General features: G+C 65.7%; 51 protein-coding genes. 33 read left to right on the top strand and 18 right to left on the bottom strand.

The features are described 5' to 3' along the window. Window positions 1-26: 26 nt before the first annotated feature. Window positions 27-1,226 carry a multidrug effflux MFS transporter gene (locus AKN83_RS33110; RefSeq protein ID WP_430641594.1) on the bottom strand — a complete coding sequence of 400 codons (1,200 nt, stop codon included), beginning with the start codon at window positions 1,224-1,226 and terminating at the stop codon, window positions 27-29. Window positions 1,227-1,531: 305 nt separating this feature from the next. On the opposite strand from AKN83_RS33110, the gene AKN83_RS33105 reads away from it, so the two are divergent. Continuing rightward, window positions 1,532-2,866 carry an MFS transporter gene (locus AKN83_RS33105; protein WP_050401518.1) on the top strand — a complete coding sequence of 445 codons (1,335 nt, stop codon included), beginning with the start codon at window positions 1,532-1,534 and terminating at the stop codon, window positions 2,864-2,866. A gap of 168 nt (window positions 2,867-3,034) precedes the next feature. On the opposite strand, the gene AKN83_RS33100 is transcribed toward AKN83_RS33105, so the two are convergent. The 4 genes from AKN83_RS33100 to AKN83_RS33085 all read right to left on the bottom strand — a co-directional run bounded on the left by AKN83_RS33100 (window position 3,035) and on the right by AKN83_RS33085 (window position 7,166). Beyond that, window positions 3,035-3,667 (bottom strand): aspartate/glutamate racemase family protein, encoded by a 633-nt coding sequence (locus AKN83_RS33100; protein ID WP_050401517.1) that lies wholly within the window; start codon window positions 3,665-3,667, stop codon window positions 3,035-3,037. A 245-nt stretch (window positions 3,668-3,912) separates the two neighbouring features. Continuing rightward, window positions 3,913-4,923 carry an amino acid ABC transporter substrate-binding protein gene (locus AKN83_RS33095; protein WP_050401516.1) on the bottom strand — a complete coding sequence of 337 codons (1,011 nt, stop codon included), beginning with the start codon at window positions 4,921-4,923 and terminating at the stop codon, window positions 3,913-3,915. A gap of 12 nt (window positions 4,924-4,935) precedes the next feature. Beyond that, the gene (locus AKN83_RS33090) at window positions 4,936-6,285 is read right to left on the bottom strand and encodes an aspartate aminotransferase family protein (RefSeq protein WP_050401515.1); all 1,350 of its coding nucleotides are present in this window, start codon (window positions 6,283-6,285) and stop codon (window positions 4,936-4,938) included. 5 nt (window positions 6,286-6,290) lie between these two features. After that, window positions 6,291-7,166: a MurR/RpiR family transcriptional regulator gene (locus AKN83_RS33085; RefSeq protein WP_050401514.1), complete on the bottom strand. Its 876-nt coding sequence runs from the start codon at window positions 7,164-7,166 to the stop codon at window positions 6,291-6,293. Window positions 7,167-7,274: 108 nt separating this feature from the next. Here AKN83_RS33085 and AKN83_RS33080 point away from each other — a divergent pair, with 108 nt between their 5' ends. Together AKN83_RS33080 and AKN83_RS33075 are read left to right on the top strand one after the other, a co-directional pair. Beyond that, window positions 7,275-8,462, top strand: a complete 1,188-nt coding sequence (locus AKN83_RS33080; RefSeq protein ID WP_050401513.1) for an amino acid ABC transporter permease — start codon at window positions 7,275-7,277, stop codon at window positions 8,460-8,462. 1 nt (window position 8,463) lies between these two features. Continuing rightward, window positions 8,464-9,585 (top strand): amino acid ABC transporter permease, encoded by a 1,122-nt coding sequence (locus AKN83_RS33075; protein ID WP_050401512.1) that lies wholly within the window; start codon window positions 8,464-8,466, stop codon window positions 9,583-9,585. A gap of 302 nt (window positions 9,586-9,887) precedes the next feature. Here the strand turns inward: AKN83_RS33075 and AKN83_RS40125 are convergent, their stop codons facing one another. Then, entirely contained in the window at window positions 9,888-10,430 is a 543-nt protein-coding gene (locus AKN83_RS40125) for a hypothetical protein (RefSeq protein ID WP_050401511.1), read from the bottom strand. Between the two features lie 94 nt (window positions 10,431-10,524). Between AKN83_RS40125 and AKN83_RS33065 the strand changes: the two genes are divergently transcribed. The 12 genes from AKN83_RS33065 (at window position 10,525) to hemC (ending at window position 23,631) form a co-directional block, all read left to right on the top strand. Continuing rightward, entirely contained in the window at window positions 10,525-11,319 is a 795-nt protein-coding gene (locus AKN83_RS33065; RefSeq protein ID WP_050401510.1) for a FadR/GntR family transcriptional regulator, read from the top strand. A 43-nt stretch (window positions 11,320-11,362) separates the two neighbouring features. Continuing rightward, complete coding sequence (locus tag AKN83_RS33060; RefSeq protein WP_050401509.1) at window positions 11,363-12,781, top strand: amidase family protein; 1,419 nt, start codon at window positions 11,363-11,365, stop codon at window positions 12,779-12,781. A gap of 41 nt (window positions 12,782-12,822) precedes the next feature. Continuing rightward, the gene (locus AKN83_RS33055; RefSeq protein ID WP_050401508.1) at window positions 12,823-14,268 is read left to right on the top strand and encodes an amidase family protein; all 1,446 of its coding nucleotides are present in this window, start codon (window positions 12,823-12,825) and stop codon (window positions 14,266-14,268) included. A 201-nt stretch (window positions 14,269-14,469) separates the two neighbouring features. Beyond that, window positions 14,470-15,690, top strand: coding sequence for an ABC transporter substrate-binding protein (locus AKN83_RS33050; protein WP_050401507.1), 1,221 nt, complete (start codon window positions 14,470-14,472; stop codon window positions 15,688-15,690). A 497-nt stretch (window positions 15,691-16,187) separates the two neighbouring features. Continuing rightward, complete coding sequence (cnbZ, locus tag AKN83_RS33045; RefSeq protein WP_050401506.1) at window positions 16,188-16,940, top strand: 2-amino-5-chloromuconate deaminase CnbZ; 753 nt, start codon at window positions 16,188-16,190, stop codon at window positions 16,938-16,940. A gap of 124 nt (window positions 16,941-17,064) precedes the next feature. Continuing rightward, window positions 17,065-18,657 (top strand): NAD(P)/FAD-dependent oxidoreductase, encoded by a 1,593-nt coding sequence (locus AKN83_RS33040; protein WP_083992341.1) that lies wholly within the window; start codon window positions 17,065-17,067, stop codon window positions 18,655-18,657. Continuing rightward, window positions 18,657-19,064: a c-type cytochrome gene (locus tag AKN83_RS33035; protein WP_063270684.1), complete on the top strand. Its 408-nt coding sequence runs from the start codon at window positions 18,657-18,659 to the stop codon at window positions 19,062-19,064. The genes AKN83_RS33040 and AKN83_RS33035 overlap by 1 nt, the downstream gene beginning before the upstream one ends. A gap of 19 nt (window positions 19,065-19,083) precedes the next feature. Beyond that, the gene (locus AKN83_RS33030) at window positions 19,084-19,572 is read left to right on the top strand and encodes a Rid family hydrolase (protein ID WP_050401504.1); all 489 of its coding nucleotides are present in this window, start codon (window positions 19,084-19,086) and stop codon (window positions 19,570-19,572) included. Window positions 19,573-19,699: 127 nt separating this feature from the next. Continuing rightward, a complete protein-coding gene (locus AKN83_RS33025; RefSeq protein WP_063695654.1) occupies window positions 19,700-21,118 on the top strand; it encodes a M20/M25/M40 family metallo-hydrolase in 1,419 nt (472 codons plus the stop codon). Continuing rightward, window positions 21,118-21,936 (top strand): aspartate dehydrogenase, encoded by an 819-nt coding sequence (locus tag AKN83_RS33020; RefSeq protein WP_050401502.1) that lies wholly within the window; start codon window positions 21,118-21,120, stop codon window positions 21,934-21,936. The genes AKN83_RS33025 and AKN83_RS33020 overlap by 1 nt, the downstream gene beginning before the upstream one ends. Continuing rightward, window positions 21,936-22,556, top strand: a complete 621-nt coding sequence (gene pncA, locus AKN83_RS33015; protein ID WP_050401501.1) for a bifunctional nicotinamidase/pyrazinamidase — start codon at window positions 21,936-21,938, stop codon at window positions 22,554-22,556. Before AKN83_RS33020 ends, pncA begins: the two co-directional genes overlap by 1 nt. Before the next feature lie 88 nt (window positions 22,557-22,644). Beyond that, window positions 22,645-23,631: a hydroxymethylbilane synthase gene (gene hemC / locus AKN83_RS33010; protein ID WP_283807425.1), complete on the top strand. Its 987-nt coding sequence runs from the start codon at window positions 22,645-22,647 to the stop codon at window positions 23,629-23,631. 26 nt (window positions 23,632-23,657) lie between these two features. Here the strand turns inward: hemC and AKN83_RS33005 are convergent, their stop codons facing one another. Beyond that, window positions 23,658-24,446, bottom strand: a complete 789-nt coding sequence (locus AKN83_RS33005; RefSeq protein WP_050401499.1) for a crotonase/enoyl-CoA hydratase family protein — start codon at window positions 24,444-24,446, stop codon at window positions 23,658-23,660. A 32-nt stretch (window positions 24,447-24,478) separates the two neighbouring features. Next, on the bottom strand, window positions 24,479-25,609 hold the full coding sequence (locus tag AKN83_RS33000) for an aromatic ring-hydroxylating oxygenase subunit alpha (protein WP_063695653.1): 1,131 nt from the start codon (window positions 25,607-25,609) through the stop codon (window positions 24,479-24,481). 170 nt (window positions 25,610-25,779) lie between these two features. Here AKN83_RS33000 and AKN83_RS32995 point away from each other — a divergent pair, with 170 nt between their 5' ends. Then, window positions 25,780-26,730, top strand: coding sequence for a LysR substrate-binding domain-containing protein (locus AKN83_RS32995; protein WP_244522185.1), 951 nt, complete (start codon window positions 25,780-25,782; stop codon window positions 26,728-26,730). Here the strand turns inward: AKN83_RS32995 and AKN83_RS32990 are convergent. Genes AKN83_RS32990 through AKN83_RS32980 form a run of 3 tightly spaced genes read right to left on the bottom strand, consistent with a single transcriptional unit; the run spans window position 26,727 to window position 29,274 of the window. Beyond that, window positions 26,727-27,419: a DUF1045 domain-containing protein gene (locus tag AKN83_RS32990; protein WP_050401497.1), complete on the bottom strand. Its 693-nt coding sequence runs from the start codon at window positions 27,417-27,419 to the stop codon at window positions 26,727-26,729. The genes AKN83_RS32995 and AKN83_RS32990 overlap by 4 nt on opposite strands. A 20-nt stretch (window positions 27,420-27,439) precedes the next feature. After that, complete coding sequence (locus tag AKN83_RS32985; protein WP_050401496.1) at window positions 27,440-28,612, bottom strand: alpha-D-ribose 1-methylphosphonate 5-triphosphate diphosphatase; 1,173 nt, start codon at window positions 28,610-28,612, stop codon at window positions 27,440-27,442. After that, the gene (locus tag AKN83_RS32980; RefSeq protein WP_050401495.1) at window positions 28,609-29,274 is read right to left on the bottom strand and encodes a transferase hexapeptide repeat family protein; all 666 of its coding nucleotides are present in this window, start codon (window positions 29,272-29,274) and stop codon (window positions 28,609-28,611) included. Before AKN83_RS32980 ends, AKN83_RS32985 begins: the two co-directional genes overlap by 4 nt. Before the next feature lie 211 nt (window positions 29,275-29,485). Between AKN83_RS32980 and phnC the strand changes: the two genes are divergently transcribed. The 4 genes from phnC (at window position 29,486) to phnE (AKN83_RS32960) (ending at window position 33,122) form a co-directional block, all read left to right on the top strand. Beyond that, the gene (gene phnC, locus AKN83_RS32975) at window positions 29,486-30,301 is read left to right on the top strand and encodes a phosphonate ABC transporter ATP-binding protein (RefSeq protein ID WP_063695643.1); all 816 of its coding nucleotides are present in this window, start codon (window positions 29,486-29,488) and stop codon (window positions 30,299-30,301) included. A gap of 76 nt (window positions 30,302-30,377) precedes the next feature. Next, window positions 30,378-31,310: a phosphonate ABC transporter substrate-binding protein gene (gene phnD / locus AKN83_RS32970; protein WP_050401494.1), complete on the top strand. Its 933-nt coding sequence runs from the start codon at window positions 30,378-30,380 to the stop codon at window positions 31,308-31,310. An 82-nt stretch (window positions 31,311-31,392) separates the two neighbouring features. Then, entirely contained in the window at window positions 31,393-32,277 is an 885-nt protein-coding gene (gene phnE / locus AKN83_RS32965) for a phosphonate ABC transporter, permease protein PhnE (RefSeq protein ID WP_050401493.1), read from the top strand. Then, a complete protein-coding gene (gene phnE / locus AKN83_RS32960) occupies window positions 32,274-33,122 on the top strand; it encodes a phosphonate ABC transporter, permease protein PhnE (protein WP_050401492.1) in 849 nt (282 codons plus the stop codon). The genes phnE (AKN83_RS32965) and phnE (AKN83_RS32960) overlap by 4 nt, the downstream gene beginning before the upstream one ends. Window positions 33,123-33,362: 240 nt before the next feature. Here the strand turns inward: phnE (AKN83_RS32960) and phnF are convergent, their stop codons facing one another. After that, entirely contained in the window at window positions 33,363-34,088 is a 726-nt protein-coding gene (gene phnF, locus AKN83_RS32955; RefSeq protein ID WP_050401491.1) for a phosphonate metabolism transcriptional regulator PhnF, read from the bottom strand. 104 nt (window positions 34,089-34,192) lie between these two features. Here phnF and phnG point away from each other — a divergent pair, with 104 nt between their 5' ends. The 9 genes from phnG to AKN83_RS32910 are packed head-to-tail and all read left to right on the top strand — an operon-like array spanning window position 34,193 to window position 41,157. Continuing rightward, window positions 34,193-34,654, top strand: coding sequence for a phosphonate C-P lyase system protein PhnG (gene phnG / locus AKN83_RS32950; RefSeq protein WP_050401490.1), 462 nt, complete (start codon window positions 34,193-34,195; stop codon window positions 34,652-34,654). Window positions 34,655-34,658: 4 nt separating this feature from the next. After that, complete coding sequence (gene phnH, locus AKN83_RS32945) at window positions 34,659-35,267, top strand: phosphonate C-P lyase system protein PhnH (protein WP_050401489.1); 609 nt, start codon at window positions 34,659-34,661, stop codon at window positions 35,265-35,267. A gap of 3 nt (window positions 35,268-35,270) precedes the next feature. Then, window positions 35,271-36,374, top strand: a complete 1,104-nt coding sequence (locus AKN83_RS32940; protein ID WP_050401488.1) for a carbon-phosphorus lyase complex subunit — start codon at window positions 35,271-35,273, stop codon at window positions 36,372-36,374. After that, the gene (locus AKN83_RS32935; RefSeq protein WP_063695642.1) at window positions 36,371-37,255 is read left to right on the top strand and encodes an alpha-D-ribose 1-methylphosphonate 5-phosphate C-P-lyase PhnJ; all 885 of its coding nucleotides are present in this window, start codon (window positions 36,371-36,373) and stop codon (window positions 37,253-37,255) included. The genes AKN83_RS32940 and AKN83_RS32935 overlap by 4 nt, the downstream gene beginning before the upstream one ends. Then, complete coding sequence (gene phnK, locus AKN83_RS32930; RefSeq protein ID WP_050401487.1) at window positions 37,248-38,045, top strand: phosphonate C-P lyase system protein PhnK; 798 nt, start codon at window positions 37,248-37,250, stop codon at window positions 38,043-38,045. The genes AKN83_RS32935 and phnK overlap by 8 nt, the downstream gene beginning before the upstream one ends. 8 nt (window positions 38,046-38,053) lie before the next feature. Beyond that, complete coding sequence (gene phnL, locus AKN83_RS32925; protein ID WP_050401486.1) at window positions 38,054-38,752, top strand: phosphonate C-P lyase system protein PhnL; 699 nt, start codon at window positions 38,054-38,056, stop codon at window positions 38,750-38,752. A gap of 13 nt (window positions 38,753-38,765) precedes the next feature. Next, complete coding sequence (locus AKN83_RS32920) at window positions 38,766-39,920, top strand: alpha-D-ribose 1-methylphosphonate 5-triphosphate diphosphatase (RefSeq protein ID WP_050401485.1); 1,155 nt, start codon at window positions 38,766-38,768, stop codon at window positions 39,918-39,920. Next, window positions 39,917-40,510 (top strand): phosphonate metabolism protein/1,5-bisphosphokinase (PRPP-forming) PhnN, encoded by a 594-nt coding sequence (gene phnN / locus AKN83_RS32915; RefSeq protein ID WP_050401484.1) that lies wholly within the window; start codon window positions 39,917-39,919, stop codon window positions 40,508-40,510. Before AKN83_RS32920 ends, phnN begins: the two co-directional genes overlap by 4 nt. A 35-nt stretch (window positions 40,511-40,545) precedes the next feature. Then, window positions 40,546-41,157 (top strand): pyridoxamine 5'-phosphate oxidase family protein, encoded by a 612-nt coding sequence (locus AKN83_RS32910; protein WP_050401483.1) that lies wholly within the window; start codon window positions 40,546-40,548, stop codon window positions 41,155-41,157. 25 nt (window positions 41,158-41,182) lie between these two features. On the opposite strand, the gene AKN83_RS32905 is transcribed toward AKN83_RS32910, so the two are convergent. Both AKN83_RS32905 and AKN83_RS32900 read right to left on the bottom strand, forming a co-directional pair. After that, window positions 41,183-42,907 carry a SulP family inorganic anion transporter gene (locus tag AKN83_RS32905; RefSeq protein ID WP_050401482.1) on the bottom strand — a complete coding sequence of 575 codons (1,725 nt, stop codon included), beginning with the start codon at window positions 42,905-42,907 and terminating at the stop codon, window positions 41,183-41,185. A 53-nt stretch (window positions 42,908-42,960) separates the two neighbouring features. Beyond that, window positions 42,961-43,560, bottom strand: coding sequence for a TetR/AcrR family transcriptional regulator (locus AKN83_RS32900; protein ID WP_050401481.1), 600 nt, complete (start codon window positions 43,558-43,560; stop codon window positions 42,961-42,963). Between the two features lie 204 nt (window positions 43,561-43,764). Between AKN83_RS32900 and AKN83_RS32895 the strand changes: the two genes are divergently transcribed. Then, window positions 43,765-45,009: an efflux RND transporter periplasmic adaptor subunit gene (locus AKN83_RS32895; protein WP_050401480.1), complete on the top strand. Its 1,245-nt coding sequence runs from the start codon at window positions 43,765-43,767 to the stop codon at window positions 45,007-45,009. Between the two features lie 23 nt (window positions 45,010-45,032). Further along, on the top strand, window positions 45,033-48,215 hold the full coding sequence (locus tag AKN83_RS32890) for an efflux RND transporter permease subunit (RefSeq protein WP_063695641.1): 3,183 nt from the start codon (window positions 45,033-45,035) through the stop codon (window positions 48,213-48,215). A gap of 134 nt (window positions 48,216-48,349) precedes the next feature. On the opposite strand, the gene AKN83_RS32885 is transcribed toward AKN83_RS32890, so the two are convergent. From AKN83_RS32885 to AKN83_RS32870, 4 genes are all read right to left on the bottom strand, one after another. Next, window positions 48,350-48,568: a hypothetical protein gene (locus AKN83_RS32885; RefSeq protein ID WP_050401479.1), complete on the bottom strand. Its 219-nt coding sequence runs from the start codon at window positions 48,566-48,568 to the stop codon at window positions 48,350-48,352. A gap of 240 nt (window positions 48,569-48,808) precedes the next feature. Then, the gene (locus AKN83_RS32880; RefSeq protein WP_050401478.1) at window positions 48,809-49,609 is read right to left on the bottom strand and encodes an SDR family NAD(P)-dependent oxidoreductase; all 801 of its coding nucleotides are present in this window, start codon (window positions 49,607-49,609) and stop codon (window positions 48,809-48,811) included. A 1-nt stretch (window position 49,610) separates the two neighbouring features. Next, the gene (locus AKN83_RS32875) at window positions 49,611-50,165 is read right to left on the bottom strand and encodes a carboxymuconolactone decarboxylase family protein (RefSeq protein ID WP_050401477.1); all 555 of its coding nucleotides are present in this window, start codon (window positions 50,163-50,165) and stop codon (window positions 49,611-49,613) included. Between the two features lie 47 nt (window positions 50,166-50,212). Further along, entirely contained in the window at window positions 50,213-51,163 is a 951-nt protein-coding gene (locus AKN83_RS32870) for a hotdog family protein (RefSeq protein WP_050401476.1), read from the bottom strand. 203 nt (window positions 51,164-51,366) lie between these two features. Between AKN83_RS32870 and AKN83_RS32865 the strand changes: the two genes are divergently transcribed. Together AKN83_RS32865 and AKN83_RS32860 are read left to right on the top strand one after the other, a co-directional pair. After that, a complete protein-coding gene (locus AKN83_RS32865; protein WP_050401475.1) occupies window positions 51,367-54,840 on the top strand; it encodes an indolepyruvate ferredoxin oxidoreductase family protein in 3,474 nt (1,157 codons plus the stop codon). Between the two features lie 237 nt (window positions 54,841-55,077). Beyond that, entirely contained in the window at window positions 55,078-55,443 is a 366-nt protein-coding gene (locus AKN83_RS32860; protein ID WP_083992339.1) for a hypothetical protein, read from the top strand. The last annotated feature ends 173 nt before the right edge of the window (window positions 55,444-55,616 follow it).

Here is a 55,616-nt window from a genome sequence, read left to right as displayed (position 1 = left end):
CTTCGCTGCATCCGGGCTACGTACCGTCAAATCGGATGATGATGCGGCCGGAACATGCGGCCCTTCTCCGTCACCAGCACCACGGCGAGCGCCGCCAGCGTGCAGAGGAAAAAGCCGGTCGCGAACGGCAGCAGCGTGCCATCGTAATCCTGGCCGATCGTGGTGCCGACGCCGATCCCGAGCAGGGTTGTGATGGTGCCGTAGAGCGAGGAGGCGGTGCCGGCGATCTTGCCTTGCGGCTCCATCGCGAGCGCCGTGAAGTTCGCCATCATCAGCCCGAACGCGAACATCATCAGGACTGACAGCACCATGAACAGCGCCAGCGACAGCGTGTCGGTCTTCACCGCGAGGAACAGCGCGCCGGCGACCACGGCAAAGCCGGTCAGCGCGGCGTGCGAGATCACCCGCATGCCGATGCGGCCGACGATGCGCGAATTGAGGAAGCCGGCGATCGCGACGCCGACCGCGCAGGCGGCGAAGGCGACCGGGAAGTAATGTCCGAGCTTGAAGATCTCGGTGAAGATCTGCTGCGAGGAGAACACGAAGGCAAACAGCGAGCCCTGCACGCCGCCGGCGGCGAGCGCATAGCCGAGCGTCTGGCGGTTGGTGACGGTCTGGCGGAACGCGGACAGCACCTCCGGGATTGCCAGCGACTTGCGCAGCTCCTTAGGCAGCGTCTCCGGCATTCGCACTGCGCTCCAAGCCAGCGCGATCACGCCGTAGATCATCAACAGCACGAAGATGCCGCGCCAGTGCGTCAGCAGCATCACGGCCTGGCCGAATGACGGCGCGATCACGGGTACCGCGATGAACACCATCATCGCCAGCGACATTACGCTCGCCATCCGCCGTCCGGCGTAGCAGTCGCGCACGATCGAGGTCGCGATCACGCGGGTCGCGGCGGTGCCGAGCCCTTGCAGCGCGCGCGCCAGTAGCAGCGTCTCGAACGAGGGCGCCATGATCGCGAGCAGGCCGGCTATGGTGTAGACGGTCATGCCGCCGAGCAGCACCGGGCGGCGGCCGAAGCGGTCCGACAGCGGGCCCATCACGAACTGGCCGACGCCGAAGCCGACCAGGAAGATCGACAGCACCATCTGCGGGCGATTGGCGTCGGCGATCTGGAACGCGGAGCGGATGTTCGGCAGCGCCGGCAGCATCATGTCCATCGCCAGCGGGTTGAGCGCCATGATGGAGGCGATGACGACGACGAATTCCGGAAAGCCCATCGGGCGGTGGCCTGAGGAAACCCAGGCATCGGCATTGATGTCAGACACTTAGCAACCTCTTGGGAATCCTCGCATCGTAACGATCTTGTTGCGGTGCACAATCGGCGTTTCGGGATGGCTGCCCGCCGGTCACGGGTGAGGTAGCCCGGTCCGGGGCGCGCGGGCTCGCGCATTATCGTTGCTGCTGCAACTATTTAACTCGTGCCGCGCGAAAACCTCTGCTATCCCGGTACCAGCATCCGTGCGGGACGGGCGCATCGCGCCGACCGCGCCCGCACGGCCAAGAACGGGTTTGGGGAGGCCACATGTCCATCGAAATCTCCGCGCGCTCGCGCGGCGCTACGCTGTCGGATGAGGAGCGCAAGGTCCTCACCGCAACGCTGGTCGGCACCACGATCGAGTGGTACGACTTCTTCGTCTACGCGCAGGCCGCCGGCCTGGTGTTCGGTGCGCTGTTCTTCGCGCCGATGAACGCCAACAATCCGCTGTTGGCGCAGATCGTCTCGTTCGCGACGCTCGGCCTCTCCTTCCTGTTCCGTCCGCTCGGGGCCATCGTCTGCGGCCATCTCGGCGACCGCTTCGGGCGCAAGAACATGCTGGTCGTCACGCTGCTGCTGATGGGTGCTGCGACCGCGCTGGTCGGTCTGCTGCCGACCTATGCCCAGATCGGCGCCTGGGCGCCGGCACTGCTTATTCTTCTGCGCATCCTGCAGGGCTTCTCGGCCGGCGGCGAGTGGGGCGGCGCGGCGCTGATGTCGGTGGAGTCGGCGCCCGTCGACAAGCGCAGCTTCTTCGGCTCGTTTCCGCAGGTCGGCACGCCGCTCGGCATGATCCTGGCAACCGGCGTGCTGTGGGTGCTGACCACCACGCTCGGCAAGCAGGCGATGATCGAGTGGGGCTGGCGGATTCCGTTCCTGCTCTCGATCCTGCTGATCGTCGTCGGCATCGTGATCCGCCGCACCGTCGAGGAGTCGCCGGTGTTCAAGGCGATGCAGCGCCGGCACAAGGAATCCTCCGCGCCGCTCCGCGACCTGACGCGCAATCATGCCAAGGAGATCCTGCGTACCGCGTTGATCTTCATGGCCAACAACGCGGCCGGATATATCCTGATCGCTTTCATCATCAGCTACGGCGCCAACACGCTGAAGATGCCATCGGAGCAGCTGCTCTTGATCGGCACGCTGGCGGCGGTCAGTTGGTTCATCTTCACGCTGCTCGGCGGCATCCTCGGCGACAGGATCGGCCGCGTGCGCTGCTTCCAGATCGGCTACGGCCTGATGGTGCTGTGGGCGGTGCCGATGTGGTTCCTGATCGACAGCAAGAATCTCCTGCTGTTCTTCATCAGCGCCGTCGGCCTCACCATCGCGCTCGGCCTGTCCTACGGCCCCCAGGCCGCGCTCTATGCCGAACTGTTCCCGGCCAAGGTCCGCTATTCCGGCGTCTCGATCGGCTACGCGCTCGGCGCCATCTTCGGCGGCGCCTTCGCACCGATGATCGCGCAATGGATCATCGGCACCTACGGCGAGTCGTGGCGGGTCGGCGTGTATATCGGGCTGCTGGCGCTGATCTCGCTGATCGCGGTGTCGACGATCAAGGATCCGCAAGGCGTCGATCTGAATGTGAATGATGCGGGCGCGTAGGCGACGACTTTGTGTGATTGCGAGGATCTCGCGACAGAGTTGCAAAGCAATTTTGCGCTGAAGCGACGAAGCAATCCATCGATCCGGGTATGCGGTAAAATGGATTGCTTCGCGGAACCTGTCATCGGGCGCGCGTTCGCGCGACCCGTTGGCTCGCAATGACGGGGATCATGCCCCAAGCATCGCCTTCAGTTTCTTGACCGCGCTGTCGGGCGTCGTCAGCACCTCGCGGCCGGTGGCATCAGTGACGCGCTCAGCCGCCGGCGCCATGCTGTATTGCGCGAGCGCGATCAGGTCGCAGTCGCGCAAATCCGTGGCTGCCTCGACCACGATGCGGTCGTGCTCGGCGCGGTCGCCGCGATCGAGCGCCGCCAGCGCGCCCTCGGCGAGTTTCGGCACCAGCGTGACCTCTGGCGGAAATTCCGGCGGCATCGACACCAGCGTCGGCGGGAAGGTCGAGAGCAGGCCGATGCGCTTCCCCTTCGCCGCCGCCTGCTCGATCATCGCCTCGTTCGGCTTCAGGACCGGCATCGGCGCGTGCGCGCGCGCCACCGCCTCGATGCAGGGGCCGAACGCCGAGCAGGTGAAGAGGATGCCGTCAGCGCCGGTGCTGACCGCGTAGCGGCCCATGGCAAGAAACCGCTCGGTCATGCGCTCGGTGAGCTTGCCGTCGCGCGCGAGGTCGGCCGAGAGGCTGTCGTCGAGCAAGTTCATCAGCCGCGCCTCCGGCCAATGCTTTGCGAATGACGCTTCGATCGGCACGATCGAGTGCTTCAGGGCGTGAATGAGCGTGATGCGCATGGGGTCGCTACTTCTGCTCCCTCTCCGCTCTTCGCGGGGGCGAGACGAGCGAAGCTCGCTCTTAGAGGGTTAGGGTGAGGGGGCTCCCCCCGCGTGCGGGGGATGTCAGAGGCTATGAAACTATCAACCTCGTCATTGCGAGGAGCGATAGCGACGAAGCAATCCATCTCTCTACTTGTGCCGCGATGGATTGCTTCGCTTCGCTCGCAATGACGGAAGGGATAGATTCGAGATCTCTCAGATCATCATTTGAACGGGATCGCGTACATCAAGCCGCCCTTGCTCCAGGTGGCGTTGAGGCCGCGCTCGAGTTTCAGGGGGCTGGCCTTGCCGACATTGCGCTCGAAGATCTCGCCGTAATTGCCGCCGGCCTTGATCGCCCCGACCAGCCATTTGTTGTCGAGGCCGAGCCGCGAGCCGAGATCGCCGGATGCGCCGAGCAGGCGCTGGACCGCCGGGACCTGCGACTTCGCCATCTCGTCGACATTGGCCTGCGTCACGCCGAGCTCTTCGGCTTCGACCAGGCCATAGTGCAGCCAGGTGATGATGTCGCTCCACACTTCGTCGCCGTTGCGGGTGAACGGGCCGAGCGGCTCCTTGCTGATGGTCTGCGGCAGCACGACATAGTCGTCGGCCTTCGGTGCCGCGGTCGCGACTGCGCCGGCGAGCGCGGAGGCGTCCTGGGTCATGGCATCGCAGCGGCCGCCGAAGAAGGTCTGGTACATGGTGTCGGGGCGATCGAACACCAAAGGCTTCCAGTCGATGCCGTTGGCGCGGCCGTAGTCGCCGAGCGTCACCTCATGCGTAGTGCCCTGCGCGACGCAGACGGTGGCGCCCTTGAGATCCTTCAGCTCCTTCACGCCGAGGTCCTTCTTCACCACAAAGCCCTGGCCGTCGTAGAAATTGACCGGGCCCTGGCGCAGGCCGAGCGTGGTGCCGCGCAAGTAAGTCTGCGTCGAGTTGCGGTAGAGCACGTCGATCTCGCCGGACTGCAGCGCGGTGAAGCGGTTCTGCGCGGTCAGCGCTACGTAGCGCACCTTGCTGGCATCGCCGAGCACGCCGGCGGCAAGCGCGCGGCAATAGTCGACGTCGAGGCCCTTGAAGTTGCCCTGCGAGTCCGGCGCCGAGAAGCCGGCAAAGCCGGTCGAGACGCCGCACACCAGCGTGCCGCGCTGCTTGACGGTGTCGAGCGTCGCCGCGCTTGCGCCGGTGATGCTTGCAGCAAGAACGGTTGCAGTGATCAATGCCCTGTACATTCTGTCCTCCTCCTAATGTCCAATGTCCCTGAGCGCGCTGTCGACCGCAGCGCCGAGCCTTTCGACGATCATGTCGATGTCGCCGGACGTTGCGATATAGGGCGGGGCGAGCAGCACATGGTCGCCGCGCTGGCCGTCGGCGGTGCCGCCCGAGGGATAGCAGCCGAGGCCGCCGGCAAACGCCGCGGACTTGATCCGCTGATGCAGCTTCAGCTTGGGGTCGAACGACTGCCGCGTGCCGCGGTCGGCCACCAGCTCGATGCCCCAGAACAGGCCGCGGCCCCTGATGTCGCCGACATGGCGGTGATTGCCGAAGCGTTCGATCAGCCGCTGCTCGAGCTGGCGGCCGCGCTCCTTGACCTGGTCGAGCAGCTTCTCCTCGCTGATCACCTTCTGCACCTCGAGCGCGGCGGCGCAGGCGAGCGGATGCGCCAGATAAGTATGACCGTGCTGGAACGCGCCGGAGCCGTTGCGCACGGTGTCGACGATGGCACCGCTCGCGAGCATCGCGCCGATCGGCTGGTAGCCGCCGCCGAGCCCCTTGGCGACCGCCTGGATGTCGGGCGAGATGCCTTCCTGCTCCCACGCATGCAGCGTGCCGGTGCGGCCCATGCCGCACATCACCTCGTCGAGGATCAAGAGCGCGCCGTGACGGTTGCAGATCTCGCGCACCGCCTTGAAGTAACCCTCCGGCGCCGGCACGCAGCCGGCGGTGGCGCCGACCACGGGTTCGGCGATGAAGGCGGCAACGTTCTCGGGGCCGAGCCGCTGGAATTCGGCCTCAAGCTCGGCGGCGAGCCTCGCGACGAAGGCGGCCTCCGATTCATCGTCGCGTTTCTCGTGATAGGCAAAAGCGGGGGTGACGTGACTGAACGAGGGCGACAGCAGCGGCGCATAGGGCTCGCGGCGCCAGGCATTGCCGCCGGCCGACAGCGCACCGAGCGTGTTGCCGTGATAGCTCTGGCGGCGCGCGATGAAGCGGGCGCGCTGCGGCTCGCCGCGCTCGATGAAATATTGCCGCGCCAGCTTGATCGAGGCCTCGATCGCCTCCGACCCGCCGCTGACGAAATAGACATAGCCGAGGCCGCCGGGCTCGTGGCCGACCAGCCGTTCGGCGAGCTCTTCCGCGGGCTCCGACGAGAAGAAGCCGGTGTGGGCATAGGCAATTTTTGATGCCTGCTTGGCGATCGCGGCAAGAATCCGTGGGTGCTGATGGCCGAGGCACGAGACCGCGGCGCCGCCGGAGGAATCCAGGATGCGGTGGCCGTCCTCCGCGATCAACCAGACACCTTCACCGCCAATCGCCTTCGGTGGGGTCTCGCGCAGGCTGCGATGCATCACGCGGCTCTTGTTGGCGGCCATGATACTTATCCTTTCTCGACGAAATATTGCGACATCTCGGCAAGCCGGCCCTCGGTCTCCTCCAGCTTGCGTTTTGCATTTGCGCCACCCAGCGTGAAGGCGACGGCGGCAAGCGACTGCGCCACCGCGATCGCGCCGGTCAGGCTCGGGAAGAAGCCGGGCGAGGCGGCGGCCTCGAACAGCAGAAGATGATCGGCGCCCTCGGCCATCGGCGCGCTGATGGTATCGGCGATCGCGATCAGCGTGGCGCGCGCCTGATGCGCCGCGCGCGCTGTCTCGACGCTCACCGAGGTGTAAGGCGCAAAGCCGATCACGACCACGGCGTCGTCGGCGCGGAAGGCGCCGTGGTCGAGATCGAACGGGCCGGAACCGCCGACCAGCTGCACGGCGTCGGGGCGGAACAGGCGAAGCTGGTAGGTCAAGAGTTCCGCGACGCTGCGGCAGCTGCGAAAGCCCGTGATCCAGATCCGGTTAGCAGCGTGCAGCGCACGCGCGGCGTCCGCGATCGCGCTCGCGGAAATCCGCGCAAGCCCCGCAGCTTCGGCCTCCAGCTTGTCGTGCACCAGCTTGACGTCGGCATTCGGCCCGCCGCGGCGCCTTTTGGCGCGGCCGGAGAACGGCGAACCTTGCGCCGGCCGTCGCGCCTCGGTGAGTGCGGCGCGCAATTCGTCCCAGCCGGAATAGCCGAGCGCCTTGGCCAGACGGGTGAAGGAGGCGGGATCGGCGCCGGCGACCGAGGCGAGCTCGCGCATCGAGCGGGTGGTGGCGTCGTAATCATTGGCTGCGACAAACCGACCGACCTCCTGCAAACGCATCGGCAGCGATGGCAATGCGCTGCACAATTCGTTCAGGGGCGATGGTTTCGGCTGAGCCTGGGCCATGAAACATATGTTGCACAAACATTGATTTGGTGCAACATATGAAGTGCGCAGACCCGAATATGCTCTCGCGCATGGCAGAAGATCGCTTCTCACCGGGATCCTTGTGCTGTGACGACATCGACGCCGAAACGCCCTCCCTCGCGACACTGGCGGCTTTCGCTCAGCGATCCCCGCGTCGCCGGCCTGTTCTGGCAGGTCCTGGTGGTCGCCATCGCGGTCGCGATCGTCACCTTTCTGTGGTCGAACGCGGTTCACAATCTCTCGGTGCGGCGCATCTCGACCGGCTTTGCCTTCCTCGGCCGCGAAGCCGGCATGCCGATCGCGGACTCGTGGATCGACTACACGCCGAAGGACACCTATCTGCGCGCCTTCATCGTCGGCATCGTCAACACGCTGCGGGTCGCCGTCATCGGCATCGTATTGGCGACCGTGATCGGCACGCTGGTCGGCATCGCGCGGCTGTCGTCGAACTGGCTCTTGGCGCGGCTTGCCGCCGTCTATGTCGAGGTGCTGCGCGACCTGCCGCTGCTGCTGCAGCTGCTGTTCTGGTACGTGCTGATGCAGGGGCTGCCGGCGGCGCGCCAGGCCTGGAAGCCGGTCGAGGGCGTGTTCCTGTCCAACCGCGGGCTCATCCTGCCGTCGGTGCCGATGCATGAGGCCAATTGGTGGACGGTCCTGGCGCTGGTCGCAGGCCTCATCGCGTTCCATCTCGTCAGGCGCCGCCTGATCGCGCAGCAGATGCGCGATGGCCGCGCGCGGCCGACCTGGCCTTACGCGCTCGGGCTCGTCGTCGCGCTGCCCGCGCTGGTATCGTGGCTTGTGGGCGCGAGCTGGAGCATCACGCTGCCGGAGCTGCGCGGCTTCAACTTCGTCGGCGGCCTGACCCTGGCGCCGGAATATTTCGCGCTGCTGATCGCGCTCGTCACCTATACCTCGGCGTTCATCGCCGAGATCGTGCGCAGCGGCATCCAGGCGGTGCCGCGCGGCCAGTCGGAGGCCGCCAAGGCGCTCGGGCTGAAGCGCGGCTTCGTGCTGCAGCACATCGTGCTGCCGCAGGCGCTGCGCGTCATCATCCCGCCGATGACCAGCCAGTATTTGAACCTGACGAAAAACTCCTCGCTCGCGGTCGCGGTCGGCTATCAGGACATCGTCTCGATCGCCAACACCACGCTGAACCAGACCGGGCAGGCGATCGAGTCGATCGCGCTGATCATGATGGTGTTCCTCACCATCAGCCTCGGCATCAGCCTGTTCATGAACTGGTACAATGCGCGGATCGCGCTGATGGAGCGCTGACATGAGTTCGGTCGCCCACCTTCCGCAGGATCCGCTGCCGATCGCGCCACGGCCCGCACCCCGGGCGCTGGGCGGTCAGTTCACCGCCTGGCTGCGTGCCAACCTGTTCGCGTCGATCCCGTCCAGCATCATGACGCTGGTGATGCTTTTCCTGCTCGGCAAGGCGCTCATCGGTCTCTGGCAATGGGGCATTGCCAACGCGATCTGGACCGTCTCCGGAAACGACACCAGCGCCTGCCGCGCGCTGCGCGGCGCCGGCGCCTGCTGGGCCGTCGTGCCCGAGAAGTACCGCTTCATCCTGTTCGGCACCTATCCGTTCGACGAGCAGTGGCGGCCGGCACTCGTGGTCGTGATCTTCATCGCGCTGTTCGCGGTGTCGAGCCGCCGCAGCTTCTGGCGCAAGGAACTGTTCCTGCTGTGGGCCGCCGCCCTGATCGTGATCGGTTGTTTGATGTGGGGCGGCTTCCTCGGCCTCAGCTTCGTCACCCAGGACCGCTGGGGCGGACTGCCGGTGACCCTGATCCTCGCGACCTTCGGGCTCGCCTTCGGCTTCCCGCTCGGCATCCTGGTCGCGCTCGGCCGCCGCTCGAAGCTGCCGGCGATCCGCTCGCTCTGCGTGCTCTATGTCGAATTGATCCGCGGCGTGCCGCTGATCAGCCTGTTGTTCATGGCGAGTGTGATGTTCCCGTTATTCATGCCCGACGGCGTCAACATCGACAAACTGCTGCGCGCGCAGATCGCCTTCATCCTCTATGCCGGCGCCTATCTCGCGGAGGTGGTGCGCGGCGGCCTGCAGGCGGTGCCGCGCGGACAGTATGAGGCCGCCGACGCGCTCGGGCTGTCGTACTGGGAGAAGAACGCGCTGATCGTGCTGCCGCAGGCGATCCGCCACGTCATCCCGCCGCTGGTCAACACCTTCATCGCCTTTTTCAAGGACACCAGCCTGGTGCTGATCATCGGCATTTTCGATCTCCTGACCACCGCCAAGACCGCGATCGTCGATCCGGCCTGGCAGTCCTTCAGCGTCGAGGTCTACATCTTCGTCGGGGTGATCTACTTCGTGTTCTGCTTTGCGATGTCACGCTACAGCCGCAGGCTTGAGGCGCAGCGCGGAACGAACTGAGCGATCTGGACTCGCCGCCGTTTGCTCCGCTCACATGCTGCATCTCCGATGCGGGCGTATCCGCAACTTCCTGCTTTGATTTTTGCAACGGCCCGTTTTGGCCTTAAGGATGCGGCAACCAAAAATTTGGCCCATGGCTGGCGCAGAGCGCGGCTGGCACAGAGTGCACTTGGCGCTGTTCCGCCCGTAACTTATCTTGAAGGCGATTGGATTCGCGAGCGCGCGCGATGAGAGAAATTCATTGTTTGCGTAGGCATTGTCCTGCTTGGACCGAGCGCCGCGCAATGGTTGTCGCTACTTTTTCATACAAATGCATGGTGCCCGCCTGACAGGGCTTTTTTCTGACTTGTTGCACGCCAATGGCCGAAGACGACGACGTCTATCCGGAGAGCTCCCGAAGCCAGGTCCTCGATGCCCTGCAACGGTTTTCGACCGATGAGCTTCGTCAACTCCTTGCGGAGATCGAGCAGTTCTTGCACGTTGAAGCCAAGCCTCGCCGGCCCAGCCTGCGACTGGCGGGGGGCACCGACGTGAATGAGTCCATCGCGCGCGTAAACATCGACCACCACCTGGATCTGTTGAAACGTCCGGATCTTCCAACCGGCACAAGATCGCTGCTCAACAAGCGGTTGCTCGAGGAAGAAGACAAGCTCGGCCGCCGACGCGAGCAACTCGAGTTTGCCGAAAGCAGGGCCATAATGTGCCGGGATCGTGCAGATCGTCAGCGGCGTCTGACGGAATCGTTCGCGCCTGGTTCGGTTGACCGGGAGCGGGCCGAACGGCTGCTCGTCAATTTCGACGCGCTTGCCCAGCTCGTCGAAGGATTCTGTCGGCAGATGCGCCACGCCGTGAGCCAAAGTCCGCTTTGAGGGCAGGATTGTCCCCCTTGAGGCCACTGGAGGCTTGCCAAGCTGTCTCGATCCTATTTATGATCATAAAATGGATAAATCGGCTCTGCCCTCCCTGGACCCGTCGCGGCGCGCCGCGATCAAGCGCAAGCGTTCGGACGCGGTCGCCGATCTGATCCGCAGCCACATCTTCCAGGCCGGCTTGCAGCCGAACGACCGGCTGCCGCAGGAGGTCGAGCTGATCGAGATGTTCGGCTGCAGCCGCTCGACCATCCGCGAGGCGCTCAAATCGCTGGAAGTGCAGGGGCTGGTGCAGAACACCACGGGTCCCGGCGGCGGCGCGCGGGTGGCGCCGGTGTCGATCAACCGGATCGTCGGCCTGCTCAGCAACTACTTTTATTTCCAGTCGATCTCGACCGCGCAGATCTACCAGATCCGCCGCCTGATCGAGCCGGAGCTCGCCTTCAGCGTGGTCGGCCACCTCACGCCGGCGCATTTCGCCGCGCTCGACAAGGCGATCGCGGTGCAGGAGCATCATCCCGGCGGCATTGCCGACTGGGAGCACCACCGCCACGCCGAGATCGATTTCCACGACATCCTGATCGAGGCCTGTCCCAATCCGTTGCTCGGCCTGGTCGCCCGCTTCGTCAACGAGGCGATCCGGCATTTGATCGGCAAGCTCGGCGTGCAGGAATTCGCATCCAGCTTCACCTGCGAGAACATCGAGTTTCACAAGCGCCTGATGGCCGCGTTCCGCTCCGGCAACGCCGCGCGTGCCCGGCGCGTGATGCTCGAGCATGTGCTGAGCGCCGAAGCGGTGGTCGTCCCCGCGGAGGACCGGCGCATGGATCTGCCGGTCTTTCACCAGCCGTTGCGGCTCGACTGAACCGCACCGGATGACGGTTGCATACGCGTTGGAGGGAACAACAATGGTCACGCGGCGCGAGAATGAATTGTGGAGTTGGTCGGCGGTCGATCTGGCGCGGGCGATCGCGACGCGCGCGATCTCGAGCCGGGAGGCCGTGCAATCCAGCCTCGACCGGATCGCTGCGGTCAATCCGGCGCTGAACGCCGTCGTCGAGGTGCTGGCGGACGAAGCGCTGGCCGCGGCGGATAGCGCAGATGATGCGGTGAAGACAGGCGCGGAGCTCGGCGCGCTGCATGGCGTACCGGTCACCATCAAGGTCAACGTCGATCAACGCGGCCACGCCACCACCAACGGCGTCGTCGCCTTCCGCGACGTGATCGCCACCGATGACAGCCCGGTCGTCGCGAATTTCCGCAAGGCGGGCGCCGTCATCGTCGGCCGCACCAACACGCCAGCGTTCTCGCACCGCTGGTTCACCAACAACGATCTGCACGGCGCGACCCACAATCCCTGGGGCCGGCACCTGACGCCGGGCGGCTCCAGCGGCGGCGCGGCGTCGGCGGTCGCTTCCGGCATGGGCGCGATCGCGCATGGCAATGATTTCGGCGGCTCGATCCGCTATCCCGCCTATGCCTGCGGCGTCGCCGGTCTGCGCCCGACGCCGGGCCGAATTCCCTCATTCAATCCGTCGGCGACAACAGATCGTCCGATCACCGCGCAGATGATGTCGGTGCAGGGGCCGCTCGCGCGCTCGGTCGCCGATCTGCGCGCTGGTCTCGCCGCGATGGCGCAACCGGATGCGCGCGACGGCACGTGGCTGCCGGTACCCCTGCAGGGCGCGCCGCTCAAGCGTCCGGTCGGCGTTGCGATCGCGGCGACGCCGTTCGGCGACGAAGCGCCGGAGGTCAGCGCAGCGGTGCGGGCCGCCGGCCGCTGGCTTGCGGAAGCCGGCTTTGCGGTGGAGGAGACCACCCCGCCGCGGCTCGCGGAGGCCGCCGATCTCTGGCATCGCCTCGTCATCAATGAGGAGCGGCGCGTGCTGGCGCCGATGATCCGCAAGTTCGGCGACGACCGCAGCCGCTACAATCTGGACGGCCATATCGCCTATGCACCCGAGCTCAATGGCGATCAGGTGCTGGCCTGCTTCGAGCAGCGGCTTTCGATCGTGCGGGCCTGGCAGCTGTTCCAGGAACGGTGCCCGGTCATCATCCTGCCGGTCTCGGCGCAACTGCCGTTTCGCTTCGATCAGGATCAGGAAGACGCAACGGTGGTGCGGGCGCTGCTCGATGCGCAGCGGCCGCTGCTCGCCGTCCCAGCGCTCGGCTTTCCGTCGGTCGTGGTGCCGACGGGGACCGCCGGCGGCGTGCCGGTCGGGGTTCAGGTGATCGCCGGCCGCTTCCGCGAGGATGTCTGTCTCACTGTTGCCGAGGTGATCGAGGCGCGCGCCTCGACGCTGACACCGATCGACCCACGCGACTGAAGGCACGCGGTTTTCGAAGCCAACAACAAGCACTGAGCATCATGGGAGAGCACAACGTGACGACTACACCGATCTGGCAATGGTCCGCCGTGGAGACGGCGGCGGCGATCAGGAAAGGCGAAGTGACGTCGGAGCAGGTGGTTCGCGCCCATCTCGACCGCAAGAAGGAAGCCAACCCGGCGCTCAACGCCGTCGTCGTCGATCTCGGCGACGCTGCGCTGAAGGCGGCCAGGGCCGCCGACGAGACGCTGGCGGCGAGCAAGGCGAAGGGCGGCGCGGTCGGGCCGCTGCACGGCGTGCCGGTCACCATCAAGATCAACATCGACGTCGAAGGCCAGGCCAATTCCAACGGCGTGGTTGCCTTCAAGGACAATATCGCGCCGGGCGACTCGCCGGTGACGGCCAATCTCAAGAAGGCCGGCGCCGTCATCATCGGCCTGACCAACACGCCGGAATTCTCGCTGCGCGGCTTCACCGACAATCCGCTGCATGGCCTGACCCGTAATCCCTGGAATGCGGAGGTGACTTGCGGCGGATCCTCCGGCGGCGCCGGCGCGTCGATCGCGGCCGGCATCGGCACCATTGCGCATGGCAACGACATCGGCGGCTCGCTGCGCTGGCCGGCGCATTGCAACGGCATCGCCACCATCAAGCCGACCCAGGGCCGGATTCCGGCCTTCAATCCCAGCGCCACGGCGGAACGGCCGTTGATGGCGCAATTCATGTCGTCGCAGGGACCGCTGGCGCGCCACGTCGCCGACGTCCGCCTCGGCCTCGAGGTGATGGCACAGCGCGACCCGCGCGATCCCTGGTACGTTCCGGCGCCATTGACGGGGCCGAAGCCCGCCGCACCGGTCAAGGTCGCGCTCGCAAAAATCCCCGAGGACATGGTGACCGATCGCGGCGTGATCGCGCTTCAGCGCAAGGCGGCCGATCATCTGGCCGATGCGGGCTACGCGGTCAGCGAGGTCGAGGTACCCGATCTCAACAAGGTCTGGCAGCTCTGGTGCGACCTGATCATGACCGAGACCCGCATCCTGCAGCAGGAGCAGATGTTGGCGACCTCCAGCGCCGACTTCCAGAAGACGTTCCGCGGCTTCATGGCGCTGGCCAATCCGCTAGATCAGGCCGGCTACATGAAGGCGATCGCCGAACGCTCGCGCCACATCAGGAGCTGGATGACCTTCCTCGAGCAATATCCGCTGGTGCTGATGCCGACTTCGGTGCGCAAGACGCCGGAGGTCAATGCCGACCTCGGCGGCGACCAGCGCGTCAAGGACTTGTTCTGGAACGATCTGCGCTTCATCTCGTCGATCAACGTGCTGGGGCTGCCGGCGGCCGTGGTGCCGGTCGGCCTGCATGAGGGATTGCCGGTCGGCGTCCAGATCGTCGGCTCGCGCTATCGCGAGGACATGTGCCTCGATGCGGCCGACGCGATCGAGCGCAAGGTCGGCATTCTGACGCGGCAGTTGTGGGAGCGGCGCTGAGGCGATCGCGAAACCATTCAGCACTATAGAAAACGCCGCGGCCAAATTTCGTCGCGGCGTTCGCATGACCTGCGACGCGGCATGTTCCTCCTCCCGGAATTCTCGCGCTGAATCGCAGAGCGCCATGCTGGCCGCGGGGTTGCCCGCGCCCCCTGATTCCTTCAGGAGTTTGTCCGAACCATCCGAATCCCTGGGAACGAAATGTCCACCACGAAACGCTCGCCTGTCCTGATCGCAATCGCTGCCGCGTGTCTCTCTCTTGCCGCCGGCGCGGCTCGCGCGGAGGACGGTGTCCTGCGCGTCGGCATCATCACCGACATGAGCGGGCAATATTCCGACGGCAACGGCCCGGGTTCGGTGATCGCGGCGCAAATGGCCGCGGAGGAGATCGGCGGCACGGTCGGCGGACGGAAGATCGAGATCATCTCGGCGGACCACCAGAACAAGCCTGACGTGGCGACCGGCATCGTGCGCAACTGGATCGACAACAAGGGTGTCGACGTGATCGCCGAAGGCGTCAACTCGGCGGTGGCGCTCGCGATCCAGACCGTGACGCGCGAACGCAAGAAGCTGTTCCTGATCTCGGGCTCCGGTTCGTCCGACCTGACCGGCAAGCAGTGCTCGCCGACCAGCGTGCAGTGGACCTACGACACCTATGCGTCCTCGAACGCGACGGCGAAGGCCGTGGTCGCGCGCGGCGGCACGCCCTGGTTCTTCCTCACCGCGGACTATGCGTTCGGCCAGGCGCTGGAGCGCGACGCCAGCAAGGCCGTGACATCGGCCGGCGGAAAGGTGCTGGGCGCGGTCCGCCATCCGTTCGACACCGCCGATTTCTCCTCCTTCCTGCTGCAGGCGCAGTCGTCCGGCGCAAAAATCCTGGCGCTCGCCAACGCCGGCTCCGACTTCCGCAACGCGGTGTCGCAGGCCGACGAGTTCAACATCCGCGCCAGCATGCAGCTCGTCGCGCTGCAGGTGACGCTCACCGACGTGCCGGCGCTCGGCCTCGCGCATGCCCACGATCTGCTGTTCACCGATTCCTTCTATTGGGATCGCACACCCGAGACCCGCGTCTTCGCCCAGGAGTTTTTCAAGCGGCATGGCGCGATGCCGACGGCCTACCAGGCCGGCGTCAACTCGGCGCTGCGGCATTATTTCAAGGCGGTCGCCGCCACCAACTCGGCGGATTCGGAGACCGTGATCGCGCAGATGCGCAAGACCCCTGTGAATGATTTCTTCGCCCAGAACGGCGTCGTGCGCGAGGACGGCCGCATGGTACACGACATGTACCTGATGCGCATCAAGAAGCCGGAAGAGTCCAAGAGCAAGTGGGATCTCTACGAATATCTGGCGACGGTGCCGGGCGACCAGGCCTTCCGTCCGCTCGATGAAGGCGGTTGCCCCTACGTCGCCAAAGCGCATTAAGGGCGCGAGATGCCGCGGAATGTTGTGAGTTGAGCACGTCTCTTGGGCTCCCTCTCCCGTTGCGGGAGAGGGTGGGGTGAGGGGTGGCCCCGGGCGCGACGATCGATGAGGGCGCGCCCTCGCAATTTCGTTCGCTTGCTGTTTGATAAATTCGGAGAGAGCCCGTCGTGTAGCACCCCTCTCCCTAACCCTCTCCCGCAACGGGAGAGGGAACCCGGCCGCCGGTGCCCGCCTCACGTGCGCGCGCCCACTGCGTTGCCCCACGGCGCAAGCCCTTTCGCTTTCCCTGCGCCCTCTTCGAGGTGAAAAGGGGGAACGAGATGCAGGCCTCGGCAAATCATGCCGCGAGAACCCGAACGTTTGGCTCGGCGGCTGCGCAAAGCATTGTCGTCCCTGCGAAAGCAGGGACTGGTAGTCAGCGGTGATGACATCGCAATATTCCAGCGTATCCTCCCTGGCAGAACATCATCGCGACGACCGTATCCAACAGAGGCACCATGACCAACACCATCGGGGCTCCCAACGGCGGCTACCGCTTCATGCCTGGCGTCAGTCAGTATTCCTGTGGCATCGGTGCGCTGCCCGGTTATGCCATCGAGCGAGCCAGGTTCTCCGAGCCTGTGCCGCTGAGCGCGGGCTTCGAGAAGATTGCCGACATCATCAAAGGCGCCGGCCGTCCGCTGACCGCGTTCGCTGCGTGCGAACTGCGCTCGCCGGCGCCGTTCACCGAGGACGCGTTCAAGGCCTTCAACGAGATCTACATCAAGACGCTGATCGCCTGGGGCGTGATGCGCGACGGCGTCAATCCGGTGGCGCGCAGCAATGTCTGTCCACAACTCGATCCGCCCGCGGAGCCGTCGTTCCACGCCTTCTGCTACACGGTGCCGGCGGCGAAGGACGCACCGACGAGCTTCGTCGTCGCCGGCAGCGGCGAGTCGGTCGAGGGCAAGGCCAACTATCGCGATCACACCGTCGCGCTCGGCGATACCAGCCCGGCCGGCATCCTGGCCAAAGCCAAATTCGTACTTGGCGAGATGGAACGCCGGATGAGCGCGTTCGGCGCCTCCTGGCGCGACACCACCGCGGTGCAGCTCTACACCGTGCATGACGCCTACCCAGTGCTCGAAAGCGAGCTCGGCCGCCGCGGCGCACTGCGCAACGGCCTGACCTGGCATTTCGACCGGCCGCCGGTGGTCGGGCTCGACTTCGAAATGGACTGCCGGCGCGTGCAACTCGAACGCGTGGTGTGATGGTTCGGTCGCGTGACGCATCAAAAGCGCGTGTGGGTGCATGTGCAAGCGCGTGCGCTTTCTTGACACGGGTCGCGTCAACCGTTTCCCTTCGCCATCGAAACCAGTGGCTGGGTGAACGCGGGTGCAGAACGAATCTGTGATCAGGCGGCGGGATTTGCTGGCGCTGATCGGGACCATCGCCGGCAGTTCGGCGATGTATCAGGCGATGACGAGCCTCGGCTTCGCATCCGAGTCCGCCTACAAGGGGCCGCTCAAGCTCGCGGGCGATGTGAAGGGCGCTTCGGTGCTGATTCTCGGCGCGGGGCTTGCCGGCATGACGGCGGCGCTGGAGCTGCGCAAGGCCGGCTACAAGGTCCAGATCCTCGAATTCAACAACCGCGCCGGCGGCCGCAACTGGACGATCCGCGGCGGCGACAGCTTTACCGAGCTCGGCGGCTTCAGGCAGACCTGCCAGTTCGAGCAGGGGCTCTATCTCAATCCCGGCCCGTGGCGGATTCCCTATCATCATCGCGCGCTGCTCGACTATTGCCGCCGGCTCAACGTGACGCTGGAACCCTTCATCCAGCTCAACCACAATGCCTATGTGCACGCGACGCGCGCATTCGACGGCAAGCCGCAACGCTTTCGCAGCATCAAGGCGGATTTCCAGGGCGGGGTTTCGGAGCTGCTGGCGAAAGTCGGCCAGCAGGGCAGGCTCGACGAGTTCGTCAGCAAGGAAGATCAGGAGATCCTGCTGCAGGCGCTGCGCGATTGGGGCGCGTTGGATCGCGACTACAAGTACAATGCCAATCTGCGCTCCGCCGACGTCCGCGGTTATGCGCGCGATCCCGGCGGCGGCCTGATGGGCGATCCGTTGCCCAGCGACCCGGTCTCGCTGCAGGAACTGCTGCGGTCGCGGATGTGGCGCTATCTGCAGTCCTACGCGCGCTACGATTTCCAGACCACTCTGTTCCAGCCGGTCGGCGGCATGGACATGATCGGCAAGGCGTTCGTGCGCGAGGTCGGCGATCTCATCCGCTACAACGCCAAGGTGACACAGATCCAGCAGAACGGCTCGGGCGTCACCGTGAGCTATGTCGACACCGCCAGTCCCTCAGCGGTGCAGCAGGCGACCGCCGACTGGTGCATCTGCACCATCCCGCTGCCGATCCTGAGCCAGCTGCCGCTCGACGTCAGCGGGCCGATGAAGAATGCGATCGATTCCTTGCCCTACGCCGCCTCAGTGAAGGTCGGGCTGCAGTTCAAGCGGCGGTTCTGGGAAGAGGACGAGGCGATCTACGGCGGCATCAGCTACACCGACCTGCCGATCCGCAATATCGGTTATCCCAATTATGGCTTCAACCGCGGCGGCCGCGGCGTCCTGCTTGGCGCTTATCTGTATGAGGGCGCCAATTCCTTCGAGTTCACCGCCATGACACCGGCCGAACGGGTCGCCAGCGCCGTCGAGTTCGGCGCCAAGATCCATCCGCAGTACAAGAGCGAGTTCGAGAACGGCGTCGCGGTGGCGTGGCATCGGGTGCCGTTCACGCTCGGCTGCGCCGGCGAGTGGACCGAAGCCGGACGGGCGCAGCATTACCGCAATCTCTGCCAGATCGACGGCCGCATCGCGCTGGCGGGCGAGCATGCCTCGCAGCTTCCGGCCTGGCAGGAGGGCGCCATCCTGTCGGCGCTCGATGCCATTACCCGATTGCACGAACGTGTGGTGAAGACATGATGGTGCGGACAGCAACATCCGTGATCGCGGCGCTGGCGCTCATGTCGGCGACCGCGGCGCTTGGCGAGGACAGCGGGGCGGGCAAGCGCACCTTCTCTTCGGGCTATCGTTTCGTGGAAATGACCGGCGAAGAGCTGTTCGGCAATGTCTGCCAGGGCTGCCACATGCCGGATGCGACGGGCGCGAGCGGCGCCGGCAGCTATCCTTCGCTCGCCGGCAACAAGAGTCTCGAAACCGGCAGCTATCCGATCTACCTCGTCGTGAACGGCCGCCGCGGCATGCCGGCATTCGGCGACATGATGACCGATGGTCAGGTCGCCGCGGTTGTGAATTATCTGCGGACGCACTTCGGCAACAGCTATCAGGACGCGGTGACGACCAAGGACGTCCAGGACGCCCGCCGCTAACCATTTTGGAGAGAGTTCGATGAAGTTCATCGGTATCGTGTTGGGCGCCGCACTGTCGGCGATAGCAACTGCCGCTTCGGCTGACGTGGTCAGGCATCCGATTCCCAACTCGACATTCCCGATCGCGCAGGCCGTGACCGTCACCGGCAACACCACGACGGTCTATGTCAGCGGCCAGGTGCCGCCGGTCATCAACAAGGATGCCGATCCGTCGAGCCCGCAGGCCTATGGCGACACCAAGACGCAGACCGTCGGCGTGCTGGGCCGCATCAAGGCCATCCTGGAAGGCCAGGGGCTCGGCATGGGCGACGTCGTCAAGATGCAGGTGTTCCTGGTGCACAGCGCGGCGGCGCCGATGGACTTCAAGGCCTTCATGGAGGGCTACACCCAGTTCTTCGGCGGCAGCCAGCCGAACCTGCCGGCGCGCTCGGTGGTCGGCGTCGCCGCACTTGCCAATCCCGGCTTCCTGGTCGAGATCGAGGTGATCGCGGTCAAGGATGCGAAATAAGGACCCCAAATAGCGTGCGCGAAAGCGCTAGGCATGCGCGCGGAAATTGAAGGGCTCGGCGTCTTGCCAAAACGCGTATCGCCTGTCTGAATTCGCGCCCGAGATGGTGGAATTCTGGGAGAGCACGATGTCGCACAAGACCCGAAACATGGTTCGATCGCTGCAGCTTGCGGCAGCGGTCGCGCCGCTCCTGCTCGCGTCCGGCGCCGGCGCGCAGGGACTGACCGAGCAGCAGCAATTCGCCCGCGGCATCTACCAGGAGCTGGTCGAGATCAACACGACCACCGCGACCGGCGACACCCAGAAGGCGGCCGAGGCGATGGGCGCGCGGCTCCGGGCCGCGGGCTTCCCCGAGAGCGACGTGCACGTGTTCTCGCCGGCGCCTCACAAGGGCAATCTGGTGGCGCGGCTGCACGGCTCCGGCGCGCGCAAGCCGATCCTCCTGGTTGCCCATATCGACGTCGTCCCTGGGCTTCGCGAGGACTGGACGGTCGACCCGTTCAAGCTCACCGAGCAGGACGGCTATTTCTACGGCCGCGGCTCCGGCGACGACAAGTATATGGCGTCGGCCTTCATCACCAATCTGATCCGCTACAAGAAGGAGGGCTACAAGCCCGATCGCGACATCATCGTCGCGCTCGAGACCGACGAGGAGATCCTCGATGCCAACGCTCTCGGCATCCAGTGGCTGATCAAGAACCACCGCGACCTGATCGATGCCGAGTTCGCGCTCAACGAAGGCGGCGGCGTCGGCCTGAAGAACGGCAAGGCGATCCGTAACAGCGTGCAGACCAGCGAGAAGGTCTCGATCGGCTACCTGCTCACGGTGAAGGATCGTGGTGGCCACAGCTCGCTGCCGCGCAAGGACAATGCGATCTATCGGCTCGCCGAGGGCCTGGTGCGGCTCTCCAAATACGACTTCCCGATGAATCTCAACGAGACGACCCGGATCTACTTCGCCAAGACCGCCGAGGTCGACAAGTCGCATGCCGACGATATCAAGGCGATCCTTGCGCCGCAGCCTGACCCGGCGGCGCTGGCGCGGTTGTCGGAGAATCCGGGCTACAACGCGCAGCTCCGCACCACCTGTGTCGCGACCATGCTGGAGGGCGGCCACGCCATCAATGCGCTGCCGCAGCTGGCAACCGCCAAGGTGAACTGCCGGATCCTGCCCGGCGAGCCGGTCGAAGGCGTTGAGGCGACGATCGAGCGGGTGCTCGCCGACAAGCAGATCGAGGTGACCCCGACCGGCAAGGCCGTTCTGAGCCCGCCGTCACCGCTGAACGAGGAGGTGATGGGATCGATCGAGAAGCTGTCGAAGGAGTTCTGGCCCGATGCCGAAATCGTCCCCGTGATGAGCACCGGCGCCACCGACGGCAGCTATCTGCGCAATGCCGGGATTCCGACCTACGGCCATTCCGGGCTGGGATCCGATGTCGACGACAACCGCGCCCACGGCAAGGACGAGCGCGTGCTGGTCAAGTCGTTCTACGAGGGCGAGGAATATCTCTATCGTCTGGTCAAAATGCTCGCTGGCGGGAAATGATGGCTGACAGCAAGACGAAGACGCGGGTTGCGGTCGCCGGCCTCGGCGCAATCGGCACGGACGTCGTCAAGGCGCTCGATCGGGGCATCGAAGGCCTGACCTTGGTCGCGGTGTCCGCGAACAGCCCCGACAAGCACCGCGCCTGGGTCGAAGGTCTCAAGTCCGCGCCGAAGCTGGTGCCGATCGAAGAGCTCGCTGATGTCGCCGACATCGTGGTCGAGTGCGCGCCGAGCAAGGTCGTGCGCGCGATCGTGGCGCCGGTGGTCGCGCGCGGCAAGACCGCCGTCGTGCTCAGCGTCGGCGCGCTGTTGCAGAATGAGGACCTGATCGATCTCGCCAAAGCCCATGGCGGCCAGATCATCGTGCCGACCGGCGCGCTGATCGGGCTCGATGCGGTGACCGCGGCGGCGATCGGTACCATCCATTCGGCGAAGCTGGTGACTAGAAAGCCGGTCGCGGGCCTGGTCGGCGCGCCGCATCTGGTCGAGAACAACATCCGGATCGAAGGCATCACCGAGCCGCTGCGCATCTTCGAGGGCAGCGCGCGCGACGCCGCAAAGGGCTTTCCGGCCAATCTCAACGTCGCCGTGGCGCTGTCGCTCGCCGGCATCGGCCCCGATCGCACAAGGGTCGAGATCTGGGCGGATCCGACGGTGACGCGCAACACCCACCGCATCGAGGTCGATTCCGATTCCGCACGGTTCTCGATGATGATCGAGAACATCCCCTCGGAGAACCCCAAGACCGGTCGCATCACCGCGCTGTCGGTGATCGCCTGCCTGCGCAAGCTGCGCGCATCGTTGCGGATCGGCACGTGATGCACATCCAGCCCGACGATCTCTTGCTGATCATCGACGTGCAGAACGATTTCTGCCCCGGCGGCGCGCTGGCGGTGGCCGACGGCGATGCCGTGGTGCCCGTGGTCAACCGGCTCGCGGCGCACTTCGATCATGTCGTGTTGACCCAGGATTGGCATCCAGCGGGTCACAGCTCGTTTGCGATCTCGCATCCGGGCGCGGCGGCGTTTTCATCGATCACCATGCCCTATGGGCCGCAGACGCTGTGGCCGGATCATTGCATCCAGGGCACTGCGGGCGCCGCGTTTCGTCCGGACCTTGCGACCGAGCGGGCCGAGCTCGTGATCCGCAAGGGGTTCCGGGCCGCGATCGATTCCTATTCGGCGTTCTTCGAGAATGACCGGACAACTCCGACCGGGCTCGCCGGCTATCTGCGCGAGCGTGGGTTCAGGCGGGTCGTGATGGCCGGCCTCGCCACGGATTTTTGTGTGCAGTATTCGGCGCTCGATGCGCGGCGGCTCGGCTTCGAGACGGCGGTCGTGCTGCCGGGCTGCCGCGGCATCGATCTCGGCGGTTCGCTTGCCGCTGCCACCACCGCGATGCGCGAGGCCGGCGTGGCGCTGGTCGAGGAGATTCCCTGAGCGTGGCCAAGCCGGGGCAAAAACCATTGTTTTGACTGACCTTTTGTTCTAATCCCCAGCCGTTGATGATCACGCCAGCGGAGCTTTCGTGTCGGGACAGGTTTTGCGGATAGGGACGCGCAAGAGCGCGATGGCGCTGGCGCAGACGGACGAGGTCGCGCGGCTGCTGCGCGCCTCGGCGAGCGACCTTGCCGTCGAAATCGTCAAGTTCGAGACCCGCGGCGACCAGGACCAGACCAGCAAGCTGCTGCGTCACGGCGGCAAGGGCGGTGCCTTCGTCGCCGAGATCCGCCAAGCCATGCGATCGGGCACGCTGCAGGCGGCGATGCATTCGCTCAAGGACGTGCCGGGCAATGAGGAGACGCCGGGGCTCGTCCTCGCGGCGATGCTGGCGCGCGACGCCGCCAATGACAGTCTCGTGCTGCGGCCGGGCCTGTCGCTGGAGACGCTCCGCGCCGCGCGCGGCAAGGGCTTCATGATCGGCACCAACGCGGTGCGCCGCGCGGCCTATCTGCGCCGGCTGTTTCCGGAAGCGACCGTGATCCATTATCGCGGCGCCGCCGACACGCGCGTTGCAAAACTGGATCGCGGCGACAAGCAGCGGCTGCCCGATGGCGGCGAGGTGGGGCCGGCGGATGCGCTTGTGATGGCACGTTCCGGCCTCGACCGCATCGGCATGACCGCGCGCATCGCCCATGATTTCTCCTTCGACGAGATGCTGCCGGCCGTGGGCCAGGGCATCGTTGCGGTCGAGTGCGTCGAGACCGACTGGGCGACGCGGGCGCGGCTTGCTGCAATCGACAATGCGCCGTCGCGGCTTGCCGCCGAGGCCGAGCGCGAGGTGCTGTGGGTGCTCAACGGCCATTGCAATTCGCCGATCGCCGGCCACGCCACGCTCGCCGGAGGCGAGCTGACCCTGCGCGCCTCGGTGCTCGACGAGGCCGGTGCCGGCTTCATCCAGGTGGCCCGGCGAGGACCGGCGGACCGGCCGCGCGAACTCGGCCGCGCCGTCGGCATGGACCTGCTCGCGAAGGGCGCCGCCGAGATCATCGCGCGGACCCGGGTGGAGGAATAGCGTCCGCCGTCGTCGCGATCGGTTTCTCAGGCGATGTCGGCGAAATCGCCGTGGCGGCCCTTGCCCGCTGCGAAGCGGCGTGCGCCGGCCTCGGTCTCGCCGCTCGCGACCGTCGCAAGCCCGAGACGAAACTCGTTCAGCGTGGCCTGCTCCCAGCCGAGCTCCCATTGCTCGATCGCGGAGAGCCGGTCGCTGCGCAGCGCCGCCTGCGGCAGACGGCACAGATCATGGGCGAGGCTGCGCGCCTCGGCGAGCGCCGTGCCTGACGCGACCACGCGGTTGGCGAGCCCGATCCGCCCGGCCTCTTCGCCGGAGACGCCGCGTCCGGTCAGGATCATGTCCATCGCGCGGCTGTGCCCGAGCAGCCGCGGCAGGCGCACGGTGCCGAGATCCATCAGCGGCACGCCGAAGCGCCGGCAATAGACGCCGAAGATGGCATCGGTTGCTGCGACGCGGAGATCGCACCAGATCGCAAGCTCGAGCCCGCCCGCCACGGCCGGCCCCTCCACGGCGGCGATCACCGGCTTCGACAGCTTCATCCGCGTCGGGCCCATCGGCCCGTCGCCGTTCTCGACGCGGTGGCCGCGATGACCGGCCGCGGTGCGCTTGAGGTCGAAGCCGGCGCAGAACGCGCCGCCAGCGCCGGTCAGGATTGCGACCGACAGCGACGGATCGCGGCCGAAGGCACGAAACGCCTGCGCCAACCCCTGCGCGGTCTCCGGATTGACCGCATTGCGCGCCTCGTCATAGCGATCGATGGTGACGATCGCGATGGCCTGCTCGGTTCGGTATTTGACGGTCGGATGGTCCAGCATACTCTGTCCTCGATAGGTAATGTTGGAGCGGATCAGCGGGCGTCCGTGCGGCTCTCGATAGCCGCAGCCAGGTTCTGGTGAAAATGCCGGATGGCGCCTTCGAACAGGCCGAAGGTGAAGTGGGCATTGGCCCGGGTTGCGAGCCCGCGCTGCGCGGCGCAGGCCATCTCGCGATCCTCGGCCGCGCCTGCGGTGACGAAGTCGCGTCCCTGGGCGACCGCGGCGCGGCCATCCTCGGCGGCGATCTGGTTCGACAGGGTATAGGTGACGAGCCGAGTGCGGTCCACCGCCAGCGGCTCAAGCACGGTCATCAGCCGGTTGGTCGGGAAGGTCGACAGCATCACGTTCGCAAACAGGTGGTAGACGTGCGTCAGCATGCCGGTCGTCTTGCGCTCGCTGGGCGGCACGTTGCGCAGCTTCTCGATGCGCCGATAGGGAAAGCTGATCCGGCTGTTGCGGCCAAAGGCTTCGATCACGTTGAGATTGTCGTATTGCAGCGGGTAGAACGTATCCTGATGCGTCGACCGGATGTGATAGCCTTCGAGGAACCCTTCCGCGACAATCTTCCAGTTGGCTTCGACTTCCTGCGTCGTGGTCGCGTAGAGCTTCCAGTCGTCACCGAACAGCGTCGGCATGTCGCCGGCGTCCGACGTGGCAGCGGGACCGTCCTGCGAGACGAACACCAGGCCGTCGCGCTCGATGCAGGTGACCGGCACGAGGCCGTGCGCGCTCCTGTCGAGGCCGGGAAAGCCGTAATCATCGGGGATGCCGCGGAGCCGGCCGTCGAGGCCGTAGGTCCAGCCGTGATAGCGGCAGGTCAGCGCCTTCCGGCATTCGGCGCCGTCGACCAGCTGCACGCCGCGGTGGCGGCACGCATTGCGGAACGCGCGTGCGATGCCGTCTGCGCCGCGGATCGCGACAACGGGCGTCAGCGCCGCGTCGCGCGCGACATAGGCGCCGATCTCGGCGAGCGCGGCCGACGGGCAGAACGGCGTCAGCGTGCGGCGGAACACATGTTCGATCTCGGCCGCGAAGCGATCTTGCGACAGATAATGCGCGACGGGTTCATGCCAGACGCCGTCGCTGAGATCGGTTGATCTGGTATCGATATGCCTGAGGATGCGATCGACCATGGATGCTTCGTCCGCGAGCTGTGTCGTCATCGCCGTCCTCCCGCTCTGTCGGCCGGGCTTGCCGCCGGTCCGCTTCGAGCGAAAGGATTTCGCATTGAGCCTCGCGCGACAAGCGAAACGAACCGGGTTCGGATGAATGACATTCATCCGAATTGATTTTTCGCGGGACATCGACAGTGGCCGGCCGCTAGGATCGGCGCATGAGCAGGAACAACCCGAAGCCGGGGCGCCGGCGACCATCGCAGGGAAGGGACGACCTCGCGGCAGCGAGTCTTCGGCCGGCGCATCTCCTGGCCCTGCAAGCGTTCGACGTCGCGGTCAGGCTCGGCAGCTTCAAGGAGGCTGCCGGCGTCCTGAATGTCAGCGCCTCGGCGATCAGCCATCGCATCCGCAATCTCGAAGTCCATCTCGGCGCCGCGCTGTTTCACCGCGCCCATCGCGTCGTTCGGCCGACCCATGCCGGCGAGAAGCTGGCGGCTGCGAGCGGTCGCGCATTCGCGTTGCTGGCCCAGGCGGAGTCGGCCGTCGAGGCGGCCGGCCAGCACCGGCTGCGGCTGAAGGTGCTGCCGCAGTTCGCGTCGGCATGGCTGATCCCGCGGCTATCCTCGTTTCTCACCCGGCATTCCGGGATCGATCTTGCGATCGAGACCTCGAACCGCAATGTCGATTTCGATACCGAGACTTTTGATGCCGGCATCAGCTTCGGCCCCGACAAGCCCGAAGGCGTCGTCGCAAATCGCCTGATGGAGGTGAGGACCGTTCCGGTCGCGGCGCCGGCGCTGGCGCGGCGGTTGAAGCTGCGCACCACCGCCGACCTCGGCCGCGCCGCGCTGATCCATGTGACGACGTTCCCCGCAGCCTGGCCGCTCTGGTTCAGGCATGCCGGCGAGCCCGTGCCGCTCGCAACGCGCGCGGTCTCGGTCGACAGCTTTGTGGCCGCGCTGCAGGCCGCCGAACGCGGCGCGGGCGTTGCGCTCGCGCTCGAACCCTTCATCGCCGAGAGTGAACGGCGCGGGACGATCCGCCGGCTGCTGCCGGTCGGCCATGTGACCGGCGGCTACTGGCTGGTTCATCCGCCGGGCGCGCAGCGCAATCGTGCGCTGCAGACATTCAAGAAGTGGTTGCTGGCCGAGCTGGCGCCGCCGAATTAGCTCGCCTGCAACGGCCAGCTGCCGATGATCCGAAAGCGCGATGCGCCATCCGTCTGCTTGAACAGCGCGATGCGGTCGATCGAGAGCGTCGCAAGGTCGATCGCCGCGAAGCGCTCGCGCAGCCGCGCCACGATCGGGCCGCGCCGCTCCTCGCTCAGCCGTCCGGTCAGCGTCATGTGGAAGCGGAATTCCTCCATGACGTACGGATAGCCCCAGCGATCGAGATAATCGCGCTGCCGTTCCGTGAGCCGTTCGGGCTTGCGCCGCGCGCGATCTTGCGGCGTGAGCGACGCACGGAAGGTGTCGAATTCGGTGACGCAGTCGGCGGCAAGCTGTTGCAGATCATCGGAACGGCTCGACGGGATCACGGCAATGAAGCCGCTGATCGCATCGACGACAGGTTCGATCACCGGAATGCGCCGCGCACGGCCGGCGAAGGCGGCGCAGGCGTCGAGAAGCTCGAACTCGTTCCGGCCATCGGCGAGCACGGTCGGCGCTTTCAGCGTGGCGTGAAAACCATATTTGCGCGGATCCTCCGTCACCTCGCGCCAGTCGGGCGTGACGCCGGCGGGAAACGGCAGGTCGTCGCCCGACACGGCGTCGTAGCCGAGCAGCGTCGAGCCGAAGCGGTGCAGGGCGCTGTCGGGTGACGGCGCATAATAGATCGCGTAGCGCGGAGTGTTGGCCATGGCGGCAGGATAGGTCCTGACTATGCTGCCGCAACCGTCTTGCGCGGTGCCAGTGAATGGACGAGGCAGTTCGCGTCCGCCAGATGCACCAGCCGTCCCGCCGCGATCACGGCGATGATGCGCGGCCGCAGCGGCACCTTGTCGTCGACGACGATGATGTCGGCGCGGCGGCCGGCAGCGAGCACGCCGCGGTCGGCGAGCCCTGCCGCGCGTGCCGGCGCCGACGAGATCAGGTCCCAGGCCTTGGTCAGCGGCAGGATGCCGTCGCCGGCGAGGCGGAAGGCGGCGAGCAGTTGCGCGGGATAATAGTAGTCCGACGCCAGCACCGAGCAGAGGCCGTGTGCGATCATGTCGGATGCCCTGGTCCAGCCGGTGTGGCTGCCGCCGCGCACCACATTGGGCGCGCCGAACACGATGAAGTCGCCCGCGGCCGCGGCATCGCGCGCGGTCTCTTCATTGACGGGGAATTCGGCGATCGTGGCGCCCAGTGCGCGAAACTCCTGGCGCATTGCCGGACTGTTGTCGTCATGCGAGAGCATCCGAATGTTGACCGCGCGTGCAGCGGCAGCCAGTCGCGCGATCGAGGCTGGCACCTCGGGACGACGCGCCACGACCCGATCGAGCATGTCGTTGACGGCCTCGAGCGAGAGCCCGGCGCGTTCGGCCAGCTGGTTGCGCTTCTTCGGCTTGACGTTGCTGTGGTCGTTGAAGGCGAACAGGTCGATGCGGCCTTCGCCGAGCCATTGAATGATCTCGGCCTCGGCGTCGAGATTATGGGTCTCGTGGCGCAGATGGAAGCGGGTATCGGCGGCGAGCTGCGGCCGCAGCGCCTCGATCGCATCGAGCAGCTTGCGCGCATTCTCCGCGCTGCGCAGGCCGGGCTCCCACGACCAGGTCGTGCCATGGAAGACGGTGGTGATGCCGTTGGCGATCGCCTGCCGGTCGCTGTCGATCAGCGCCACGTCGGTCGGGAAGTCGACGCCGGGGCGCGGCATCATCTGCCGCTCGAACGCGTCGCCATGCAAATCGATGATGCCGGGCAGCACCAGGAGGCCGCCGGCATCGATGTGGAGCGCGGCGCGGCCCTGCTCGGCGTCGAGCGCGCCGATGTCGCGGCCCGAGGTCCGCAGCGAGGTCTCGACCAAGGCACCGTCAACCAGCGTGCGACCGCCTTCAATGAAAATGTCCGTCACGATGCGGCGCTCCGTTGTTTGTCGTGCGATTGGGATACGGCCTCGGCCTCGTACTTGTCGAGGAATTCCTCGACCGCGAGCTTGCGAAAGTCGGGCAGGGCACGCCGAAGTGTTTCGTGATCCCAGTTCCACCATGCGAGCGCGGTGAGGCGATCCGCGACCGTCTCCGAAAACCGCCGCTTGACCGGACGCGCCGGATTACCGGCAACGATGGTATAGGCGGGCACATCCTTGGTCACGATCGCGCCAGCGGCGACGACCGCGCCGGTTCCGATGTTCCGCCCAGGCAGCACGACCGCGCCATGACCGATCCATACGTCATGGCCGATATGCACGTGATGCGTACGTCGCCAGTTGAAGAAGTCGGTGTCGTCGCTCTCGCCGGGAAAATAGGCGCTGGCGCGGTAGGTGAAATGCGCCTGGGTCGCGCGATGCATCGGGTGGTTGCCGGGATTGATCCGGGTCATCGCCGCGATCGAGCAGAACTTGCCGATCGAGGTGTAGGTGATCTGGCTGTCGTTCACGACGTAAGAATAGTCATCCATGCTGACCTCAAGCAGGATCGTGCGCGCGCCGACCTCGGTATATCTGCCGAGCTTGCTCTCGCGCACCGCCGCGGTCGGGTCGATCGTCGGCACAACCGAGAGTGTTTTTCCGGCCATCAGGGCCTCCGCAAATCATCAAGAATCTTGTGCTTCCGTGGGGATGCGCGTTCGTCATCTGGATGCTTGATGACAACATCATGACGTTGCGATGACGGCAAGGGATCAGCAAAGACGGGTGTGAACGATCGCCGCACCGCAGCGCCAGCGTCACATAACTGTAAAACGCCGGGGATAGCGATGGCCCAAGGTGACGCGGTTGGAGCATTGCATGTTGGTGGTGGAAGGTTTGACGTGCCGGTTCGGCACAAAAGCCGCTGTCGATAACGCATCCTTTTCGATCGCGCCGGGCAGTTTCGTCGGCGTGATCGGGCGTTCCGGTGCCGGCAAGTCGACGTTGTTGCGGATGATCAACCGTCTCGCCGATCCGACCTCCGGCCGTATCCTGTTCGAAGGCACCGACGTCACGGCGCTGCGCGGCAAGGAGCTGCGGCAGTGGCGGGCGCGCTCGGCGATGATCTTCCAGCAGTTCAATCTCGTCGGCCGTCTCGACGTGCTGACCAACGTGCTGATGGGCCGGCTTGCCCAGATCCCGTCCTGGCGTTCGCTGGCGCAGGTCTGGCCGGAGCAGGACAGGGCGCTTGCGCTGTCCGCGCTCGATCAGTTCGACATCGCCCAGCTCGCGGCGCAACGCGCCGACCAGCTTTCCGGCGGCCAGCAGCAGCGCGTCGCGATCGCCCGCGCGCTGGTGCAGGAGCCCGACATCATTCTCGCCGACGAGCCGATTGCCTCGCTCGACCCGCGCAACACCAAGATCGTGATGGACGCACTGCTGCGCATCAACAAGCATTTCGGCATCACGGTGCTCTGCAATCTGCACTCGCTCGATCTCGCACGAACCTATTGCGACCGGCTGATCGGCATGGCGGCAGGGCGCGTGGTGTTCGACGGCGCCCCGGCGGCACTCACCGACCAAATCGCGCGCGAGCTCTATGACCTCGAGGCCAATGACGTCATGGGCGGCGCGCCAATGCCCGCGCCCGACGGCACGACGGTTCCGGCGCTCGGCACCGCTGCCGCGGCCTGAGCGGCGCGCATTTTCCAATCTGCGAGGCCGGGCGTTTTGCCTGGCCAACAGGTGTAACTACAAAAGAGGGGTAGTCATGTTCACTCGTCGCATCATTCTGGCCGGCGCCGCCGTGCTGGCGTTCACCGGCTCGGCATTCGCGCAGGACTGGAAAGCAAAATATCCCGAGCTCACCTTCGCGGTGGTGCCGGCCGAGAACGCCTCCGGCGTCACCGAGCGCTGGACGCCGTTCACGGCCTATCTGTCCAAGGAGCTCGGCGTGAAGGTCACGCTGCGCATTGCCAACGACTACGCGGCCGTCATCGAAGGCCAGCGCGCCGGCAACATCCAGATCGCCAGCTACGGCTCGGCCTCGTTCGCCCGCGCGCGGCTGACCGGCGTCAAGACCGACGCCTTCGCCAACGACATGAACGCCGACGGTTCGACCGGCTACTATTCGGTGTTCTTCGTCAAGGCTTCCAGTCCCTACAAGAAGGTGGAAGACCTGAAGGGCAAGAACCTCGGCCTGGTCGATCCGAACTCGACCTCGGGCAACAACGTGCCGCGCTTCGAGCTCGACAAGATGGGCATCCATGATGCCGAGGGCTTTTTCGGCAAGGTCGTGTTCACCGGCAGCCACGAGAACGCGATCCTCGCCCTGGCGCAGGGCACCGTCGACATGGCGGCCAACCAGTGGACCAACGACGATGATTCGACGCTCGCGCAGATGTTGACCAAGGGCATGCTGAAGAACGCCGACGGCTCGGCGATGAAGAAGGAGGATTTCCGGATCATCAACAAGTCGTCGCCCATCATCAACGGCCCCTACGCCTACAATTCCGACCTTCCGGAAGACCTGAAGGCGGCGATCGCCAAGGCCTTCTTCGAAGCGCCGACCAAGGACAAGGCCGCCTTCGACCGTCTATCCGACGGCCAGAAGAAGGGCTTCCATCCGGCCACGACCAAGGATTGGGACAGCACGATCGAACTGATCAAGTTCGTCGACCGACTGCGCAAGAAGGCGAGCTGATCGCGCGCCTGACGTCACGAGGGCCGGGCGCATGGCCCGGCCCTTTCTCTCCACTCAACTCCGAACCGGACTGCAAGCGCCGATGGCGACCGCCGTATCCATTCTTCCAGCGCAGCAACTGGCGACGCTGGAGGGCGCCTACCGCAAGTCCGTCGCACGCAAGCGGTCGAAGGCCGCGCTGGCAACGGCGGCATTCTGCGCGGTGCTGGTGATCGCAGCGTTCGGCGCGGAAGTGAACCTGCGCACGCTGTTCACCTATTTCGGCAATTTCGTCAGTTATTTTGATCGCATCCTGACGCTGGATTCCGGCGCGCGGGTCTGGACCGATCCCGCCGAATGGTTCTGGGGGTGGCACAAATGGCTGAAGATGCTCGGCGAGACGATCCTGATCAGCTATGTCGGCACGCTCACGGGTGCCGTGCTCGCCTTCTCACTCAATTTCTTCGCGGCCCAGAATACGTCGCCGGGCCCGTGGGTCCGTTTCACGGTCCGTCGCCTGCTGGAATTCGCCCGCACCGTGCCCGGCATCGTGTTCGCGCTGATCTTCGTGATCGCCTTCGGTCTCGGGCCGATGGCCGGCGTGCTCGCGATCGCGATCCACACCACCGGGGCGCTCGGCAAGCTGTTTGCCGAGATCGTCGAGAACGCCGACATGAAGCCGGTCGAGGGCATCCGCTCCACCGGCGCGAGCTGGCTGTCCTGCATGCGCTTTGCCGTGTTGCCGCAGGTCTCGGCGGGCTACGCCAGCTATGCGCTGCTGCGCTTCGAGATCAACGTCCGCGAAGCTTCCGTGATGGGCTTCGTCGGCGCCGGCGGCATAGGTCAGGAGCTCGTGGTCGCGATCCGCAAATTCTACTATTCCGACGTCAGCGCGATCCTCATCACCATCATCGTCACCGTCTTCATCATCGACATCTCGACCGGCTGGCTGCGCGGCCGGCTGTTCGGCAAGGAGACCCGGCGATGAGCCAGCTGCCGAGGCCGGACACCGCGGAACTGCGCGCGAAATATCCCGGCGTGTTCGATCGTCCCGCGTCGGCACGGCTGGCGATGCCGACGATGATCGCCGCGGCGTTCGCGATCTTCGTCTACGGTCTGGTCGATCTCGACTTCTCGCCCACGAAGCTGATCTCGGGGATGAGCCAACTCGGCTGGATCGCCATGCTGATGATCCCGCCGAATCCCGGCACGTCGTTCCCGCTCTACATGCAGGCGCTCGGCGAGACGCTTTCGATCGCGCTGCTCGGCACTACGCTCGCGGCGCTGCTCGCGCTGCCCGTGAGCCTGCTGGCCGCACGCAACATCATCCCCTCGAACCTGATCCGCTTTCCGGTGCGCCGCTTCCTGGATTCGATCCGCGGCGTCGATACACTGATCTGGGCGCTGGTCTGGATCAACGTGGTCGGCCTCGGTCCGTTCGCCGGCGTGCTGGCGATCATGGTCTCCGACTTCGGCGCGTTCGGAAAATTGTTCTCCGAGGCGATCGAGGCGGCGGACCGCAAGCAGGTCGAGGGCATTCGGGCCTCCGGCGGCAATGCACTGCACGAAATCCGCTTCGGCCTGCTGCCGCAGGTGCTGCCGGTGATCGCAGGCCAGGTGCTGTATTTCATCGAATCGAACACCCGATCGGCCACCATCATCGGCATCGTCGGCGCCGGCGGCATCGGCCTGCAACTCGCCGAGCAGATCCGCGTGCTGGAATGGCAGAAGGTGTCGTTCCTGATCCTGATGATCCTGATCGCGGTCGCGGCGATCGACTTCATCTCCAGCAAGCTGCGCTTTGCCATCATCGGCCAACGGGCGGTGGTGTAGCTTGCCGCGCGCTCAAGCCTTCTCCCCTTGTGGGAGAAGGTGGCGCGAAGCGCCGGATAAGGGGTATCGCTCAGCGAATTCAGAAGCCGACGTGTCCGGGGAGAGATACCCCTCACCCGGATCGCATCTGGCGATGCGACATAGCCGAAGCTTCGCTTCGGCGTTCTTGAGGACGGCCGCCGTAGGCGGCCTAAGCCTCTCCCGCAAGGGGAGAGCTGCCCCGTCAGTGCGCCGGCACAGTCAGCCGTTCTCGACCAGAAACTCCACCCGCTCGGCGGCGAAGCGCGAGCGCTTGGTCGCCAGCGGCTGGTCCAGCATGTCGACGTCGGTGGCGTCGACCACCAGCACCGGCCGGCCCAGCGGCAGATCGAGCCGTGCGGCGTCGGTCGCATCGACGATCGCCGCGGTGATCCGGGTCGACGAACGGCGGTAGTCCTTGACGCCGTAGTGCCCGAGCAGCTTGGTCATCGAGCGAACATTGGCGAAGACGTTGCCGGCATCGGGAAACCGCTCGGCCGACAGCCAGGTGGTCGAGACGCAGATCGGCGTCCGGTCGGCGAGCCGCACCGCTTCGATCCGGATCAGCGGCGCGCCGATCTTCAGGCCGAGCTCGCGCGCGATCTCGCGGTTGGCGACGTCGCTGCCGGCATCGATCAACTGGCCGCGCGGCTCGTGGCCGCCGGCACCGACGATCTCGGAGAATCGCGTGCGTGAACGCAGTGGGTAGGCGAGGCGCTGGGCCTCGACATAGGTGCCGCTGCCGCGCTCGGCGCGCACCAGGCCGCGCTCCGCCAATGCGGCGAGCGCCCGCCGCACGGTGTGGCGATTGACGCGGTAAGTCTCGGCGATCTCCATCTCGCCGGGCAGCTTTTCGCCCGCGGCAAAGCGGCCGTCAGCGATGCCGCGCTCGATGCCGTCGGCGACCTGCCGCCACAAGGCGACGCCGGAACTTTCCTGCATGCTCATGGCGCGGTGATACCAGAAATCTTTGGTTTGTCACGAAACAGTCATGGCGCTCGGCTATCAAGTTGTCTATTATCATAGACAACTTGATACAAGCAAGGTTGCCCATGAGCTTGACCGGACCAGACAGCAAACAGGCCCAGCGCAAGGCGGCGATGACCGTGCTGGCGCACTCCGCCGCGGCCGACATCGCAGGCCGGCTCGCGGCGATCGCTGTGCCTAGCCATCAGAACCTGCGCGAGCCGGAGAACGGCCTCGTGATGCTGCGCGGGCGGATCGGCGGCGACGGTGCGCCGTTCAATCTTGGCGAGGCGACGGTGTCGCGCGCAGCGGTGCGGCTTGCGAGCGGCGAGGTCGGCTTCGGCTACACGCTCGGCCGCGATGCGCACAAGGCGCAGATGATCGCGCTGTGCGACGCCATGGTGCAGTCGGCGGCATTGTCCGGCGAGGTGGAGACCAAGGTGATCGCGCCGCTGCGCGTCGCCATGAATGCCGAACGCGCCCGCAAGGCCGCCGAGAGCGCGGCAACGCGGGTCGATTTCTACACGATGGTGCGCGGTGAGGGGTGATGCAATGACGACGATTGCCGAAATGCCCGCAGGCTTTGCCGACAAGGTGCTGTCGGCGCAATCCACGTTCCGCTCCGTGATGGATGCGATGGCGCGTCCGGGCAGCGTGCAGCGCGTCGCCGCCAGCGTCGGAACGCCGGCCGGTATGATGCGCGGCTCGGCCGCGATCGCGCTGACGCTGTTCGATCACGACACGCCGATCTGGCTCGATGCCGCGATGTCGGCGACGCCGGACGTCGCCCGTTGGCTGAAGTTCCACGCCAGCGCGCCGGTGGTTGCGGATTCCGCGATCGCAAGCTTCGCGCTGATCGGCGATGCCGCGAACCTGCCGGCGCTGGAGCGCTTCGCGTTCGGCAGCAGCGAATATCCTGACCGGTCGACCACGCTGATCCTGCAGGTCGACAGCCTGACGCAGGGTCCGGCCTTCGAGCTGAAAGGCCCCGGCATCGACGGCAGCGCGCTGCTGCAGGCGATGATCAAGCCGCGCGACCTGTTCCAGCGGCTGTCGATCAACGAAGCCCTGTTCCCGCGCGGCATCGATGTCGTGCTGGTCCATGACGACAATATTGTCGCGATCCCGCGCACCACGCGGCTGATCGCAAGCGGAGTGTGAGCGATGTATGTAGCTGTCAAGGGAGGCGAGCGCGCCATCGAGAACGCTCATCGGCTGCTCGCGCATGAGCGGCGCGGCGATCGCGATGTCGCCGAGGTGACGCTGGCGCAGATCTCCGAACAGCTCGCGCTCGGGGTCGACCGGGTGATGACCGAAGGCTCGCTCTATGATCGCGAGCTCGCGGCGCTCGCGATCAAGCAGGCGCGCGGCGACATGATCGAAGCGATCTTCCTGGTTCGCGCCTTCCGCGCCACGCTGCCGCGCTTCGGCGCCACCGAGCCTGTCAATACCGGCGAGATGCAGGTGCGGCGGCGCATCTCCTCGACCTTCAAGGATGTTCCGGGCGGCCAGATCCTGGGGCCGACCTTTGACTACACCCATCGCCTGCTCGATCCGCAGCTCGCGGAAGGCTTTGTGCCGGAGCAGCCGGCGATCGCGGAGGCCTCGCAGGCGGCGACGCCGCGGGTCACCGACATTCTCGGCCGCGATGGTTTGATCGAACCGTCACCGCAGGCAGATGGCGACGCGCCGGTCGGCGACCTCACGCGCGAACCGCTGAGCTTTCCGGCCGATCGCGATCTGCGGCTGCAGAATCTGGCGCGTGGCGACGAGGGTTTTCTGCTCGCGCTCGGCTATTCGACGCAGCGCGGCTATGGCCGCAACCATCCCTTCGCCGGCGAGATCCGCTTCGGCGAGGTCGAGGTCGAGTTCTTTGCCGAGGATGTCGGCTTCGCCGTGCCGCTCGGCTCGATCGAGCTGACCGAGTGCCAGATGGTCAACCAGTTCAAGGGCTCGACATCAGAGGCGCCGTGCTTCAGCCGCGGCTATGGCCTTGCCTTCGGCCAGAGCGAGCGCAAGACCATGTCGATGGCGCTGGTCGACCGTGCGCTCCGTGCGGGCGAACTCGGCGAGGAGGTCGGCGCGCCGGCGCAGGACGAGGAATTCGTGATGTCGCACTCCGACAATGTCCAGTCGACCGGCTTCGTCGAGCATCTCAAGCTGCCGCACTACGTCGACTTCCAGTCCGAGCTCGGCCTGCTCCGCAAGCTGCGGCAGGAGTTCGCGGAGGCCAACGAGGCCGTTGAAATGCAGGAGGCCGCGGAATGAATGCGCCGACATACAATTTCGCCTATCTCGACGAGCAGACCAAGCGGATGATCCGCCGCGCCATCCTGAAGGCGATCGCGATCCCCGGCTATCAGGTGCCGTTCGCGAGCCGCGAGATGCCGATGCCCTATGGCTGGGGCACCGGCGGCGTGCAGGTCACGGCGGCGATCCTCGGCCCCGACGACGTGCTGAAGGTGATCGACCAGGGCTCGGACGACACCACCAACGCGATCTCGATCCGAAAATTCTTCGGCAAGACCGCGGGCGTCGCGACCACGACCTCGACGATGGACGCGACCGTGATCCAGACCCGGCACCGGATTCCCGAGGCGTCACTGCACGCCGGACAGGTACTGGTCTATCAGGTGCCGATCCCCGAGCCGCTGCGTTTCCTGGAGCCGCGCGAGACCGAGACGCGGCGCATGCACGCGCTCGCCGAATACGGGCTGATGCACGTCAAGCTTTACGAGGATATCGCGCGCTTCGGCCACATCGCGACCGCCTACGCCTATCCGGTGAAGGTGAACGCGCGCTACGTGATGGACCCGTCGCCGACGCCGAAATTCGACAATCCGAAGATGGACAATTGCGCGGCGCTGCAGCTGTTCGGCGCCGGCCGGGAGAAGCGCATCTATGCGATCCCGCCCTACACGACGGTCGTGTCACTGGATTTCGAGGATCACCCGTTCACGCGCTACCGCTTCAACGCGCCCTGCGCGCTGTGCGGCGCGGACAATTCCTATCTCGACGAGATCGTCACCGACGACAGAGGCGGGCGGATGTTCGTCTGCTCCGACACCGACTTCTGCGAGCAGCGCCAGGCCGCCGGCCATCACGGCACCGAGAGCGCGGCGCCGCACAAGGAGAAGGCGCATGTCTGAGCTGGCAAACTTCGACGACGATCAGCCACTGCTGGTGGCCGAAGGGCTCGGCAAGAATTACGGCCGGCTTGCGGCCTGCCGCGACGTTTCGTTCGCGCTCTATCCCGGTGAGGTGCTGGCGATCGTCGGCGAATCCGGTTCGGGCAAGTCGACACTGCTGCAACTGCTGTCCGCGCAGCTCGCGCCGAGAGCGGGACGGGTATCCTACCGGATGCGCGACGGCGTGCTGCGCGATCTCGCCGAACTCGGCGAGGCGGAGCGGCGCTTCCTGTTCCGCACCGACTGGGGCTTCGTGCATCAGGACCCGGCGCAGGGCCTGCGCATGGGCGTCTCGGCCGGCGCCAATGTCGGCGAGCGGCTGATGGCTGTGGGGTGGAATCACTACGGCCGGATCCGCGATACCGCATCGACCTGGCTGGATCGGGTCGAGATCGATATCGGCCGCATCGACGATGCGCCGAAGACCTATTCGGGCGGCATGCGGCAGCGGCTGCAGATCGCGCGCAACCTCGTCACCGAGCCGCGGCTGGTGTTCATGGACGAACCGACCGGCGGCCTCGACGTCTCGGTGCAGGCGCGCCTGCTGGATCTGATGCGCAACCTGGTCGGCGAGCTTGGTCTTGCCGCCATCGTCGTGACCCATGATCTCGCGGTCGCGCGCCTGCTGTCGCATCGCGTGATGGTCATGAAGGGTGGCCGCGTCATCGAGACCGGACTCACCGACCAGGTGCTCGACGATCCCCGCGAGCCCTATACCCAGCTGCTCGTTTCCTCGATACTTCCGCCATGAGCTTGCCAATGACCGCGATGATCGAACTTGCCAACGCCGAGAAGACCTTCACCATGCATCTGCAGGGCGGCGTAGAGCTGCCCGTGGTGCGCGGCGTCTCGTTCCACGTCGAGCCGGGCGAATGCGTAGTGCTGTCGGGCCCGTCGGGCGCCGGAAAATCCTCGATCCTGAAGATGATTTTCGGCAATTACCGCTGCGACAGCGGCCGGATCGGCATCCGTCACCAGGGCAAGGTCGTCGATCTCGCGACCGCCGAGCCGCGCCAGGTGCTGAGCATCCGCCGCTCGACCATCGGCTATGTCAGTCAGTTCCTGCGCGCGGTGCCGCGGGTCGCGACCATCGACGTCGTCGCCGAGCCGCTGATCGTCAACGGCGTGGCGCGCGAGGAAGCCCGCGAGCGCGCCGGCAGACTACTGCGCCGGCTCAACATTCCGGAGCGGCTTTGGACCTTGCCGCCCTCGACCTTCTCCGGCGGCGAGCAGCAGCGCGTCAATATCGCGCGCGGGTTCATCTCCGACCTGCCGATTCTGCTGCTCGACGAGCCGACCGCTTCGCTCGATGCGGCGAATCGCGCAGTGGTGGTCGAGCTGATTGCGGAGAAAAAGACCAAGGGCGTCGCGATGGTCGCGATTGTCCATGACGACGAAATCCGTCATCTGATCGCCGACCGCATCGTCGACGTGACCTCGTTCGCCGCTGCCGCCTGAAGGACCGTTTGAAATGACCGCCAAGCAAGACACCATCATCGGCAACGCCCGGCTGGTCCTCGCCGATCGCGTGATCGAGCAGGGCTGGGTTGCGATATCGGACGGTAGGATCGCGGAGTTCGGCGAGGGCAGGGCGCCTGAGGCCGCCGAGGATGCTGCCGGCGATCTGCTGATGCCCGGGCTGATCGAGCTGCACACCGACCATCTCGAGATGCACTACGTGCCGCGGCCGAAGGTGTTCTGGAATCCGGTCGCGGCCGTGATCTCCTATGACGGGCAGCTCGCGACCTCGGGCATCACCACCGTTTTGGACTCATTGCGGGTCTGGCGCGAGGACGGCGCGGAGGATGCCGACGGCCGCGCCGGCATATTGGCGGCGGCGATCTCGGCCGCGCGCGAGGAGAATCTGCTGCGCGCCGATCACTTCCTGCATCTGCGCTGTGAAGTGCCGATGCCTGATGTCGTCGCCGAGGCCAAGGAGCTAATCGACCGGCCCGACGTGCGGCTGATGTCGCTGATGGATCATACGCCGGGCCAGCGCCAGTTCCGCGACGAGGTCAAGCTGCGCGACTACTACCGCGGCAAGGGCGGCGGCATGACCGACGCCCAGCTCGACGTGCTGTTCGCGCGGCGCTTCGCCTATCAGAAGGAATATGCCGTCGCCAACACCCGCGCGATCGTCGCGCTGGCGCATGAGTACAGGATTCCGCTGGCGAGCCATGACGACACCACGGATGAAAACGTGGTCGACGCCGTCAACGACAAGGTCGCGGTCGCAGAATTCCCGACCACGATGGAAGCGGCGCGCGGGCTGCACGCTGCCGGCATCGACATCCTGATGGGCGCGCCGAACGTGGTGCGCGGCGGCTCACATTCCGGCAACATCGCCGCCGTCGATCTTGCCAATGAGGGCATGCTCGATATCCTGTCGTCGGACTACATCCCCTCCAGCCTGCTGATGGCGGCGCTGCAGCTGCCGCGGCATGTGCCGGCGATCGATCTCGCCTCCGCCGTCCGCACCGTGACCAAGACGCCGGCCGAGGCGGTCGGCCTCACCGATCGCGGCGAGATCGCGGTCGGCCGGCGTGCCGATCTGATCCGCGTCCACGTCGCGCGCGACCTGCCGGTCGTGCGCAGCGTCTGGCGCGAAGGGGGGAGGGTCGCGTGACCGACACGCCGGTCATCGCCGGGCCGCGCACAGCGATCGGTCCTGGCCGGTTGATCCTGGTGGTCGGCCCGAGCGGCGCCGGCAAGGATACGCTGCTGGGGCTCGCGAAGGCGGCCTGCGCAGGTGACCGTGACATCGTGTTTTCCCGCCGCCTGATCACGCGCCAGGCCTCGGCGTCGGAGGACAATGAAGAGGTCGGTGCGGAAGCCTTCCAGCGCGCGATCGCCGCCGGCGACTACGCCATGCATTGGGAAGCGCACGGCCATCGCTATGCGTTGTCGCGGGCGATCAACGACGAAATCCGTGCCGGGCGCACCGTGATCGCGAACGTTTCGCGCATGGTGATCGCGGCAGCGCGCCGCAACTATGCCAACGCGCTCGTAGTGTCGGTCACGGCGCCGCCGGACGTGCTCGCGGCGCGGCTGGCGGCGCGGGCGCGCAGCAGCGACGGTCTGCTCGCGCAGCGGCTGGCGCGCACCGTGGACGAGAGCACATCGACGCCCGATTTCACCATCGTCAATTCCGGCACCGCCGAGTATCACGCGCGACAGCTTGTCCGCATCATCAAGGGCGAACGCTGGGACGGCTAGCAAGAGACGATCAACCACAGAGGAGAACAGCACGAATGTCGGTGATTTCCACGATCGAGCAGCTTGAGGCGATCTACGGCTTCCCGAACGACGCATCGACCGTGAAGGTCGCCGATCACGTGACGCCGCTCTATCGTGTGCTCATCGAGAAGTCGCCATTCGTGTCGCTCGCGACCTCGGGCCCGGAAGGGCTCGATTGCTCGCCGCGCGGCGACCTGCCGGGCTTCGTGCGCATCCATGATGCGAAGACGCTGATGATGCCGGATCGCCGCGGCAACAATCGTTGCGATTCGCTGCGCAACATCGTCCGCGATCCTCGCGTCGGGCTGCTGTTCCTGATCCCGGGCTCGGGCAGCACGCTACGCGTCAACGGCCGCGCCTATGTCACGGCCGAGCCGGAGCTGCTGGCTTCGTTCGAGATGGAGGGCAAGGCACCGCGCACGGTGATCGTGATGAATGTGGATGAAATCTATTTCCAGTGCGCCCGCGCGATCGTGCGCTCCGACCTCTGGAACCCGGACAAGCGGATCGACCCGAAGGTCCTGCCAACGCCCGGTCAGATCCTTGCCGAGATGAGCGAGCACACGGTTGGCGGCGAGAAATACGATCGCGAATGGCCGGAACGCGCGCGGCAGACGATGTGGTGATCCGCGCAGATGGCTGGGGAACGAACTAGGCGCCAGCCCGGTCTTCCCAGTCCTCCCAGGTCACGTCGTCATTGATCTCGAGGTAGCGCGCAACGGCAACGCCGATGGTTGGGAAGAAGTTGTTCTCGCCGAGCTGCGCCAGCAGGCCGAATTTCTTCAGCTTGTCCTTGACGGGGTCCTTGAGCTCGGCGAAGCACAGCTCGATCTTCTGTGCGTGCAACGCCTCGTCGAGCTCGGCGAGAATGTCACCGGCGGTCACGTCGACGCTGGTGACAGGTTCGGCCGCGACCACCAGCCAGCGAACCGGAGTCGGGGATTTCGCCACAGCATCCCGCGCGCGCTCCTTGAAGAACTCGGCATTGGCAAAGAACAGCGGCGCATCCCACCGGAACAGCACCAGCCCGGGGATCTGGCGCGCATCCGGGTATCGCGTGATGTCGTGATAGCCCTTCACGCCAGAGGCGCGGCCCAGCACGGCGGAATGCGGCCGCCAGCCGTCCCACAGGAACTCGACGATGGCGAGCACGATGGCGAGGCCTATTCCGGGAATCACGCCTAGCACGGCCACGCCGACAAAGCAGACCATCGATAGCCAGAACTCCCACTGCTGAATGCGGTAGATCCGCATGAGGTCGCTGATCTCGAACAGGCCGAGCGCGGCCGCGATCACGACGGCGGCCAGCGCGGCGTTGGGCAGGTGCTGGAGCAGGTTCGGCGCCATCAGCAGCAGAAAGGCGATGGCGAGCGCGCCGATGACGCTGGTCAATTGGGTGCGCGCGCCCGCAGCTTCAGCGACGGGCGTGCGTGAGCTGCTGCTGCTGATCGGAAAGCCCTGAAAGAATCCGGCGGCCAGATTGGCAGCGCCGAGCCCCACCATCTCCTGGTTGGGATCGACGCGATCGCCCAATCTTGCCGCGTAGGACCGCGAGAGCACACTGGTGTCGGCGAATGAAACCAGCGCGACGGCGCAAGCGCCGATCAGCACCTGCGCGATATCGCCATAGCCGATCCGGGGAATGGCGAAACCCGGCAGGCCTTGGGGAAGCTGGCCCAGAACCTTCACGCCATAGCGCGCCCCGAGACCGAGCACACCGGTGACGACCGTCGCCGCAACAACGGCAATCAGAATGCTCGGCAACCGCTTGTTGCGCGCGAGCAGCAGGATCGCCGCCAACGTCGCAAGGCCGATCGCGAGCGTGACCCAATTTGTCTCTCCGTCAAGGATCGCGCCGACGATCGCCCAGAGGCTGCGCAGCGGTCCATCACCGTCGATGGAGAACCCGAACAGCTTCGGCAGCTGGCTGATCAGAACGGTCAAGGCGATTCCGTTCATGTAGCCGTAGCGGATCGGCTTGGAGAGAAGCTCGGTCAGGAATCCCAACCGCGCGATGCCGGCTGCGATGCAAATCGTTCCGGAGACGACCGCCATCATGGCGGCCAAGGTTACCGCGCGCATCGGATCGCCGCCCGATAGCGGAGCGACGACGCCAAGGATAACGGCTGCAAGCGCCGAGTCCGGTCCCAGGACGAGGATGCGGCTCGGCCCGAACAAGGCATAGGCGAGGAGCGGGATGATCGTCGCATAAAGTCCGTAGATGCCGGGCAAGCCCGACGCTTCCGCATAGGCGATGCCGACCGGCACCAGCATGGTCGCGAGCACAAGCCCGGCGAAGATGTCGTGTGGAAGCCAAGCCCCCTGATATCGACGGAGGGTGTTGAGACCTGGCAGCCAGCCGGTTAATTGATTCATCGCCGGTCACTCCCAACCCCGTTGCAGCTCGCATGCGCTTGGCGTGAACCGCTCTACCCCTTCGTCTGCTCCTCAAACGCCTTCAGCGACACCGCCGCGATCTCGCGCAGCGTCTCGCGGTTAGCACCCGAGGAGGCCATCACGCACATGCCTGATGTCACCGCGGAGAGATAACGGGCAAGCATGGCCGGATCGGCGTTGTCGCCGAGGTCGCGTTCGGCCTTGGCGCGGACAAAGCGTTCGCGCAACTGGTCCTCGGTGCGGGTGCGGCGCGCCGCCAGTTCGAATGGAACGTTTTCCGAGCCGGTGCCGCAGGCAAGGCCGCCCTGGACCAGCAGACAGCCGGGCGGGTTGGCGGGATCGGTCTGGGCGTCCGCGTGCTCCATCAGAAATCGTTCGGCCACCTTGCGCGCGGTGGAGGCGCCCAGAACCTTTTCCATCCAGGCGTCGCGCTTTTCGGTGTAGCGGTCGAGCGCGGCCTTCAGCAGGCCTTCCTTGCTGCCGAAGGCGGCATAAAGGCTGGGCGGATTGATGCTCATCGCCTCGGTGAGCTGCGCGATCGTGGCGCCTTCGTAACCGTGGCGCCAGAATACGTCCATGGCCCGGTCCAAAGCGGCGTCCGCGTCGAAGGCGCGGGGGCGTCCCATTCCCATTTTTCGTTGCTCCGTAAGCCGGGTGCCGTTTCTGTGACGAATTGTCCCTGGCTTATCCTCTTGTTGCACGTGATGTTTTTCCGCGTCTTCCCACTTCCCCACGGATGAGATAATAAATTCATAGTGCTCGATACATAAGTATCTTGCGAACCGGCGTCCAGCTCCACATTTGTAGCGAACACTACAGATATCTGGAGCGCGTAAATGCCTTCGTCAATCCAAAACCCCCCTTCCGGCCGTTTCCGGCGCATCGTCGGCGGTGTCGTGATCCTTGGTGCCCTCGCGGTGGCCGGTTCGATCGCGACCGGCCATTATTTCCATGCCGCACAGGCGACCGCGTCAGCTGCCGCCCCTGAACCGGCGGTGCCGGTGACCGTCGCCGTGATCCAGCCGCGCCCGACCACCCTGTTCGATGACTTCTCGGGCCGGCTCGAGGCCGTCGATCGCGTCCAGCTCCGGCCGCGGGTGGCGGGCGCAATCCTTTCGACCAACTTCACCGAGGGCGCGCTGGTGAAGTCCGGCGACATCCTGTTCAAGATCGACCCCGCGCCCTACGCGGCCGAGGTCGACCGGGCCCAGGCACAGCTCGAGGCCGCCAAGGCCCGCGTGGTGTTCACCACGAGCGAGGTCGAGCGCGGCGCCCAGCTGGTCGGCAACAACATCGTCACCAAGCGCGATTTCGACCAGCGCGACAACGCCAATCGCGAGGCGATCGCCAACGTCAAGGCTGCCGAAGCCGCGTTGCAGACCGCAAAGCTCAATCTCGACTACACCGAAGTCCGCGCACCGGTCGACGGCCGGGTCGGCAGGATCGAGGTCACGGTCGGCAACCTCGTCGCGGCGGGCACCTCGTCGCCCGTCCTGACCTCGCTGGTCTCGGTCAATCCGATCTATGCGAGCTTCGATGCCGATGAGGAAGTCGTGCTGCGCGCGCTGAACTCGATCGCGGATGCCTCGGGCAAGCGCGGCAACCTCGATCAGATCCCGGTCGAGATGGTCACCTCGGGCGGCCTCAGCGCCAAGGGCCACATTCAGCTCATCGACAACCAGGTCAACGGGCAGAGCGGCACCATCCGCGTCCGCGCCGTGTTCAAGAACGAAGACGGCCGGCTGATCCCGGGACAGTTCGCCCGCGTCCGCATGGGCCAACCCAAGCAGCAGACCTTGGTGCTGATCGACGAGCGCGCGGTCGGTACCGACCAGGACAAGAAATTCGTGATGCTGGTCGGCGACGACAGCCGCGCGGTCTATCGCTCCGTCACGCTTGGCGGCGCGGTCGATGGCCTGCGGATCGTCACCGCCGGCCTGAAATCCGGCGACCGCATCGTCGTCAACGGCCTGCAGCGCGTGCGCCCCGGCGCACTTCTGAAGATGGAAGTCGCCGAAATGGGCGCGCGCGGCATGCAGCAGGCATCTACCGAAACCAACCAGCACGTCGTGCAGCGCTAGGCGCTGCACGCGGGGGCGGAGCCATGAATCTCTCCAAATTCTTCATCGACCGGCCGATCTTCGCCGGCGTGCTATCGATCCTGATCTTCCTGGCCGGCCTGATCTCGCTGGTGGCGATGCCGATCTCGGAATATCCCGATGTGGTGCCGCCGTCGGTCGTGGTGCGCGCGACCTATCCCGGCGCCAATCCGAAGGTGATCGCCGAGACGGTGGCAACGCCGATCGAGGAGCAGATCAACGGCGTCGAGGGCATGCTCTACATGTCGAGCCAAGCGACCACCGACGGCGCGATGACGCTGACGGTGACGTTCCGGCTCGGCACCGACCCCGACAAGGCAACGCAGCTTGTGCAGAACCGCGTGCAGCAGGCCGAGCCGCGCCTGCCGGCCGTGGTGCGCCAGCTCGGCATCATCACCAAGAAGAGCTCGCCCGACCTCACCATGGTCGTGCATCTGCTGTCGCCGAATAACCGCTACGACATGACGTATCTGCGCAACTATGCAGTGCTCAACGTCAAGGACCGGCTGGCGCGGATCGACGGTGTCGGCGACGTCCAGCTCTATGGCGCCGGCGACTATTCTATGCGGGTCTGGGTCGATCCGCAGAAGGCCGCCGAGCATTCGCTGACCGCGAGCGACGTGGTGCGCGCGATCCAGGCCCAGAACGTCGAGGCCGCGGCCGGCGTGGTCGGCTCCTCGCCGAGCGTCAAGGGCCTCGACCTCCAGCTCTCCGTCAATGCCGAGGGCCGGCTGTCGACCGAGGAGCAGTTCGGCGACATCGTGGTGAAGACCGGCTCTAGCGGCGAAGTGGTGCGGCTGCGCGACGTCGCGCGGATCGAGCTCGGCGCCTCCGAATACGGCCTGCGCTCGCTGCTCGACAACAAGCAGGCGGTCGCCATCCCGATCTTCCAGGCCCCGGGCTCCAATGCGCTCGAGATCTCAGACCATGTCCGCGCGACGATGGCCGAGATCAAGAAGAACATGCCGGAAGGCGTGTCGTACCAGATCGTCTACGACCCCACGCAATTCGTGCGCTCCTCGATCGAGGCCGTCATCCACACACTGCTCGAGGCCATCGCGCTCGTCGTGCTGGTCGTGATCCTGTTCCTGCAGACCTGGCGTGCGTCGATCATTCCGCTGATCGCGGTGCCGGTGTCGATCGTCGGCACCTTCGCGGTGATGCATGTGTTCGGCTTCTCGATCAATGCGCTCAGCCTGTTCGGCCTGGTGCTGGCGATCGGCATCGTGGTCGACGACGCCATCGTCGTGGTCGAGAACGTCGAGCGCAACATCGAATCCGGCCTGTCGCCACGCGACGCCACCAACCAGGCGATGCGGGAAGTGTCCGGCCCGATCATCGCGATCGCGCTGGTTCTGATCGCGGTGTTCGTGCCGCTCGCCTTCATCTCCGGTCTCACCGGACAGTTCTACAAGCAGTTCGCGCTGACCATCGCGATCTCGACCGTGATCTCGGCGATCAACTCGCTGACGCTGTCGCCGGCGCTGTCGGCGCTGCTGCTGAAGGGCCATCACGAGCCAAAGGACTGGCTGACCCGGATCATGGAGCGGTCGCTCGGCTGGTTCTTCCGCGGCTTCAACAAGGTTTTCACGAAGTCGTCGGAAAACTACGGCCGCACCGTCACCAAGGTGATCTACGGCAAGGCCGTGGTGATCGGACTCTATGTGCTGCTGATCGGCTTGACCGGCGTGCTGTTCAAGCAGGTGCCGAGCGGCTTCGTGCCGGGCCAGGACAAGCAGTATCTGGTCGGCTTTGCCCGGCTGCCCGACGGCGCCACGCTCGACCGCACCGAGGAAGTGATCCGCAAGATGAGCGACATTGCGCTCACGCAGCCGGGTGTCGAGAGCTCGGTGGCGTTTCCCGGCCTGTCGATCTCCGGCTTCACCAACTCGTCGAACGCCGGCATCGTGTTCTCGACGCTGAAGCCGTTCGAGGAGCGCAAGGATCCGTCGCTCAGCGGTCCGGCGATCGCGATGGCGCTGAACAAGAAATATGCCGGGATCCAGGATGCCTTCATCGCCATGTTCCCGCCGCCGCCGGTCAACGGCCTCGGCACCATCGGCGGCTTCAAGCTGCAGATCGAGGACCGCGCCGGCCTCGGCTACGAGGCGCTGAACGACGCGACCAAGGCGTTCATGGCGGCGATGCAGAAGGCGCCGGAGATCGCCGGCGTGTTCTCGAGCTTCCAGGTCAACGTGCCGCAGCTGTTCGCCGACATCGACCGTACCAAGGCGTTGCAGCTCGGCGTGCCGGTCACGGAGGTCTTCAACACGCTGCAGATCTATCTCGGCTCCTACTACGTCAACGACTTCAACAAATTCGGCCGCACCTATTCGGTCTATGTGCAGGCGGACGCGCCGTTCCGCGCGCGGGCCGACGACATCAGGCAGTTGAAGGTGCGCTCGTCGTCGGGTGACATGGTGCCGCTGTCGGCGCTGTTGAAGGTCCGCCAGAGCGCGGGTCCGGAGCGCGCGATCCGCTACAACGGCTTCCTGTCGTCGGACATCAACGCGGCTGCCGCGCCCGGCTACTCCTCCGGCCAGGCGCAGGAAGCGGCTACCCGGATCGCCGCCGAAACGCTGCCGCCCGGCTTTGCCTTCGAATGGACCGACCTGACCTATCAGGAGTTCATCGCGGGCAATTCCGGACTCTGGGTGTTTCCGCTCGCGATCCTGCTAGTGTTCCTGGTGCTCGCCGCGCTCTATGAGAGCCTGGCGCTGCCACTCTCGATCATCATGATCGTGCCGATGGGCCTCTTGGCGGCGATGTTCGGCGTCTGGCTGTCGAAGGGGGACAACAACGTCTTCACCCAGATCGGCCTGATCGTGCTGGTTGGATTGTCGGCCAAGAATGCCATCCTGATCGTCGAATTCGCGCGCGAACTCGAATTCGCCGGGCGCTCCCCAATCCGCGCCGCGATCGAGGCGAGCCGCTTGAGGCTGCGGCCGATCCTGATGACGTCGATGGCGTTCATCATGGGCGTGCTGCCGCTGGTGCTGTCGACCGGCGCGGGCTCGGAGATGCGGCGCGCGATGGGCGTTGCGGTGTTCTCCGGCATGATCGGCGTCACCGTGTTCGGCCTGTTCCTGACGCCGGTGTTCTATGTGCTGCTGCGCACCGTCACCGGGATGAAGCCGCTGACCCAGCACGGCGAGGCGACCATTCCCGGAAAAGCACACGCGGCATGATGCCGCGTGTGCAGGGCGTTCTCGATCGAAATGGATACCGGTTCGGGTAAAGAAAACGCGTCAAAACAAGAAACGAGAGCTTCGGTTTCGATCTATTCAAAACTGAAGCCCTCGTTGGTGTCAGTTGGCGGGAATCAGGCCGCGATATCCAGCAGCAGGAGTGACGAGCCGCGGACCAGCACCTTGCGGCCTGCGGGCGTCAGTTCAAACGACTCGCCGCGCACGGCGACATAGCCGAGCGTGATCAGGCTTTCGACGGCGAACCGGTTCAGCCGTGAAGGGTTTGCTGCGGGAGCCCGCAACGCTTTCAATGCATCCCACTGATCTGGTCTGAGTTCGAATTCTTCGCTCATCGGTCTAGTCGCTCCAATAGACTTGGGCTGCCAGATACCGGGCGCAGATGAATTTCGTGCGACCATAACGAGTCAGGATTTCGATTTATGTGGAAGCGTCGTCACATCGCCGTGTCATTGGAATACTTCAATTTTTTTCGAATCATTGCGTTGCACAACACATGACATCGTCACAGTGATTAACCGCAAATGATTACATAGGTTAACGCCTGGGGTTAATTGGGTTGTTGGCCGTACCGATTAACCGCGCCGCACACTCGCGCCGCCATCGACCGGCAACGTCACACCGGTGATGAAATTCGCCTCGTCGGAGGCGAGAAACAGCGCAGCGTTGGCGACGTCCCAGCCGGTGCCCATCTTGTGACGCAGCGGCACCTTGCTGTCGCGCTCGGCCTCGACCTCGGCGCGGCTCTTCTTGAATTCGCGCGCGCGTGTGTCCACCGCCATCGGCGTGTTCATCAATCCCGGGAGGATCACGTTGGCGCGAATGCCGTATTGCGCATTCTGGTAGGCGAGCTGCTCGGTGAACGCTATCATCGCCGACTTGGTCGCCTTGTAGGCGACATAGGGATAGGTAGTGATCGCGGCCATCGACGAGATGTTGATGATCGAGCCGCTCTGTTGCTTGCGCATGATCGGGATCACGTGCTTGGCGGCGAGGACGCAGCTCTTCAGATTGATTGCGACGCAGCGGTCGAACGCCTCCTCGGTGATGTCGAGCAGCTCGGCGTCGCCGCCGGAGAGGCTGACGCCGACATTGTTGTGCAGGATATCGACGCTGCCCCAGCGGCCATGCGCATCCGCCACCATCGCCTTGATGTCGGCATTCCTGGTGACGTCCGCCTTGAAGGCGATCGCCGTGCCGCCCTTGGCCGCGATCAGCTCGACGGTCTCCTGCGCCGATGCCAGATTGTGATCGACGCACAGCACCCTGGCGCCTTCGCGGGCGAAGGTCAGGGCGGTGGCGCGGCCGTTGCCGATGCCCTCGCCGGGACTCTGGCCGGCACCGACGACGATGGCGACGCGATTTTGCAGGCGCATGTCACTTCACTCCCGGGATCGGGTACTGCTGCAGTACCTCTCTGTAGCTTGGCTCGTTGTCGATCTGCATGGTGGCGAGCACGCGCACCACGGCGCAGTAGAACGCGATGGTCAGCACCAGATCGGTCATGTGCTCGTCGGACAGCTCTCGCTTGATCTCGGCGAAGGTCGCCTCCGACATCGCCAGCTCGCGCGCCATCTCGCGGGCCCCCTTGAGGATCGCCTTGGCCAGCGGCTCGAGCTGCGACGGCTCGCCCGCGGTCTCGGCGATCAGGCCCTTGATGTCCGCGTCGGTGACACCGAACTCCTTGCCGATCTTCACATGGTGGGTGAACTCGTATTCCGACTTCTCGAGCCAGCCGACCTGAAGGATCGCAAGCTCGCGCAGCCGCGAATCGAGCTTGCTCTTGAAACGGATATAGCCGCCGATGCCGTTGAAGGCGCGCGCCATGTCCGGCGAGTTCACCAGCAGCTTGTGCAAATTGGTGTTGCGCTTGAGCATGTCGCGATACTCGGGAGCGACCTGATCGGCTTCGAGATAGGGCAGGCGGGCCATTGTTGTTGTCCTTGGTTCGGCGGCTTGCGGGTGAGTTGGCTGTCGCGTCAGCCGTAAAGCGCTTTGTGCTCGCTTTCGTAGTTGGCGTAGGAATCCTTCATGCTGGCGCCGTTCAGCAGCATGGTCGCGACCACGGCGTTGTCGGCATCGAACACGGTCGAGCGCACCCACATGCTCTCGGTACGCTTGCTGCCCGAGAGCGCAACAACCTCGCGCTCGACCCAATAGGTCTCGCCCGGGAACAGTGGCCCGCGCAGCAGGCGGATCTCCTGGTCGGCGAACAGTCCGACGGCCGGACCGCGGACCGGCAGCCGGTCCTCGCGCGCGCGGTACTGGAACAGCACGCTCAGCATCTCCATCGGGATGATGGCGCGGCCCCAGGGATTGTGCTCCAGCGAATAATAGTCCGAAGGCTCGGTGATCACCTTGAGCTTGTCGGCCAGCGAGAACGGATAGAGATCGCCCATGTTCTGGTCGAAATCCATCCTGATCGCCTGCCGCGGCGTCTTCATGCCGATCTTGATGTCGGCGAGGATCACGGGATCGGCCAGCGGCCTCAATTCGCCGAGCCGGCGGCTCAGCGCCGTCTCGCTGCCGTCACCGTCGATCGAGGCGGTGCCGCGCAGGATCTCGGTGCCGTCCCGCTTGATCATCCCGATGGTGCAAACGGTCTGGCCCGGCTTCGGCTTCTCGATCTGGGCCTGCACCTCCTCGCCTTCGAACACCGGATTGCGATAGTGCGCCGACAGGCATCCGGTCATGAACCAGGCCCGGCCCCAGATCCGCTCGCACAGTGGAGCGAACTGGCTGAAATGGGTCGGTCCCTCGATCGTGCCGCCGCGGAAGCCGAGCTTCTGCGCGGTTGCATCGTCGTGGATCGAGGCGTGGGAGTCGTAGGTCTGGGCCTGCAGCATCTGCTTCGGGCTGCGCCAGGGACCCACCAACAAACCGCCGTTCTCCACGATTTCCGTCGTGAACGCGGATTCGACTTTGATCATCCTTGGTCTCCTTTTGCGCGCCACCGTTTCAAAGATGCCGGGCTTCGGCAAGGCCTCGCGCGCTCGGCGGAGATATGTGCTGCGGCCATGGAACGGGGCTGTTCATGCATAACAAAATCAGTGCATGCTGATGCATGATCATTCGGAAGATAATGAGACCGGTTCGGACCGGCGTGACCTGATCGGCGGGGAGCCTGAAACTGATGGCGTTGATCGAAGTTGGACTGGACGACAAGTACCGGTTGGATACCAAACGAATTTTCCTCTCCGGTACCCAGGCTCTGGTCCGATTGCCCATGTTGCAGCGCGAACGCGACCGCGCGCATGGGCTGAACACCGCGGGTTTCATCTCCGGTTACCGCGGCTCGCCGCTCGGTATGTATGACCACGCGCTGTGGCGGGCGAAATCCTTCCTCAAGGAGCATGACATCGCTTTCGTTCCCGGCCTCAACGAGGATCTGGCGGCGACCGCGGTGTGGGGTAGCCAGCAGGTCGGCATGTTCCCCGGCGCCAAGGTCGATGGTGTGTTCGGCATCTGGTACGGCAAGGGCCCCGGCGTCGATCGTTCGCTCGATGCGCTCAAGCACGCCAATTCGGCCGGCACCTCGCCGAATGGCGGCGTGATCGCGCTCGCCGGCGACGACCATGGCTGCCAGTCCTCCACTCTGGCGCATCAGAGCGAGCAGGTGTTCGCCTCGGCGCTGATGCCGGTGGTCAATCCGGCGACGCTGCAGGACTATCTCGATCTCGGCATCCTCGGCTTCGCGCTGTCGCGCTATTCCGGTTGCTGGGTCGGCTTCAAGGCGATCTCGGAGACGGTGGAAAGCTCGGCCTCGATCGTCAGCGATCCCGATCGCATCAAGATCATCATGCCCGACGATTTCGAGATGCCGCCGGGCGGGCTGTCGATCCGCTGGCCGGATCCGCCGCTGGAGGCCGAGCGCCGGTTGCATGGGCCCAAGATGGAGGCGGTCGCGGCGTTCGCCCGCGCCAACCGGTTCGATCGCATCGTGCTGGATTCAAAGCCGGCACGGCTCGGCATCATGGCGACCGGCAAGGCCTATCTCGATCTGCGCCAGGCACTCGCCGATCTCGGCATCACCGACGCCGATGCGCAGGCGCTGGGCCTGCGCATCTACAAGGTGGCGCTGACCTGGCCGCTGGAAGCGCGCGGCGCGCGGGACTTCGCCGAAGGCCTGCAGGACGTGCTGGTCGTCGAGGAGAAGCGCGGCTTCATCGAGGACCAGCTGGTTCGCATCCTCTACAACATGGATGCCTCGAAGCGTCCATCGGTAGTCGGCAAGCGTGACGAGAGCGGCGCGCCGTTGCTGCCGAGCGAGGGCGAACTGACGCCGACCATGGTGGCGGCCGCGGTGGTCGCACGGCTGCGCAAGCTCGGCCACCACAGCCCGCTGCTGGAGCAGCGGCTGGCCAAACTCGAGGCGTTCGATCGCCCGGCCGAAGGCACCGGCACGGCGAAGCTGCAGCGTACGCCGTATTTCTGCTCGGGCTGCCCGCACAATTCCTCGACCAAGATTCCCGAGGGCAGCCGCGCCATGGCCGGCATCGGCTGTCACGGCATGGCGCTGTCGGTGCCGAACCGCAACACCCAGACCATCTCGCATATGGGCGCCGAGGGCGTGAGCTGGATCGGGCAGGCGCCGTTCACCAGCGAACAGCACGTGTTCCAGAATCTCGGCGACGGCACCTACACGCATTCCGGCCTGCTGGCGCTGCGCGCGGCGGCTGCGGCCGGCGTCAACATCACCTACAAGATCCTCTACAACGACGCGGTGGCGATGACCGGCGGCCAGCCCGCGGAGGGCGGCTTTACGGTGGCGCAGATCGCGCATCAGGTCTGGGCGGAGGGCACCAAGAAGCTTGCGATCGTCTCCGACGATCCCGACAAATATCCCGCCAATTACTTCCCGTCCGGCGCAACCATCCACCATCGCCGCGAGCTCGATGCCGTGCAGCGCACCTTGCGCGAGATCCAGGGCCTCACCGTCCTGATCTACGACCAGACCTGCGCCGCGGAGAAGCGCCGCCGCCGCAAGCGCGGGCTGTTTCCCGATCCGGCCAAGCGCGTCTTCATCAACGAGCGCGTCTGCGAAGGCTGCGGCGACTGCTCGGTGGCGTCGAACTGCGTCTCGGTGCAGCCGCTGGAGACGGAGCTCGGCCGCAAGCGCCGCATCGACCAGTCGAACTGCAACAAGGATTTCTCCTGCATCGAGGGCTTCTGCCCGAGCTTCGTGATGGTGCAGGATCCCAAGCTGCGCAAGGCCGACCGCACCGCCGCCGATCCCAAGGCGCTGTTCGCGGATTTGCCGACGCCGTCCGCGGCTGCGCTCAGCAATCCCTACAACATCCTGATCACGGGCATCGGCGGCACCGGCGTCATCACCATCGGCGCGCTGCTCGGCATGGCCGCGCATGTCGAGGGGCTCGCCTGCTCGACGCTCGACTTCACCGGCCTGTCGCAGAAGAACGGCGCGGTCATGAGCCACGTCCGGCTCGCACCCTCGTCCGACATGCTGACCACGGTCCGCATCGCGCCCGGCAATGCCAATCTGATCCTCGGCTGCGACCTCGTCGTCGCCACCAGCGTGCCGGCGCTGAGCCGCGCCGAGCGCGGCGTCACGCGCGCCGTCGTCAACGCCGACCTGCTGCCGACCGCGAGTTTCGTGATCGATCCGGACATCGACTTTGAAGCCAGTTCGATGCGCGATGCGCTGAACGGCGCGGTACGGCCCGACGATCTCGACATCCTCGATGCCACCGGGCTTGCCACCGCGCTGATGGGCGACAGCATCGCGACCAACGCCTTCATGCTCGGCTTCGCATTCCAGCGCGGCGCGATCCCGCTGTCGCTCGAGGCCATCCTGAAGGCGATCGAGCTCAACGGCGCCGCGATCGAGATGAACAAGACCGCATTCTCGTGGGGCCGGCTCGCCGCGCATGATCTGCAGCGCGTGGTCAGCGCCGCGCGCTTCAAGAACGCAGGCACCGCACCCGCCAAGAAGACGCTGGACGAAGCGATCGCGTTCCGCGCCAAGTTCCTTACCGACTATCAGGACGCGGCCTACGCCAAGCGCTATCTCGACGACGTCGCGCGCGTCCGCGCAGCCGAAGCCGCGGCAGCGCCGGGCTCGCAGGACCTGACCGAGGCCTTCGCCAAGGGCCTGTTCAAGCTGATGGCCTACAAGGACGAGTACGAGGTCGCGCGGCTCTATTCCGACGGCGAGTTCAGCAAGGCGCTGAGAGAGCAGTTCGAGGGCAATTCCGGCCTGAAGGTGCTGCTGGCGCCGCCGCTGCTGGCGCAGCGCGATCCCGTCACCGGTCGCTTGCAGAAGCGCGAGTTCGGGCCGTGGATCTTCAAGGCGTTCGGCCTGCTGGCGGGGTTGAAGGGCCTGCGCGGCACCGCGTTCGACATTTTCGGCTATACCGCCGAGCGCAAGATGGAGCGCGCGCTGCCGGTGGAGTATTCATCGATGGTCCTGCGTCACCTCGACGGCAAGAAGCCGCTCGATTTGCCGCGGCTGGTGGCGCTGGCGAAGGCAGCGGACCTCGTGCGCGGCTACGGCCACATCAAGGAAGGCAATGTCGCGCGCTTCCGCACCGAATGCGCGCGGCTGGAGCGTGCGATCGGCCAGCCGCTGGCGCAGGCGGCGGAGTAGGGCAGAGGGGTTTCGAGCGACGCCGCTACCGGTTGGCGTGAACGGGGCCGCGGAACTTTCCTCGGCGGCCCTGGTTGACCGATAACCCGCCCGCAACCAGCGGCTGGATTTGCGCGGCCGGGCTCCTACATGATGGCTGTTCCGTTCGAGTAGTTTCAGGAGGCCCTTTTGACGGTCCTGAAAAGCGTTTTTGTTGCAAGTGTTTGTACCGCGTGCCTGGCTTGGGGCGGCGCGGCGATGGCCGACGACTACCGCCCGGGCGAATTCCTCAGCCTCGATCTCTCCCGCGCCGTGCTTTCCCCGAGGCCGCTGGGCCCGCCGGCGCAGTTCGAGCCGGTTCCGGTCGAGGCGAAGGGCGACCATGGCCCCGATCAGCATGCGAATGTCGAGCCGCAGATTGAGGAGCCGAAAGTCGCGCCGAAGAAGCCCGTCCGCACGACCCGGGTAACGCCACAACCTGAGAAGAAGCGCGCGACCGCACACGTGCATGCTCGCGCCAAGCTCGCCCGTCGGCACTCGAACCCGCTCAACGCCGAAGCCCGCGACACAAGGATCCAGACCTGGCCCTGCCGCACCGGCGGCATCTGTAACTGGCAGCGGTGAGATCCTCAGGATGACGGGCTTGGCGTTTGAGCGCTCCAGCCGAACAACACGTTCCGATCTCAATCTCCCCCGAGTCACACCGCCGTCGCAAAACCGTCGGCGCAGAGTCAAGAAACCGTAAGGGCGGAGTCAAACGGCGCAGGCAAAACCTTCGTTGCGATTCGACGAAGGTT

It is taken from the genome of Bradyrhizobium embrapense (assembly GCF_001189235.2).
Classification (GTDB): Bacteria; Pseudomonadota; Alphaproteobacteria; order Rhizobiales; family Xanthobacteraceae; genus Bradyrhizobium; species Bradyrhizobium embrapense.
This window is presented reverse-complemented; position numbering and strand designations above follow the sequence as displayed.

What these genes read in the sequence shown, in the direction of transcription:
- AKN83_RS32940 (WP_050401488.1), top strand. Translation starts at nt 35,271, where the DNA reads ATGTATGTAGCTGTCAAGGGAGGCGAGCGCGCCATCGAGAACGCTCAT.
- AKN83_RS33095 (WP_050401516.1), bottom strand. Translation starts at nt 4,923, where the DNA reads ATGTACAGGGCATTGATCACTGCAACCGTTCTTGCTGCAAGCATCACC.
- phnL (WP_050401486.1), top strand. Translation starts at nt 38,054, where the DNA reads ATGACCGCGATGATCGAACTTGCCAACGCCGAGAAGACCTTCACCATG.
- AKN83_RS32895 (WP_050401480.1), top strand. Translation starts at nt 43,765, where the DNA reads ATGCCTTCGTCAATCCAAAACCCCCCTTCCGGCCGTTTCCGGCGCATC.
- phnF (WP_050401491.1), bottom strand. Translation starts at nt 34,088, where the DNA reads ATGAGCATGCAGGAAAGTTCCGGCGTCGCCTTGTGGCGGCAGGTCGCC.
- AKN83_RS33060 (WP_050401509.1), top strand. Translation starts at nt 11,363, where the DNA reads ATGGTCACGCGGCGCGAGAATGAATTGTGGAGTTGGTCGGCGGTCGAT.
- AKN83_RS32905 (WP_050401482.1), bottom strand. Translation starts at nt 42,907, where the DNA reads ATGAATCAATTAACCGGCTGGCTGCCAGGTCTCAACACCCTCCGTCGA.
- AKN83_RS32860 (WP_083992339.1), top strand. Translation starts at nt 55,078, where the DNA reads ATGGCCGACGACTACCGCCCGGGCGAATTCCTCAGCCTCGATCTCTCC.
- AKN83_RS32865 (WP_050401475.1), top strand. Translation starts at nt 51,367, where the DNA reads ATGGCGTTGATCGAAGTTGGACTGGACGACAAGTACCGGTTGGATACC.
- phnC (WP_063695643.1), top strand. Translation starts at nt 29,486, where the DNA reads ATGTTGGTGGTGGAAGGTTTGACGTGCCGGTTCGGCACAAAAGCCGCT.
- AKN83_RS33035 (WP_063270684.1), top strand. Translation starts at nt 18,657, where the DNA reads ATGGTGCGGACAGCAACATCCGTGATCGCGGCGCTGGCGCTCATGTCG.
- AKN83_RS32875 (WP_050401477.1), bottom strand. Translation starts at nt 50,165, where the DNA reads ATGGCCCGCCTGCCCTATCTCGAAGCCGATCAGGTCGCTCCCGAGTAT.
- AKN83_RS33050 (WP_050401507.1), top strand. Translation starts at nt 14,470, where the DNA reads ATGTCCACCACGAAACGCTCGCCTGTCCTGATCGCAATCGCTGCCGCG.
- AKN83_RS33005 (WP_050401499.1), bottom strand. Translation starts at nt 24,446, where the DNA reads ATGCTGGACCATCCGACCGTCAAATACCGAACCGAGCAGGCCATCGCG.
- AKN83_RS32910 (WP_050401483.1), top strand. Translation starts at nt 40,546, where the DNA reads ATGTCGGTGATTTCCACGATCGAGCAGCTTGAGGCGATCTACGGCTTC.
- AKN83_RS32980 (WP_050401495.1), bottom strand. Translation starts at nt 29,274, where the DNA reads ATGGCCGGAAAAACACTCTCGGTTGTGCCGACGATCGACCCGACCGCG.
- AKN83_RS33090 (WP_050401515.1), bottom strand. Translation starts at nt 6,285, where the DNA reads ATGGCCGCCAACAAGAGCCGCGTGATGCATCGCAGCCTGCGCGAGACC.
- phnE (WP_050401492.1), top strand. Translation starts at nt 32,274, where the DNA reads ATGAGCCAGCTGCCGAGGCCGGACACCGCGGAACTGCGCGCGAAATAT.
- AKN83_RS33020 (WP_050401502.1), top strand. Translation starts at nt 21,118, where the DNA reads ATGGCTGACAGCAAGACGAAGACGCGGGTTGCGGTCGCCGGCCTCGGC.
- AKN83_RS32920 (WP_050401485.1), top strand. Translation starts at nt 38,766, where the DNA reads ATGACCGCCAAGCAAGACACCATCATCGGCAACGCCCGGCTGGTCCTC.
- AKN83_RS32900 (WP_050401481.1), bottom strand. Translation starts at nt 43,560, where the DNA reads ATGGGAATGGGACGCCCCCGCGCCTTCGACGCGGACGCCGCTTTGGAC.
- AKN83_RS32885 (WP_050401479.1), bottom strand. Translation starts at nt 48,568, where the DNA reads ATGAGCGAAGAATTCGAACTCAGACCAGATCAGTGGGATGCATTGAAA.
- AKN83_RS33075 (WP_050401512.1), top strand. Translation starts at nt 8,464, where the DNA reads ATGAGTTCGGTCGCCCACCTTCCGCAGGATCCGCTGCCGATCGCGCCA.
- AKN83_RS33025 (WP_063695654.1), top strand. Translation starts at nt 19,700, where the DNA reads ATGTCGCACAAGACCCGAAACATGGTTCGATCGCTGCAGCTTGCGGCA.
- AKN83_RS33000 (WP_063695653.1), bottom strand. Translation starts at nt 25,609, where the DNA reads ATGACGACACAGCTCGCGGACGAAGCATCCATGGTCGATCGCATCCTC.
- pncA (WP_050401501.1), top strand. Translation starts at nt 21,936, where the DNA reads ATGCACATCCAGCCCGACGATCTCTTGCTGATCATCGACGTGCAGAAC.
- AKN83_RS32935 (WP_063695642.1), top strand. Translation starts at nt 36,371, where the DNA reads ATGAATGCGCCGACATACAATTTCGCCTATCTCGACGAGCAGACCAAG.
- phnK (WP_050401487.1), top strand. Translation starts at nt 37,248, where the DNA reads ATGTCTGAGCTGGCAAACTTCGACGACGATCAGCCACTGCTGGTGGCC.
- phnG (WP_050401490.1), top strand. Translation starts at nt 34,193, where the DNA reads ATGAGCTTGACCGGACCAGACAGCAAACAGGCCCAGCGCAAGGCGGCG.
- AKN83_RS33085 (WP_050401514.1), bottom strand. Translation starts at nt 7,166, where the DNA reads ATGGCCCAGGCTCAGCCGAAACCATCGCCCCTGAACGAATTGTGCAGC.
- AKN83_RS33065 (WP_050401510.1), top strand. Translation starts at nt 10,525, where the DNA reads ATGGATAAATCGGCTCTGCCCTCCCTGGACCCGTCGCGGCGCGCCGCG.
- phnH (WP_050401489.1), top strand. Translation starts at nt 34,659, where the DNA reads ATGACGACGATTGCCGAAATGCCCGCAGGCTTTGCCGACAAGGTGCTG.
- AKN83_RS32870 (WP_050401476.1), bottom strand. Translation starts at nt 51,163, where the DNA reads ATGATCAAAGTCGAATCCGCGTTCACGACGGAAATCGTGGAGAACGGC.
- AKN83_RS32880 (WP_050401478.1), bottom strand. Translation starts at nt 49,609, where the DNA reads ATGCGCCTGCAAAATCGCGTCGCCATCGTCGTCGGTGCCGGCCAGAGT.
- AKN83_RS33100 (WP_050401517.1), bottom strand. Translation starts at nt 3,667, where the DNA reads ATGCGCATCACGCTCATTCACGCCCTGAAGCACTCGATCGTGCCGATC.
- AKN83_RS32995 (WP_244522185.1), top strand. Translation starts at nt 25,780, where the DNA reads ATGAGCAGGAACAACCCGAAGCCGGGGCGCCGGCGACCATCGCAGGGA.
- AKN83_RS32890 (WP_063695641.1), top strand. Translation starts at nt 45,033, where the DNA reads ATGAATCTCTCCAAATTCTTCATCGACCGGCCGATCTTCGCCGGCGTG.
- AKN83_RS33110 (WP_430641594.1), bottom strand. Translation starts at nt 1,226, where the DNA reads ATGGGCTTTCCGGAATTCGTCGTCGTCATCGCCTCCATCATGGCGCTC.
- AKN83_RS33105 (WP_050401518.1), top strand. Translation starts at nt 1,532, where the DNA reads ATGTCCATCGAAATCTCCGCGCGCTCGCGCGGCGCTACGCTGTCGGAT.
- AKN83_RS33030 (WP_050401504.1), top strand. Translation starts at nt 19,084, where the DNA reads ATGAAGTTCATCGGTATCGTGTTGGGCGCCGCACTGTCGGCGATAGCA.
- AKN83_RS33055 (WP_050401508.1), top strand. Translation starts at nt 12,823, where the DNA reads ATGGGAGAGCACAACGTGACGACTACACCGATCTGGCAATGGTCCGCC.
- phnE (WP_050401493.1), top strand. Translation starts at nt 31,393, where the DNA reads ATGGCGACCGCCGTATCCATTCTTCCAGCGCAGCAACTGGCGACGCTG.
- cnbZ (WP_050401506.1), top strand. Translation starts at nt 16,188, where the DNA reads ATGACCAACACCATCGGGGCTCCCAACGGCGGCTACCGCTTCATGCCT.
- phnD (WP_050401494.1), top strand. Translation starts at nt 30,378, where the DNA reads ATGTTCACTCGTCGCATCATTCTGGCCGGCGCCGCCGTGCTGGCGTTC.
- AKN83_RS32990 (WP_050401497.1), bottom strand. Translation starts at nt 27,419, where the DNA reads ATGGCCAACACTCCGCGCTACGCGATCTATTATGCGCCGTCACCCGAC.